The sequence below is a fragment of the Caulobacter segnis genome (genome assembly GCF_023935105.1).
GTDB lineage: Bacteria > Pseudomonadota > Alphaproteobacteria > Caulobacterales > Caulobacteraceae > Caulobacter > Caulobacter segnis_B.
In genome coordinates, this window is the sequence record NZ_CP096040.1 from 5,552,379 (window position 1) to 5,607,500 (window position 55,122).

Here is a 55,122-nt window from a genome sequence, read left to right on the forward strand (position 1 = left end):
GGCCATGCCGGGATTGGCGGCCGCAGTATCCCTCAGCACGCTCTCACGGCGCCCGGCTATGATGATCTGATTGCCGCGGGCATGCAGGGCCTCGGCCAGTGCGCGGCCGATGCCGGTGCCGCCGCCGGTGATCAGGATGGTGTTTCCGGTGATGTTCATGATCTTCTCCAAGGGGATGCCTAAGCGCGGGAGATCAGGTATGGGTGTCACTCTCCATTGGAAAGTAGGCACCGAAAGTCGCCATACTTACCCAGCAGAAAGAATTTGGAATGGCGGCGCCGCCACCGGCCAGAATTACAAGCCCTGAAACGGGCGAGGTCGCCGATCCTCGGGTCGAAGCCCTCGTCAACCAGGTGATCGGCCGGGTCGCGGACAAATGGACCATGCTGATCCTGGAGGTCTTGGCCGAGCATGGCGAGACCCGCTTCACCCGTCTTGGCGAACGGGTCGGAAACATCAGCCAGAAGATGTTGACCCAGACGTTGCGTCAGATGGAGCGCGATGGGCTTGTCGTCCGGACGGTCCACCCGGTGATCCCGCCCAAGGTCGAATACCGGCTGACAGATCTGGGGCTGACCCTCGCAGAGGCCTTTTGCGGCGTTTGGGTGTGGGCGGAGAAGAATATTGAACGCATTGAGGCCGCACGTGCGGCCTTCGATGCACGAAGGGCATGAGTGGCGCCGCCGGCCCTTTGGTGCCCAATCGCATGGTCTGACGAGCGGATGCTTGTTACCTCCGTCGCTTAATGTCCAGTTCTTGGAGCGACGCCAATTTCTCCTTTTGGCGCGCACCGGCCCGAGGGCGCGATTCGGCATTGGCGAGAGCCGGCATTTCTCAAAAGGAGAAGGGAAGTGGTGCCGCCTAGGTGACTCGAACACCTGACCTACGCATTACGAATGCGCCGCTCTACCGGCTGAGCTAAGGCGGCCCACGCACCCCGAAGCAGCTGCCCCGGAGCGAAGGGAGCGCCTATTTAGCGGCGCGCGAGCCACTTGCCAAGCGCCGTCTTGCACCAGAATTGCGACGGGGCGCAGGACCACCTTCCGGCGGGTCCGGAATCGGCGGTGCGTCGAAGACGCCGGGGTCGTCGGGAATGGGCATCAGGGCGCCGCCCGTCTCGGCCGCACGGATGAACGGGGTCGACTCCGCGTAGTCCGAATAGGCCTGGGGCAGTTCGGGCAGGTCGTTCATCGTCCGCTCGCGGCGCTCGTGGCGCGGATGGATGAGCTGACCGGTCTCGCCGTAGCTGCCCACCAGGCGGGCCCAATCCTCGCGCTGGTAGGCGAAGGCGCGGCCTTCCGGGTCGAGATCGGACCAGTCCGGTTCCTGCGGCGCGTCGATACCCCGGGCGATCCACGCGCGAGCCTCGTCGGCCTCGCCGTTGGCGGCGGCCACGCGGGCCATCAAGCCAGCGAAACGGGCGGTCGGAGCGTCCTGGTCCAGCAGACGGGCAGCGGCGCGGGCGGCGATGGGGTCGCCGCCGATCAGTGCGCTCTCGACCCGCAGCATGCGGCTTTCCCGCGCCTCGGGCCGCAGGGCGGCCAGGGCGGCCAGACGCTGGGCGCGAGCCTTGGGCATTTCGTTGGTCTTCAGGTCGCGATAGGCCAGCCACAGGGCCGGGTGCGGCTCGGCTTTCCAGGCGCTCTCGATCAGCTGGCCGGCCTTGGCGGCCTTGCCGTCGTCGGCCAGCAGGCGGGCGGCCATGATCACGCCGGGGGCAAAGTCAGGCTTCAGCTTCACCGACTGGGTCGCGAAATCCAGCGCCTGGGCGCGGGCCTTGGGATCGCTCGCCTCTTCCAGGCTGGCGGCCGAAGCGGCCAGCAGGGCCGCGCGGCTGCGTTCGGCCACGACCGGCGAGACGATCTTGCGCTCCAAGGCGCCCTGGACAAGATTCAGCGCCGCGGCCCAGTCGCCGACCTCAAGCCGCGCCTCCAGCAGGGCTCGCCAGGCCCAGCGGGCGGTGCGGGCCAGGCCGTAGGCGGTTTCGGCGTGGCGGACGGCCGTCAGCTTGTCGCCCTCGGCCTGGGCCGCCTGCATCAGCCCGCGCAGGCCGGCCAGGCGCATCTCCGGGAAACCCAGCATGGCGTTGTAGGCGCTCTTGGCCGCGCCGAGATCACCAGCGGCCTCGGCGGCCTGGGCGGCCAGCACCCGCACCAGACCCGGGGCGTCCTCGGCCAGCTCGGCCGACTTCTGAGCCAGGCGGCGGGCCTCGGAGCCATCCCCGGCGGCGACCGCCAGGAAGCCACGCGACAGCGCTTCGATCGCCTGTTTGCGCTTGGCCTCGGCCCGGGCGCGGGCGGCGCGGCGCGGGGCCTCGACGACCCAGATCACGCCCCGCCAGACCAGGGTGAACATCAAGGCCGAGAACAGCGTCAGCAGCGCCGCGGCGGCGGCCGTCATCTCGATCCGCCAGCCCATCCATTCCAGCGCCGCGCGACCGGGCTCACCGGTGAGCGCCAGGACGCTGACGGCGACGGCCGCGACGAGGAAGAGAGCGAAGGCGACGCGGGTCATGGCGCGACCTGAGGCGTGACCGGGGGCTCGGCCGGCCGCTCCGCGCGCGAGACCCGGGACAGGCCCGCCAGGGCGTCGGCGCGGATGGCCGCGATATGACGATCGATCTCGATGCGGCGGTTCGCGGCGTTGAACCAGGGCGCCAGGACTTCGCGCGCGGTGTCGGGCAGCAAGTCCAGCGCCAGGACAGCGCCCTCGACGTCGCCGTCGTCCAGCAGGGCCTGGGCCCGGGCCAGCATAGCGTCGGGCGTCGATCCCGTGGTCGAACCGACGTGACGGATCGAGACGATCCGGGAGAGCGCGTAGCGGATCCGCGAGAAGAGGTCGGCTTCCGGTCCCGGATCGCGGGCGGCGCTGGCCGCGCGGCCGGCCAGATTGACGAACTGCACGGCCAGGCCCGCGCGCGTCGGCGCGCCGCGTTCGGAGAGGGCCTCCAGCGCCCGCAGGTCCGGCGAAGGCGGCAGCACCCGCTGCAAGCCGGCCAGCTCCGGGGCGAACGGACGCGAGGTGTCGGCGGTCTCGGCCAGGGCAGACACGGCCAGGGCGGCGGTGGCGGCGTCCGTCACGCCTTTCTGGCTGCTTTCCAGCGCGCTGATTCGGCCGTCGAAACGCTCGACGTCGGCGGCCGGCGGGGCCTCGGCGGTCGCGCCGCTTTCGACCGGCAAGGCAGAGCCGGCGGCGACGCGATCGGCGACCGGGCGCGGGCTGGGCGTGGCCGAGACCGCGCCAGCGGCGGGACGGGCCTTGGGCGCGAACAGGGTCGGGCCGTAGTGGGCGACGGCGGCGCCCAGGCCGATGCACAGCACGCAGAGCAACAGCCAGATCCAGACGCCCGGTCCCATCACCCGTCGGCGAGCGTAGAGCGCCGGATCGCTGGGCGCGACGATTTCAGCGGGATCGGGAGCGGCGTTCATGGTCCATTCGTGCCCCACCCCGCCGCATCGCGCAACGTCGCGCCTAAGCTTTGAGCAGGTCCAGCAGCGCGGATTCGTCCGGACGCGGCGCGAAGGTCACAGACCCGGGTTCGATGACTCCGGTCAGCGGCGCGGCGACGGCCTCGGACAGGCATACGGCGCGCAGACCGTGCGCGTTCCTGCCGCTCAGCAGCCGCGCCAAGATCCGAGCCGCGCGCGGAGAATGGAGAAGCACCGTGAACGGCGCATCCAGGCGCGCCAGTAGGTCGGCCGACGGGACGCGCTCGACCGTCTCGTAGACCGTGGCGCCTTTCGCCATCACGCCGCACCCGCGCAGCAGGCCGACGAGGTCGCCGGCGGGCTCCCTGGCCCCGGCCCACAGCACCGGTCCCGCCGCGCCGGCGGCGATCAGAGCGCAAAGATCCTCGACGTCGCCGTCGGCGCTGGAGACGCCGACAAAGCCTACGTCCTGGGCCGCCTTGGCCGTCGCCCGGCCCACGGCGAAGACCGGCAGCCCGCGCGCGTCCGACAGGCGCGCGAAACCCTCGACGCCGTTGGCGCTGGTGAAGGCCAGGGCCGCGACGTGGGAGAGATCAAGCTCGGCGTTCAGGAATTCCACCGCCAGCAGCGGCTCGACGATCGGCATGAAACCCAGGGCCGCGACGCGCTCGGCCGTGGCCAGGGCGCCGGGGCGGGCGCGGGTGATCCAGACCGGCGCGCCCTCTTCCATGGTTCTATTCCGGCAGCAGGATGGCGTCGCCGCCCTCGACGCGGACCTCGGCGCCGAGCGTCAGGCCCAAGGCCCGCGCCTCGCCGACGTCGTCGGCGCCGGTCAGCATCAACTCGCCCTGGCGGCGGAAGCGTTGCGCGCCGTTCGGCGTCAGGGCCTCGACGATCAGGGACAGGCGCGAACCAGCCAGCACCGCGCGGGCGCCGATAGCCGTGCGGCAAGAGCCTTCCAGGGCGAACAGGGCCCCGCGCTCGGCGGCCACGGCGATCGCGGTGTCGCGACAGCGGACCGCGTCCAGCCACGCGGCGTTCACGTCCTCGGCCCGGGTCTCGATGACCAGGGCGCCCTGGCCCGGCGCGGGCGGCGCGGCGTCGGGATCCAGCCAACTCTTGGTCAAATGACCCAGACCCAAGCGGTTCAGACCCGACTGGGCCAGCAGGATGGCGTCGGCCTCGCCGCGCTCCAGCTTGGCCAGGCGAGTGTCGACATTGCCGCGCAGCATGACGATCTCGAGGTCGGGCCGCACGTGCAGGGCCTGGGCCTGGCGACGCAGGGACGCGGTGCCCAGGCGCGCGCCCTTGGGCAGGTCTTCCAGCCGCTCGCAGACGTGGCTGATGAACGCGTCGCGCGGATCTTCCCGTTCAGGCGTGGCGGCCAGGACGAGACCCGGCGGCAGCTCGGCGGGCATGTCCTTGAGCGAATGGACGGCGCAGTCGATGCGGCCATCCAGCAGGGCTTCCTCGATCTCCTTGGTGAAGAGGCCCTTGCCGCCGATCTCCATCAGCCGGCGGTCCTGGATGCGGTCGCCGCTGGTGACGATCGGGATCAGGGGCGCGGCGGCCTCGATCTCGTCCTTCGAAGCGCCCGCCGGGACGCCGAGCGCATGCGCGATACGGGCCTGCATGAGGCCTGATTGCGCCAGGGAGAGCTTGGAGCCGCGCGCGCCAATGCGGATGGGAGGTTGCCGGGACACGGTCGGAACGTTACCTGCGGTGATGAAATTCCGTCTTCGCTGCTACAGGAGCAGTGGGAAGCCCGCAACCTGATGACGCCCCCTACGCAATCCGCCCTAGTCATTCTCGGCCTCGAGACCAGCTGCGACGAGACCGCGGCGTCGGTCGTGCGCCGCGAGCAGGACGGAACGGTCACGGTGTTGTCCTCGGTGATCGGCACCCAGTTCGAACAGCATGCGCCATTCGGCGGCGTGGTGCCCGAGATCGCCGCCCGCGCCCACGTCGAATCCATCGACGCCATCGCCGCCGAGGCCATTCGCGCCTCGGGCGTCGGCTTCGACGGCCTGGACGGCGTGGCCGCCACGGCCGGTCCTGGCCTGGTCGGTGGCGTGATGGTCGGCCTGGCGTTCGGCAAGGCCGTGTCGCTGGCGCGCGGCGTGCCGCTGGTGGCCGTGAACCACCTGGAGGGCCACGCCGTCTCGGCCCGCCTGGGCGCCGACATCGCCTATCCCTTCCTGCTGCTGCTCGTCTCCGGCGGCCATTGCCAGTTGCTGGAAGTCGCCGGCGTCGGGGCCTGCACGCGCCTGGGCACCACGATCGACGACGCGGCCGGCGAAGCCTTCGACAAGATCGCAAAGTCCCTGGGCCTGCCCTATCCCGGCGGCCCGGCCCTGGAGAAGCTGGCGGTCGGCGGCGACGCGACGCGCTACAGCCTTCCCCGCGCCCTGCTGGGCCGCAAGGACTGCGACTTCTCGTTCTCGGGCCTGAAGACCGCCGCCGCACGGATCGCCGAAACCCTGACCACCGACGACGAGCGCCGCGACCTGGCCGCCGCCGTCCAGGGCGCCATCGCCCGCCAACTGTCCGAGCGCGTCGACCGGGCGATGAAGCTCTACAAGGAAAGCCACGGCCCCGACGACTTGCGCTTCGTCGTCGCCGGCGGCGTGGCGGCCAACGGCGCGGTGCGCGCGGCCCTGCTGGCCGACTGCGAGAAGAATGGCTTCAGCTTCGCCGCCCCGCCGCTGGCCTATTGCACCGACAACGCCGCCATGATCGCCCTAGCCGGGGCCGAGCGGCTGGCCCTGGGGATCTCCGACGACCTCGACGCCGTCGCCCGTCCGCGCTGGCCGCTGGACGAGGCCGCGGCGCTGGCCAACCCCGCCAACGCATACGGCCGCAAGGGAGCCAAGGCATGAGCTTCAAGCATGTGGGCGTCATCGGCGCCGGGGCCTGGGGCACGGCCCTGGCCCAGGTCTGCGCCCGGGCCGGCCTCCGGGTCACGCTCCAGGCCCGCGAGCCAGATGTCGTGGCCTCGGTCAACGCGGCCCATCAGAACACCGTGTTCCTGCCCGGGATCGCGCTGGAGCCCAGCATCAAGGCCGTTTCGGATCTGGCCGATCTCGCCGACTGCGACCTGATCCTGGCCGTGGCGCCGGCTCAACATCTGCGCGCGGCGCTGACCGCCTTCGCCCCGCATCACAAGGCCGGCGCGCCGATCGTGCTGTGCTCCAAGGGCGTCGAACAGGGCTCGCTGAAACTGATGACCGAGGTGGCCGCCGAAGCCCTGCCGGGCGCGACCATCGCGGTGCTTTCGGGACCCAGCTTCGCCGGGGAAGTCGCGCGAAGTCTGCCCGCCGCCGTCACCCTGGCCTGCGCGGACGACGCCCTGGGTCGCGCCATCGCCGAAGCCATCGCCATCCCCACCTTCCGGCCTTACACGGCCAACGACCTGATCGGGGCCGAGGCCGGCGGGGCGGTGAAGAACGTCCTGGCCATCGCCTGCGGCATCGTCGAGGGCAAGGGCTTGGGCCGCAACGCCCACGCCACGGTGATCACTCGCGGCTTCGCCGAACTGACCCGCCTGGCCGTCGCTCTCGGCGCCAAACCCGAAACCCTGGTCGGTCTCTGCGGCCTGGGCGACCTCGTCCTGACCTGCTCCAGCCCACAGTCGCGCAACATGAGCGTCGGCCTGGCCCTGGGCCAGGGCCTGACCCTGGAACAAGCCCTGGCCGGCAAGGTGTCTGTGGCCGAGGGCGTCGCTTCGGCGCCCGCCGTCCGCGCCCTGGCTCGCAAGGTGGGCGTCGAGGCGCCGATCTGCGAGGCCGTCGCCGCCATCCTGGCCGGCGAGGTCGAGGTCGACGCCGCCATCGCCGGGCTGCTGTCGCGCCCCCTGAAATCAGAAGCCTAAGGTAAGGACCCCCGCATGGCCCTCTTCGTCATCGTCTGCAAGGACAAGCCCGGCGCGCTCGAGACCCGCCTGGCCACGCGCCCGGTCCACCTCGATTACCTAAACGCTTCGGGCCTGGTAAAGGCCGCGGGTCCCCTGCTGGACGACGCCGGAAATCCGATCGGCTCGCTGCTGATCATCGAGGCCGAGGACAAGGCCGCCGTCCGGGCCCTCGCCGACAACGACCCCTACACCCTGGCCGGCCTGTTCGAGAGCGTCGAGATCCAGGGCTGGCGCGTCGGCGTCGGCTCGATCAACGGCTGACTTGGGCGCCATCGTGCGCACGGATCCCGACAATCCCGCCCGCCCCGCGCCGGGGACGGTGCTCTGCGCGCTGGACGAGGTGCCCTCGCCCGGCTCGAAGGGTTTCCGCTGGCGCGAGGGCGATGCGATGTTCGCCGGGTTCGTGGTCCGCAAGGACGACCTGGTGGTCGGCTATCTGGACAGCTGCCCGCACGCCGGCTGGCCGCTGGCCGGGTTCGCCGGCCGCTACCTGACCCGCGAGAACGACCTGATCCTGTGCGCCGGCCACGCGGCCCTGTTCAAGATCGAGGACGGGGCCTGCGTCGCCGGCCCCTGCCCCGGCGACAAGCTTTTCGCCTGGCCGGTCGCGGTTCGTGACGGCCAGATCGTCGTCGCCTAGAAGCGCCGACATAGGGCGCGACGTTATGTCGCCTGCCCGACCCGGTCACGGTTAAGGGCCGTTAGACACCTGATCCAGCATCCTTCTCCCGAGATTTGCGGCGCGCCGCGCGGGGGGAGACATCGACATGGCGTCCTTGGGTCAGAAAGTCATGGGAGCGGCCGCTGGCGCGGCTCTGCTGTGCGCGGCCACGGCTGGCACGGGCCTGTGGGTGGCGGTCAGCCTGGACAACGCCCTGACCCGCGCCGAGGCCTCGGCCAAGATCCTTCGCCTGCACATGCACGCCGACATGATGCACGACGCCCTGCGCGCCGACGTGATGGGCGCGATCATGTCCGCCGACCCCGCTCTCGGCGTCGATCTGAAGGCGGTGCGCGCCGACCTCACCGAACACACCCAGGCCTTCAAGGCCGACATCGCCGCCAGCGGCAAGCTGGCCGAGGATCCCTCGGTCAAGTCCGCCCTCGCCGAGGTCGAAACGCCGCTGGCCAACTATATCTCGGCCGCCGGCCAGATCGGCGCGGTCGCCGACACCGACGCGGCCGGGGCGCGCGGCAAGCTGCCGGACTTCGCCAAGCAGTTCTCGGCCCTCGAGGACAAGATGGAAGGGGCCTCGGTCAAGATCGAGGCCGCCGCCACCCGTGACGCCAACGCCGCCAAGTCGCTGGGCTTCCTGGGCCAGGTGGTGATGGGCGCCCTGCTGCTGACCGCCGCCGCCTTCGCCGCCGTCCTGATGTTCGCCGCCCAGAAGGGTCTGGTCTCGCCGCTGGTCGAGATCACCCGCGCCCTGCGCCGCCTGTCGGCCGGCGACCTCTCGGTCGTGCTGCCCAAGAAGCGTGGCGAGGACGAGATCGGCCAGATGACCGACGCCCTGCGCACCTTCCACGAGACCGTCGAGGCGCGCCGCAAGGAGCTGGAGGCCGCCGACGTCCGCGACACGCTGGAAATCGAACGCCGCCAGGCCGAGACCCGCCGCGACGAGGCCGAAGCCACCCAGAAGGCGGTCGTCGACAGCCTGGCCCAGGCTCTGAAATCCATGTCCGAAGGCGACCTCTCCCACCGCCTGGAACACCCGTTCCCGGCGGGCTACGAGAAGCTGCGCGTCGACTTCAACGTCGCGGTCGAGAAGCTGTCGGGCGTCATCGCCGCCTCGCTGGACGCCGTGAAGGCGATCCACGGCGGCACGGCCGAGATCACCGACGCCGCCGACGATCTGTCCAGCCGCACCGAACGCCAGGCCGCCAGCCTGGAAGAGGCCGTGGCCGCCCTCGACGAGATCACCAGCACCGTGCGCGTCACCGCCGAGGGCGCCAGCCGGGCCCGCAAGGTCGTCGAGCGCGCTCGCGGCGCCGCCAACGCCTCGGGCTCGATCGTCAGCCAGGCCGTCGAGGCCATGGGCGCCATCGAGAAGTCCTCGGCCCAGATCGGCCAGATCATCGGCGTGATCGACGAGATCGCCTTCCAGACCAACCTGCTGGCCCTGAACGCCGGGGTCGAAGCGGCCCGGGCCGGCGAGGCCGGTCGCGGCTTCGCCGTCGTCGCCCAGGAAGTCCGGGCCCTGGCCCAGCGCTCGGCCGACGCCGCCCGCGAGATCAAGTCGCTGATCAGCGCCAGCACCGCCGAGGTCGGACAGGGCGTCGAATATGTCGGCAAGGCCGGCGAGGCCCTGCGCGCCATCGCCAGCGAGGTCGACCAGATCGACGGCCTGGTCGGTGAAATGGCCGCCTCGACCCAGGAACAGGCGCGTGGCCTGGCCGAGGTCAACACGACCATGAATCAGATGGATCAGGTCACGCAGCGCAACGCCGCCATGGTCGAGGAGACCACCGCCGCCAGCCACGCCCTGGCCCAGGAGGCCACGCGCCTGGCTCAGCGGATGGGCGAACTGCGGATCGCGGGCGAGACGCGGCGGAAGGCGGCCTAGACGCGATCCCCTAGGCCTTCCAGTCCCCCGACTTGCCGCCCGTCTTTTCCAGAAGCCGCACGGTCTCGATGACCATGCCCTTCTCGGCCGCCTTGAGCATGTCGTAGATCGTCAGGCAGGCCACCGAGGCGGCGGTCAGCGCCTCCATCTCGACGCCCGTGGGGCCCGTGGTCTTGACACGCGCCGTCACCGCCAGGCCGCCCTCGGCCGGCTCGACCTCGACGACCACCTTGGACAGGGCCAGCGGGTGGCACAGGGGGATCAGGTCCGAGGTCTTCTTCGCGGCCATGACACCGGCCAGCTCGGCCACGGCGCGGACGTCGCCCTTGCGGCCCGAACCCGACACCGCCAGGGCCAGGGTCTCGACGCTCATCCGCACGAAACCCGTCGCCGTCGCCTCGCGCGCCGTCGCCGGCTTGTCCGAGACGTCGACCATGCGGGCCCGGCCCTGGTCGTCGATATGGGTCAGCTTGCTCACCGTTCGAGAAGCCTCACTTTTCCAACAGTCGGGGCATCAGCTCGACCATGTTGCAGGGCTTGTGCCGGCTGTCGAGCTGGGCGGCGATGACCTTGTCCCAGCCGTCCTTCACCGCGCCGTTGCTGCCCGGCAGACAGAAGACGAAGACGCCGTCGATGATGCCGGCCGTGGCGCGCGACTGCAGGGTCGAGAGGCCGACCGTGGCGTAGGACACCAGGTGGAAGATCACCGAGAAGCCGTCGATCTTCTTGTCGAACAGCGGCTCCAGCGCCTGGACCGTGACATCCCGGCCGGTCAGACCGGTGCCGCCGGTGGTAACGATGGCGTCCACCGTCTTGCCGTCGATCCACTCGCGGACCTGGGCGCGGATCAGCTCGACATCGTCGCGAATGACGGCGCGGCCGGCGAAGTCGTGACCGGCGTCGCGGACCCGGTCGATCAGTAGCTGGCCCGAGGTGTCGGTGCTTTCATCGCGGGTGTCGGAGACGGTCAGGACCGCGATCCGCACCGGCTTGAACGGCAGCTCCGGCTTGATCCCGCCGCCTGGCTTCAGGCCTTCCGACATCGCGTCTCTCCTCGTCCCTAATCCCAGCGCCGCGCGTCGGTCCTATCGCGGTCCGTCGGCTCGATCCAGCGCGCGCCGCCCGGACCGTGTTCCTTCTTCCAGAAGGGCGCCCGGCTCTTCAGATAGTCCATCAGGAAGTCACAGGCCTCGAAGGCCTCGCGACGATGGCCGGCGGCCGTGGCCACGAAGACGATCGCCTCACCCGGCGCGATGCGGCCGGTCCGATGAACGATGTGGACGTCCTGCAGCTGGAACCGGCTGATCGCATCGCGGGCGATCTCGGCGATCGCCGCGTCGGTGAAGCCCGGATAGGCCTCCAGCTCCAGCGCGACCGCCGCGCCCTTCTCGGCGCGGGCCAGGCCCACGAAGGTCGCCACCGCGCCGGTCTCCGCGCGCCCGGCGCAGAAGGCCGTGACGAGCGCGCCCGGCTCGAACGGCTGGTCGGTCAGGGCGACGATCATCCCCCGCTCATCGGCGGCAGGAAGGCCACTTCGGTCGCGACGGTCAGCGCCGCCTCGCCCCGGACGATGGCCTTGTCGACGGCGACCTGGACGCCGGGACCGGCCAGGGCGTCGCCCAGGTCCGGATCGTCAGCGGCCAGCGCCGCGCGCAGGGCTTGAAGGTCGCCGGCCTCGATCACCCGATCGCGCCAGCCGGCCTGGTCGGCCAGGCGCCCGAACAGAAGAACCCGCGCCATATCAGCCGCCGGTGGTCGACATGTGTCGCGCCACGGCCGGACGCGCCGCGGCGATCTGGAAGTCGTGCCCCTGGGACTTGGCCCCGATCGCCGCGAAGATCGCCTGCTGCAGTTGGGCCTCGGTCGCCCCGCCCCGGATCACCGCCCGCAGGTCACTGGCGTCATCGCGACCGAGGCAGGTGTGCAGCGTGCCGGTGCAGGTCAGGCGCACCCGGTTGCAGGTGTCGCAGAAGTGGTTGCTGAGCGGGGTGATCAGGCCCAGCCGTCCGCCCGTCTCGGCCACCCGCGTATAGCGCGCCGGGCCTCCGGTGGCGTGGTGGATGTCCTCGATCGTCCAGAAGGACGACAGGTCGCGGCGAACGTCCTTCAGCGACAGGAACTGATCGGTGCGGTCCTGATCGACCTCGCCCAGCGGCATGGTCTCGATCAGGGTGATGTCGCAGCCACGCGCGTGAGCCCACTGGATCAGCGCGGGCAGTTCGGCGGCGTTGTCGTGCTTCAGGGCCACGGCGTTGATCTTCACGCGGATCCCCGCCGCCAGAGCCGCGTCGATCCCGGCGATCACCCGCTCGAGGTCGCCGCCGCGCGTCAGCTTGCGGAAGAGGTCGGGCTTCAGGGTGTCCAGCGAGACGTTGATCCGCCGCACGCCGCATCGGGCCAGATCGCCGGCGAAGCGTTCCAGCTGGGTGCCGTTGGTGGTCAGGGTCAGCTCGTCCAGCGCGCCCGAGCGCAGGTGGCGCGACAGGCCGGCGACCAGGTCCATGAACCCCTTGCGCACCAGCGGCTCGCCGCCGGTCAGGCGCAGCTTGCGCACGCCCAGGCCGACGAACGCCGTGGCCAGGCGATCCAGCTCCTCCAGGGTCAGCACCTCGGCCTTCGGCAGGAAGGTCATGTGCTCGGACATGCAGTAGAGGCAGCGCAGGTCACAACGGTCGGTGACGGAGACGCGCAGATAGGTGACGGCCCGCCCGAAGCCGTCGATCAGGCGGGGCGGCGCAAGGACCGCTTGCGCGGGGCTATCGTCATAAGGCGTCATGTCCGTCCGTTAGAATAGGCGCTGGAGCCCATGACGCAAAGGGATACGACGCAAAGGGCGGCGCTGGGCGCCATCGTCCTGGCCGCCGGCCGGGGCGCGCGCTTCGGCGGGGGCAAGCTGACGGCGCCGCTGAATGGCGCGCCGCTGGTGGCCGGGGCCTTGCTGACCGCGTTCCTGTCGCCGGCGCGGCGGGTCTTCGTGGCGATCGGGCCCGATCCCGCCGTGCGCGAGGCGGTCGAAGCCACGGCGTCTCGGATCGCGGCCGCCGACCGCCTGACCCTCGTCCAGGTCGAGGACCCGACCGAGGGCATGGGCGCCTCTCTGCGGGCCGCAGCCCAGGCCCTGCCGGACGACGCGGCCGGCGCCTTCGTGCTGCTGGGCGACATGCCGTCCATCGACCCGGAGACTCTGCAGCGACTGAGCCGGGCCTTCGAAGGCCCCCTCGACCTCATCGCCCCGACCTATCTGGGCCGGCGCGGCCATCCCGTCCTGTTCGGCGCGACCTGGTTTCCGGCGCTTCGCGCGCTGTCCGGAGACGAAGGCGCCCGCGCCCTCCTGGAGAGCGCGGGCGCCCAGCTGACGCGGATTCCCGTCGAGGATCCGGGGATCCATCTTGATGTGGATCGCCCCGAGGACCTCGCCCGCGCCGTCGAAGGCCGCTGAAACCCCACGCCTCCCGCCCCGGGAGGACACGGCGCGACCTTCACCCAGCCGATGGTGTTCAGTGCGGAGGGGCGTCCTTTCTCAGGATGGCCCGCTTGATCTCGGCGATCAGTTCTAGCGCGCCGCCGGAGTCGCCACGCTCTTGCAGCGCCGCCAGCCTGGGCAGCAGGATCGTCAGGATTCGGCGGTGATCCTCGCCGACCATCGCGAAGGCGCGCCGGAACTCGGCGATGTCCTCCTCGTCGGCGATCGCGTCGAGGTCAGGGTCGAACAGCGCCTTCATCGGCCTGTCTCCGGGCCCGGACCGTCAGCCAGATGGCGACGATCAACTCCACGACCAGGATGTAGCCGAGGATGTTGTAGGCGAAGACCTTGAAGTACGGATCGAGCTCCTGATCCGCCATGCCGACGAACGGCGTGACGACCATCACCAGCGCCAGGCCCGCGATCATCGCCGACCAGACCCGCCGCCACCGCAAGGAGATCCAGGTCAGAACCAGGAACGCGTTGCTGTCGACGATCGTGAGCGGCAGGTTCCAAGGCACGTAGGCCCCGGTTCGCGTCAGGGGCGAGATGCCCCAGAAAAACATCACGGCGAAGGCCGTCACCTTCAGCGGCCGGTCGCCCAGCCAGAGCGCCACGCCGCAGACCGTGAAAGCCACCACGTAGAGAGCATAATCGAGCACCAGATAGAGCACGTGCGGGATCCGGCGTGAGCGACAACGGCGAGGTCCAGAGCGACGTTGGTCGCGCGGCCGTTTCGGATGATCGGGCGTCGAGCCTTTCCATGCAAAATAAATCCTTCGGCGCGGCGCGGGCCGTGCGTGGGGTGGGCGCCGCCGGTAAGGGAGAGGCGAAGACCAGCGCGGCTAGAAGCGCCAGATCCGCTCGACCGCCTTCATGAACTCATGGATGCTGATGGCGGTGATGGCCATGAGCGCGGTCGTGAGGGCGGCGCTCGCCAGAATCAGCCCCAGCCATTGCGGCGGGCTCATCCGGTGGCGCCAGTCCTGCTGGGTGGTCACCGGACGGTCATCGCCAAGGATGGCCACGACGAGACCCTCTAAAGCCGTCCGCTGGCGCGGCGCCACCCGGTTCGCCGAGGTCGACGAGACGTCGGATTCGACTGTTGTCCTGAGCCCATGGCTGACTTCGATCTCTCCCTGACCGCTTGCGATCTCCCGATCAGGAAGCGACGCCACGGCAAGCGGGGCCAGATCGTCTGACTGCCTACGGTAGTCATTACCGGGGTCCCCACCCTCCCAGGCCACGAAGGCCAGGGCCGCGTCGCGTCGGCTCAGGCCCGACAGGCGACGGCGGGCGCTCAGCACGTGCATCTCGACGGTCTTGGGCGACAGGCCCAGCGCGCGCGCGATCTCCTTGGACTGGAGATGCGCGGCGATCAGCCGGAGAATCTCCCGCTCGCGAGGGGTAAGCTTGTCGAAAGCGGCACTGACGCTCTGCACCATGCCGCTAAGATGGTCGGCAAAGCCGCTATCGTCTAGCGTGCGACAGTTGAACTTTCACCGATCAGGTTTCCGAGCGGACAAACGGCAGTCGCGTGGTCGGCGTCCTGTTCAGCGCGAACAGGGCGTTGGCGACGGCGGGACCGATCACCGGCGTCCCCGGTTCGCCCACGCCGCTGGGCGGATTGCCCGACGGGACGATGTTGGTCTCCACGGTCGGCGCCTCGTTGATCCGCAGCACGCGGTAGCGGTCGAAGTTGCTCTGCTCGACCTTGCCGTCGGTCAGGGTCACCTCGCCGAACAGCACCCCCGAAAGGCCGTAGCAGGTCCCGCCTTCCATCTGGGCGGCGATCTGGTCAGGCGAGATGGCGACGCCGCAGTCGATGGCGGTCACCACGCGGCCGACGCGTGGAACACCATTCTCCAGCTTGACCTCAGCGACCTGGGCGACGACCGAGCCGAAGCTCTCGTGCACCGCCACGCCACGTGTCCAGCCGGCGGCCGCCGTCGGTCCGGCCCTCTCGACGGCCAGGTTCAGGACCGCCAGATGCCGGTCCGCCCCGGCCTTGGTGTAGAGGGCGCGGCGATAGTCGACCGGGTCCTTGCCCGCCTTGGCCGCCAGCTGGTCGATCGTGTGCTCCATGGCGAACGCGGTGTGGGTCGCGCCGACCGAGCGCCACCACAGCACCGGCACCCCGACGTCGGGCAGGGCCACCTGGGCGTCCACCACGGGCGTGGCCTTCAGATAGGGCGAGCCCGCCGTACCCTCGATCGCCGTCTGGTCCGGCCCCTTGCCGGCCGGCATGGGCGAACCCTTCATGATCGACTGACTGACGATCCGGTGGCGCCAGGCCGCCGGATAGCCGTCCTTGTCCAGTCGAACCTTCACGGCATGGACCGTGAGCGGCCGGAAGTAGCCGGCCCGCATGTCGTCCTCTCGGGTCCAGACCAGCTTCACCGGCCGACCCTTACCGACCTTCTTGGCGATATGGACGCACTCGGCGACATAGTCGGACTGGAAGTTGGCGCGACGGCCGAACGAGCCGCCGGCGTACAGCGTCTCGATCTCCACCGAACCCGGCAGGCAGCCGACGATCTTGGCGGAGGCCAACTGGTCCAGGGTCTGGCCCTGAGACCCGAACACCAGCTTGACCTTGTTGCCGTCCACGGACGCCACGCAGTTCATCGGCTCCATGGTGGCGTGGGCCAGATAGGGGAATTCGTAGGTCGTCTCGAAGACGCGCTCGCCCTTGGCGGACTCCAGGCCCGAGGCGTCGCCACGCTGGTCGAACGGCTCCCACTTGGTCTGCGTGTTCTTGCCGGCCGCGACGTCCTTGAAGAGCTGGTTGATGGCGACCGACCCGCGCTTCTCGGCCTTGTCCTCGTCCCACTCCAGCTTCAGCGCCTCGCGGCCCATGCGGGCGGCATAGGTGTTCTGGGCGACGACGGCGACACCGGTCGGGATCTCGAAGACATCGACCACGCCAGCGACCTTCTTGGCGTCGGCGGCGTCGAGGCTCTTCACCTTGGCGCCGAACAGCGGGGCGTGGGCGACCACCGCCGTCAACATGTCGGGCAGACGGACATCCTGGGTGTAGCGGGCCGTGCCGTCGCTCTTGGCCTGGGAGTCCTTGCGGCGAACGCGGTCGGTGCCGATCAAGGTGAAGGTCTTGGGATCCTTCAGCCTGACGTCGGTCGGCGGCGGGACCTTGGCCGCGTCGGCCAGCAGCTCGCCGAAGGTCGCGGTCTTGCCAGAAGCATGGGTCAGGACGCTGTCCTTGACCGTGATCTCGCCGACCGGAACGTTCCACCGGTTGGCGGCGGCCTGGACGAACATGGCCCGCGCGCCGGCCCCGGCCTTGCGCAGTTGATCCCACGAGTTGGAGATCGCCGACGAGCCGCCCGTCAGTTGCGCGCCAAGGGCGCCGTTGGCGTAGAGCTTGGCGTTGGCGGGCGCCTGCTCGACCTGGACCTTCGTCCAGTCGGCGTCCAGCTCCTCGGCGACGATGGCCGCGAGGCCAGCGTGATTGCCCTGGCCGAACTCGATGTGCTTGGAGATCACCGTGACCCCGCCATCGGGCGCGATCTTGATGAACGGCCCGAACGCGCCGACCTCGACCTTGGAGCCGGCGCTCATCAGGTCGGCCGGCGAGCAGCCGACCAGCAGGGCGCCGCCCACCAGGGCGGAGGCGACGACCACGTCGCGGCGGCAGGGCTGGGCCTGGGCCAGGTCCTTGGGATTGACGGGAGCGTTCATCGGCCGGCTCCGCGATGGGTCGCGCCCGAGGCGGCGACGATGGCTTCGTCGATGTCGGCGTGCGGTTGGCCCTGGGGCTGACCGGTGTCAGCCGCGTCCTTGATCGCCGCCCGAATGCGCTGATAGGCGCCGCAGCGGCAGATGTTCCCGGCCATGGCGCTGTCGATGTCTTCGTCGGACGGCTTGGCCTTCTGGGCCAGCAGGGCGCAGGCCGACATGATCTGTCCCGACTGGCAGTAGCCGCACTGGGGCACGTCATGGCGCACCCAGGCCTGCTGCACCGGATGCTGGCCGCCGAGGCCCTCGATGGTCGTGATCTTGGCGGTCCCGACCGCCTCGATCGGCGTCACGCACGAGCGGATCGGCTGGCCATCCAGATGGACCGTGCAGGCCCCGCACTGGGCCATGCCGCAGCCGAACTTGGTCCCCGTCAGGCCCAGCTCGTCGCGCAGCACCCACAGCAGCGGCGTCTCCGGCGCGGCCTGCACCGAGGTTGGCTTGCCATTGATGTCCAGGGTCACGGCCATGCGCCCTCGCCTCCCACCGAAAGAAGGGACGCGCCGCGTCCCGCCGAGACCCGAACCTAACACCGTTCACACTGGGCTTGGCCAGAGGGTTTTCGGGCCAGAGGATTTCGAGCGGGGGCGGGCGCCGTCCGCGAAACCCGCTATGCTGCGTTCGCCTTGGCTTCGGAGACCTCGTCTTGCGCCGCGTCCTCGTCCCTCTCGCTGTCCTGGCCGTGACCGTCGCCGGCTGCGCCACCGTCGCTCCGATGGATTCAACCGACGCGCCCATCCGCTACGCCTGCAAGGCGGGCAAGCGGTTCACCGCCGCCTACGCCCTGCACGGCAAGCGCGTCGTGGTCAGCGCCGGCGGGACGACCCGGACGTTGAAGTTGGCCCGCTCGGGGTCCGGGGCGCGCTACGCGGCCGGCGACGCCGAGATCTGGAGCAAGGGCGCGGACGCCACGCTCAAGGGCTTCCCAGGCGGCCCCTACGCCGACTGCCGGTCACAGTAAGCTTAAGAGGGACGACACGTTGGATTCCTTTCCCGCCTACTTCCCCCTGGCCGGCCGCACGGTGGTGATCGCCGGGTCCGGCGAGGCCGCCGAGGCCAAGGCCCGCCTGTTCCAGGGCTCGCCCGCCACCGTGATCCGCCTGGACGGGACCGAGGCCCATCTGCCCAGCGCCTATGGCGGCGCGATCCTGGCCTTCATCGCCAGCCCAGACGAAGCCTTCGTCAGGGCCGCCGCCAGCGCGGCGCGAGCGGCGCGGGTGCTGGTCAATGTCGTCGACCGGCCCGAATTCTGCGATTTCAACACCCCGGCCGTGATCGACCGCGGCGAGGTGGTGGCGGCCGTGGGCACCGGCGGCTCGGCCCCGGTGCTGGCGACCATGCTGCGCAACGACATCGAAGCCCAGGTGCCCGAGGGCACGGGCCGCGTGGCCGCCCTGCTACGGAAGTTCCAGGCCGAGGTGCGCCAAGCGCTGCCGGTCCTGCACGAACGCCGCGCCTTCCTGCGCGACGCGGTGACGGGCGAGGCCGCCGAGGCCGCTCGCGCGGGCGACATGGACCGCGCCGCCCAGCTGTTTCGCGAGGCCCTGGCCCGGGGCTCGGCCCGCAAGGGCGCCTTGCGCTTCATCGCTGGAGAGGGTCCGGCGGACCTGCTGACCCTGCGCGCTGTCCGGGCCCTGGGCGCGGCCGACGTGCTGGTCCTGGGCGCCGACGCCGATCCGGAGGTCGTGAGGCTGGCCCGTCGCGATGTCGAGCACGTCGACGCCGGGCAGATCGACGCCGACCGCCTGGTCGAGCTGGCGCGTGAGGGCCGGCAGATCGTGCGACTGCTCACCGGCGCGCCGGATCCCGCCCTGGTCGCCGCCCTGGAGGAGGCCCAGGTCTCCGTCGAAACGCTGCCCGTCGCCCGCTAAGTCAGCGACCGGTTCTTGGTCTCGGGCAGCAGGAAGGCCGTGGTCAGAACGCTGATCAGGGTGAAGGCGACCGGGTACCAGAGGCCCGCATAGATGTCGCCGACCGCCGTCACGATGGCGAAGGCGAAGAACGGCACGAAGCCGCCCACCCAGCCCGTGCCGATGTGATAGGGCAGCGACAACGCCGTATAGCGCACCCGGGTCGGGAACAGCTCGACCAGGCAGGCTGCCAAGGGTCCGAACAGCGCCGTGGCGGCGATCACGAAGACCAGCAGCACGCCCAGGATCAGCGGCTTGTTCATCCGCGCCGGGTCAGCCTTGGCGGGATAGCCAGCCTTGGCCAGAGCCGCCTTGATCTGTCCCTCGACGGCGGTCTTCACGGCCTTCACCTCGGCCTTGGACAGCCCCGTGGCGCTCCGGGAGGCGATCTCGACGCCGCCGACCTTCATCACCGCCGTCGTCCCGGCCGGGGCCATCTCGTTGGCATAGGAAACGCCGGCGTTGGCCAGGGCGCTCTTGACGATGTCGCACGAGGTCACGAACGCCGCCTTGCCGACGGGATCGAACTGCAGCGAGCAGTCCTCGGGATCGGCGACGACCACGACCGGCGCCTTGGCGCTAGCCTCGGCCAGCGCCGGGTTGGCGGCCTTCTCCAGCACATGGAAACCGGGGAAGTAGAACAGCAGCGCCAAGGTCATGCCGCCCAGCATCACCGGCTTGCGGCCGATCCGGTCCGACAGCCAGCCGAACACGACGTAGAAGATCGCGCTGATCGCCGTGGCGGTCATCATCAGTTCGTTGATGGTGACCGGATCGACCTTCAGGAACTTCTCCATGAAGGTCTGGACGTAGAAGAAGGTCGTGTACCAGACCGCCCCCTGGGCGCACATCATGGACAGGAAGGCCAGGATCACCAGCTTCAGGTTCTTCCACTGGCCGAAGGCTTCGGCATAGGGGGCCTTGGAGGCCTGGCCCTCGGCCTTCATGGCGGCGAAGGCGGGGCTCTCGGTCAGCTTCATCCGCATCCAGACCGAGACGCCCAGCAGGCCGATCGAGACCGCGAACGGGATGCGCCAGCCCCAGGCGTCGAAGGCCTCGATGCCGACGGCGGCGCGGGTGATCAGGATGACCATCAGCGCGCCGAACAGGCCGAAGGCGGCCGAGGTCTGCACCCATGACGTCGACCAGCCGCGCTGGTTCGGCGGCGAATGCTCGGCCACGTAGATCGCCGCCCCGCCGTACTCGCCGCCCAGGGCGAAGCCCTGCACGCAGCGCATGACGATCAGCAGGATCGGCGAGATGATCCCGGCCTGCTGGTAGGTCGGCAGAAAGGCGATGGCGAAGGTGGCCCCGCCCATCAGCAGCACCGTGGCCAGGAACGCGCCCTTGCGCCCGGCCTGGTCGCCGATCTTGCCGAAGACTAGCGCGCCCAGCGGCCGGAAGGCGAAGCCCACGCCGAACAGGGCTAGGGCGGCGATATAGCCCGCCGCGTCGGGCAGTCCGGTGAAGAAGGTCTTGGAGATGACCTGCGCCAGGCTGCCGAAGATGAAGAAGTCGTACCATTCGAAGGCCGTGCCGGCCGACGAGGCCGCGACCACCGTGCGCATGGATGCGCCTTGCTGACCCTCGCCGGCCATGGACTTCCCCCGTGTTTCGCCCTGCTTAGCGTGCTTCCCGCCAAATGGGGAGGGCTTCGGGGAACAGGGTTAGGCGACGGCGCCGCGCGTGTCCGTCCCGGCCTGCGACAGGCGGACGATCTCGGCGACCAAGGCGGCCGGGGAAATCGGCTTGGCGGCCACTCCGTCCATGCCGGCGGCGCGGTATGAGGCTCGCTGATGGGCCATGACATTGGCGGTCAAGGCGATGATCGGGGCGCGGGCGGCGGGACCCGGCAGGGCGCGGATGCGGCGGGCCGCCTCCAGCCCGTCCATGCCCGGCATCTGCACGTCCATCAGGATGAGGTCGAAGGCGCCGTCGCGGGCGGCGTCCACGCCAGAGGCGCCATCGTCGGCCACGCTGACGGCCGCGCCCAGCTGCTCCAGGATCCTGCGAGCGACCAGCTGGTTGGTCGGATTGTCCTCGACGACCAGCACCTTGAGGCCGTCCAGCAGGTCCTCGGCATGAGCCGGGGCGGCGTCCGGAGCGGCGGCCGGCGGCGCGGCGATCGTCAGGGTGAAGGTCGAGCCCTCGCCCGGCGTCGAGGTGAACGAGACCTCGCCGCCCAGCATCTGGGCCAGCTTGCGGGTGATGGCCAGGCCCAGGCCCGAGCCTCCGAAGCGGCGCGTGGTGCTGGCGTCGGCCTGTTGGAAGCGTTCGAACAGCTTGTCGTGAGCCTCCAGCGGCACGCCGACGCCGGTGTCGACGACGTCGAAGACCAGACGCGGCTTCCCGCCGCCCGGGGCCCTGCGGAGCCGCACGGTCACCGAGCCCTTCAGGGTGAACTTCACCGCGTTGCCGATCAGGTTGAACAGCGCCTGGCGGACACGGGTCGGATCGGTCTCGATCCAGCCCAGGTCATCGGCGAGATCCAGTTCCAGACGCAGGCCCTTGTGCGTGGCCTGGCCGGCCAGCAGGCGGGCGACACCCCGGACGAGATCGCGCGGATCGACGGCCTCGCGGTTCAGATCCAGCCGACCAGCCTCGATGCGCGAGATGTCGATGACGTCGTCCAGCAGGGTCGACAGCATTTGGCCCGCGGCCAAGGCCTCCCCCAAGAGGTCGGCGCTGTCGCCGGGGGGCAGCTCGCGCTTCAGCACGTGCATCACGCCCAGCACCCCGTTCATCGGCGTGCGGATCTCGTGGCTCATATTGGCCAGGAACTGGGCCTTGGCCTCGTTGGCGGCCTGGGCCGCGCGCTCGGCGGCGACCAAGGCCAGCTCGGCCTTCTTCTTCTCGTCGATGTCCAGCATCAGGCCGAACGCCTTGCGGGCCCGACCGCCGGCGTCGCGGCGCACGTCGTGGAACACCCGCACCCAGCGCGCCTCGCCGCCGGGCGACAACACCCGGACGTCGCATTCGTGCGCGCCCCACTCGCCCGTCGCCCGCCAGGTGGCCGCCGCGGCGTACAGCTGGTCGCGGTCCTCCGGGTGGATCATCGGCCAGACGGCCTCGCGGACGTCGTCATAGCCGACCCGGCGGCCCAGCATGCGGTGCAGTTCGGGCGAGCCCCAGAAGCTCTGGCCCTCGTGGTCGATCTCGTAGACCCCGGCCCGCGCCGCCCCCAGGGCGACCTTCAGCCGACGGGCGTTGATCCGCGCCTCGCGCCGCGCCTTGGCCAGGGCGGTGACGTCGTCCATGTAGGTGATGACGCCGACGATCTGGCCGGAGATGTCGCGCCAGGGCCGAGCCTCCCAGCGGTACGCGCGCTCCACGCCGTCGGCGTCCTGCAGGCGGTCCTCGCGGCGGGCGACGATCTCGCCGGCCAGCGCCCGGCTGACGGCGGCCACGAAGCGGCGACGGCCGCCATGGGTCAGCTCCGAGAGGGTCTTGCCGATCACCTGGACCTCGGTGGAGCGGAAGATCTCCAGAAAGCGCGGACTGACCAGTCGCAAGCGCATGTCCAGGTCGTAGACGGCCACGGCGAACGGCGCGTCCTCGACCAGGCGCCGTGCCCGGCGCTCGCTCCAGATGGCCTTGTCGCGGCTGCGGGCCACGTCGGTGATGTTCTGCGAGATGCCCTTCAGCGCGTGCAGGCCGCCCGGCCGGGGCTCGACCCGATAGGTGCTGCGGAAGGTCTGCCAGCGACCGTCGTCGCCGCGCAGCCGGAACTCGATCGTTCCGCCCTGCCCCGTCAGAGTCGCCTGGCTGAAGGCCGCGTGCACGGTCTTGCGTTCGTTGTCGGGCAGACGGGCCAGGAACTGCTCGGCCGTGGACACGTCCGCCGGCGTCAGGCCCAGCAGGGTCAGGGCGTCCGGCGACCAGTCGATGCGCTCGCCTTCGGGCTCGTAGCTCCAGACCCCGACGCCGGCGGCCTCGGACAGCAGCTCGCGGGTGCGACGGGCGGCCTCCAGCTCTTCCCGCGCCGCGACCTTGGCCGAAGCGTCGTGCAGCAGTCCGACCCGCTCGCCGTTGGGACCCAGCCGCCCCTGACCCTGCAGCCAGATCCACGCCCCATCCTTGCACCGGATCCTGAGCTCGGTGACGGTCGAGCCCGTCTCGGTCAGCCGGCGGCCCATGTCGATGAGTTCGGCCTGGCTGTCGGGATGGGTGAACTTGAGCGTCGGCTGACCGATCGTTTCGTCGCGGCTCCAGCCGGTCAGGGCCGTCCAGGCGGCGTTGACGGTGATGAAGCGGCCCTCGGGCGAGACGACCGTGAACAGGTCGCTGGCGTTGTCAAAGAACCAGCGCGCCGCTTCCGCCTCGCCGAAGGGCGAGGGCGTGGGCTTGGCCGGATCGGGGGTCGACACCTTGGGCATTCAGTCTCCGCGAGGTTGGGCGGATCGTGCAGTGCAACCGTAAACAGAGGGTTCGCGAGACATACCGGCGTTCCCCGAAACGTCACGGCGGCGACGTCTTCAGACCTCGGACCATTGCCGCAGCAGGTTGTGATAGACGCCGGTCAGCGAGAGGATCCCCGGGCTGTCCGGCGCGACCTCGCGGGCCAGGCGCTGGATGGCGACGTCCATGTCCAGCAGGATGGTGCGCTTGGCGTCGTCGCGGATCAGGCTCTGGATCCAGAAGAAGCTGGCCGTCCGCATGCCCCGGGTCACCGGGGTGACATGATGCAGGCTGGTGCTGGGGTAGAGGATCATGTCCCCCGCAGCCAGCTTGACGACGTGGTCGCCATAGAGGTCGTTCACGACCAGTTCGCCGCCGTCATAGTTCTCGGGCTCCTCCAGAAAGAGGGTCGCCGACAGGTCTGTGCGCAGGGTGCGGCCGCTGACCGGATCGCGGCGGATGGCGTTGTCGACATGGTCCTTGAAGCCCATACCCTCGCCATAGCGGTTGAACATCGGCGGCAGGATGAAGTTGGGCAGGGCCGCCGAGACGAACAGCGGATGGGCGTTCAGCGCCTGGACGATCGCCGCCCCAACCGTGCGCGCCGCCTCGCTTTCCTGGGGCAGTTGCTGGTTGGTCTTGGCCATGGCCGCCTGGAAGCCCGAGGTAAGATTGCCATCGACCCACGGCCCCGCGTCCAGGATCGCCCGGCACTCGGCCACCTGCGCCTTGGTCAGCACTTGCGGGATCTGCAGCATCATGCGGGCGGCTCCTTTTCCTGCTTCGGACTTAGCCGGCCGGGCATTGGTTCCCCTTGATCCGGATCAGGACCCGAAAAGTAAAGCGCCCCACTCGACGCCGTTGTCGAGCGGGGCGCGGACGTGAAGACCGAAAGGGGAGGATCAGTACTTCACGTTGAAGGTCAGGATCGCCTGGCGACCCGGGGCCGGATCGGCGTGGTGCACGCCGTTGGTGCGCACGATGTAGCGCTCGTCCGTCAGGTTCTGGACGTTCAGTTGCAGGTCGACCTTGTCGTTCACCGCCCACGAGGCGAAGGCGTCATAGCGCCAGTACGACGGGGCGTAGATCTTGTTGGTCCCGCCGCCGGCCCCGCCCTGGTTGCCGCCGAAGCTCTTCGACACATAGTACGCGCCGCCGCCCAGCGAGATCGCCCGGGTCACGCGATAGGTCGTGAAGCTGGAGAAGCTGTGCTTGGGCGTGTTGGCCAGCGGGTCGCCCTGGTTGACGCTGGTATAGGCGCCGCGGACCAGCTCGCTATCCATGTAGGTATAGCCGCCGAACACCTGCCACTTGGGCGTGACGTTGCCCGAGAACCCCAGCTCGAAACCCTTGACCTCGACCTCGCCGACCTGAGCGTAGGTGTTGGCGTCGATCTGGATCTGGGCGTTCTTGCGGGTCGTCTTGAAGGCCGCCGCGGACAGGGCCAGCATGTCGTTGAAGACGTTGGCCTTGGCGCCCAGCTCGAAGCTCTCGCTGTCTTCCGGCTCCAGCTGGACCGTGGCTAGGTTGCCCGTGCCGGTCGAGGTGTTGCTGTTCTGGTCGCCCGCCGAGATGCCCGGCGGAGTCGAGGACGTGCCGTACGAGGCGTAGACGCTGGAGCTGGTCGTCGGCTTGTAGACCAGGCCGACCTGGTAGTTCGTGAACTCCCACGAGCCCTTGCGCGGCGTGTAGGTCACCGAGGTGAAGACGCCATTGGCCTGGGTGGTGGCGACGTCGTAGCCCTGGCTGTCGTAGCTGTCGTGGCGCAGGCCCAAGTTCAGCAGGATCTTGTCGCCGAACTTGATGGTGTCGAAACCGTAGATCGCGGCGGTCTTGGAGACGTTGCGGGCGGCCGGAGCGCGGTTGATGACGCCCGTCCAGGCGGCCTTGTCGTCCGGCTTGTAGACCAGGGTGCAATCGCCCGCGCCCAGGCTGGTCAGGGTGGCGGCCGCGATCGTGAAGCCGGTTGGGCAGGCCGCGCCCGAGGTCGTGAAGGTCGAATAGGCGGCGTTGAGGTTTTCCTCGCGGCTGAGCTCGACGCCAACGTCGAAGCTGTGCTCCAGGCCGCCGAACATCTTCTTGCCGTGCACGTCGGTGACGGCCGCGATGGTCTTGGTCGGATTCCAGCGGGTCTTGGTGCCCCGCTTCATCCACCATTGGCCCTGGACGAACTGGGCCGCGCCGCCGTCGCCGGGGTTGGTGACGATGTAGTCGTTCAGCGACTTCGAATAGCGGACCACCTGGCGGACGTTCAGGTCGTCATCGATCTTGTGGTCGATGGCGAAGGTGGCGATGTCCGACTTGGTCTTCTGGTAGTCGCGCGACTTGACGCCATAGAAGCTGCGGCGGTCGACGGCCAGGATGCCCGAGGCCGTGCGCGGCTCGGTCGTCTTGGACATCAGCGGGATGCCGTAGTCGGGCGTCTGGTCGGTGTCGAGGTGGTAGTAGCTGAGGGTCAGCTGGGTGTCGCTGTTCAGGCCGACGGCCAGCGACGGGGCCACGCCCCAGCGGCTGAAGTCGACGCTCTTGCGACCCGGCGTGTTGCCCTGCGTGCCCAGCACGTTGAGGCGCACGGCGACGCTGTCGTTGATGGCGTAGTTCAGGTCGGCCGTGGCCCGCACGTACTCGTCCGTGCCGACGCCGACCGCGCCGCGCGCGAAGCTGTCGGCCTTGGGGGTCTTGGACGACAGGTTGATGCTGCCGCCGCCCGAGCCGCGGCCGCTATAGGCGCTGTCGGGACCCTTCACGACCTCGACCTGTTCCAGGTTGAAGATCTCGCGGGTCTGGCCGCCGCTGTCGCGGACGCCGTCGACGAAGATGTTGTTGGCCGAACTGGAGCCGCGGATGAACGGACGGTCGGCCAGCGGCTGGCCCCCCTCGCCGGCCCCGAAGGTGATGCCCGGCGAGGTGCGCAGGATGTCGGTCAGCGAGGTGGCGGCGGTCTGCTCGATGATCCGCGACGGAATGACCGTCACCGACTTGGGCGTATCGACCAGCGGCGCGGTGAACTTGCTCGAGGACGGGTCGGCCACGCGCTTGGCGTCGATGCGGACACCGGCAACCTCGTTGTTGTCGGCGGAAGCGGCCGGGGCGGTGGCGACCGACGCGGCGGCGTCGACATCAGCGGCGGCGGCGGCGTGAGCCAGGCCCAGGCCGGCGAGACCGGCGACGGCGGCCGCGCTCAGCGCGCGACGGGGCCGGCTCACGACGCCGGCGGAGTTCGGGTTACGCATGAATTGATCCTGTCCCCAGGGAGCGCCGTCGAGGGCGCTCCTGAATTTGCGACGCGTTCTTAGCGATCTTGCAAAGCTGTCGCAATGATAATCGTTCTCAATAGCGGCATCTTTGGCGAAAAGGCGGCGCTTTGTTGCGGAAGGTCTCGCTGACTCACGCCTTCGCCGCTTCACGCGGCTGGCCGCTGAAGAGATGGAAAGGGACGCGGAGCGCCGGCCGCGGCCGGCCTTGGCACGGCGGCGCTTCGCTTGACGCCGGACGCGGCGCGGGTCCCTATCCGCGCCGAATACGGAGTCACGTTCATGAAGACCGCTCTCGCCGCCGCATCCACCGCGCTCGTCCTCGCGTCCGGCGTCTTCCCGGGCGGCGCCCAGGCCTCCAGCCTGAAGTCCTGCGCGGTGCCGCCGGTCGTCACCCCGGCTCCGGCCGAGATCCCGCCGGCCAGCGAGGTCCACGCCAACGTGCCGATCGCGGCCTATCTGCTGGCCCTGTTCTGGTCGCCCGAGGCCTGCCGCGCCGGCATCCCGGAGTCGGACAAGGTGATCCAGTGCCAGAACAACCACTTCGGCTTCACCGTGCACGGCCTGTGGCCGAACGGACCGGACAAGGTCCACCCGCGCTATTGCCGCCCCAGCCCGCCGATGAGCCCGGCGACGGTGAAGGCCAATCTGTGCATGACGCCCTCGCCCTGGCTGCTGCAGCACGAATGGCAGGCGCACGGGACCTGCGACTGGGCCACGCCGGAAGACTATTTCAAGAAGGCCCGCAAGCTGCGCGACAAGCTGAACGTGCCGGACCTGGATGCCGGTTCGGACGGCGTCATGTCGGCCGGCGAGATCCGCAAGGCCTTCCTCGACCGCAACCGCAAGCTCAAGCCCGAGGACCTGAACGTCCGCGTCAACAGGGACGGTCGCCTGACCGAGGTCTGGGTCTGCATGAACCTGAAGTTCAAGTACGCGGCCTGCCGCGGCGGCAACGGCGCGCCGGACGGCGCGATCGTGAAGGTGACGGCCAAGCGCTAGAGGGCGTCTGCTCCAGACCGCTCCCGGCCATCGGCCCAAATGCAAAGCGGGCGGTCCCTTTCGGAACCGCCCGCTCGCTAGGATCTCACTTCGGTGAGCCGGTCACCCTCAGGTGTTGACGGCGTCTTCCGGAGCCAGTTCGGCCTTCTTCGACAGGTCTTCGCCGGTCTCCTGATCGACGACCTTCATCGACAGCTTGGTCTTGCCGCGATCGTCGAAGCCCAGGAGCTTCACCTTGACGATCTGGCCTTCCTTCAGCACGTCCGACGGCTTGGCGACGCGTTCGTTGCTGATCTGGCTGACGTGGACGAGGCCGTCCTTGGCGCCGAAGAAGTTCACGAAAGCGCCGAAATCGACAACCTTCACGACCTTGCCGTCGTAGATCTTGCCCACTTCGGCTTCGTCGGTGATCGACTTGATCCAGTCGATCGCGGCCTTGATCTTGGCGCCGTCCGAGGCCGAGACCTTCACGGTGCCTTCGTCGTTGATGTCGACCTTGGCGCCGGTGGTGGCGACGATCTCGCGGATCACCTTGCCGCCCGAACCGATCACTTCACGGATCTTGTCGGTCGGGATGGTGATGGTCTCGATCTTCGGGGCGTAGTCGCCGACGTCTTCACGCGGGGCGTCCATGGCCTTGTTCATTTCGCCGAGGATGTGAGCGCGGCCTTCCTTGGCCTGGGCCAGGGCCTGCTCCATGATCGCGGGCGTGATGCCGGCGATCTTGATGTCCATCTGCAGCGAGGTCAGGCCTTCGCTGGTGCCGGCGACCTTGAAGTCCATGTCGCCCAGGTGATCTTCGTCACCCAGGATGTCCGACAGAACCGCGAAGCCGTCCTTTTCCAGGATCAGGCCCATGGCGATGCCCGAGACCGGACGGACCAGCGGCACGCCGGCGTCCATCATGGCCAGCGACGAACCGCAGACCGTGGCCATCGAGGACGAACCGTTCGACTCGGTGATCTCCGAGACCAGACGGATCGTGTAGGGGAAGTCTTCCTTGGCCGGCAGCATCGGGCGCAGGGCGCGCCAGGCCAGCTTGCCGTGGCCGATCTCGCGACGGCCGGGCGAACCCATACGGCCGGTTTCACCGACGCTGTAGGGGGGGAAGTTGTAGTGCAGCAGGAAGGATTCCTTGTAGGTGCCTTCCAGGGCGTCGATGAACTGCTCGTCGTCGCCGGTGCCCAGGGTGGCCACGACGATGGCTTGCGTCTCGCCGCGGGTGAACAGGGCCGAACCGTGGGTGCGCGGCAGGATGCCGACTTCGCCCAGGATCGGACGGACGGTGCGGACGTCACGGCCGTCGATGCGCAGGCCGGTGTCCAGGATGCCGCGACGCACGACGTCGGCTTCCAGTTCCTTGAAGATGGCGGCCAGCTTCAGCGGGTCGTAGCCGGCCGGGTTGGTGTCCGACAGGCCGAGGGCCGCGATGGCCTTCTTCTTGGCGGCGCCGACGGCTTCGTAGCGGTCCTGCTTCTTCTGGATCTTGTAGGCGGCGGCGATGTCGGCGCCGACGAGGCCCTTCATCTCGGCCTTCACCGCGTCGGTGTCTTCCGGCTCGAACGCGAAGGGCTCCTTGGCGGCGTGCTCGGCCAGGTCGATGATCGCGTCGATCACGGCCTGCATCTGCTGGTGGGCGAAGTTGACGCCGCCCAGCACGATCTCTTCCGAGAGCTCCTGGATTTCCGATTCAACCATCATCACGGCGTCGGCGGTGCCGGCCACGACCAGGTCCATCTTGCTTTCCTTCAGCTCGTCGAGCGTCGGGTTCAGCACGTAGGCGCCATCGACCCAGCCCACGCGGGCGGCGCCGATCGGACCCATGAACGGGGCGCCCGAGATGGTCAGGGCGGCCGAGGCGGCGACCATGCCCAGGATGTCGGGATCGTTCTCGAGGTCGTGCTGCAGCACGGTGACGACGACCTGGACTTCGTTCTTGAAGCCCTTGACGAACAGCGGGCGGATCGGACGGTCGATCAGGCGGGAGACCAGGGTCTCCTTTTCCGACGGACGGCCTTCACGCTTGAAGAAGCCACCGGGGATCTTGCCGGCCGCGAAGGTCTTTTCCTGATAGTTGACCGTCAGCGGGAAAAAGTCTTGGCCCGGCTTCTGGGTCTTGGCGAACACGGCGGTGGCCAGGACGACGGTTTCGCCCATGGTGGCCAGAACGGCGCCGTCGGCTTGACGGGCGATGCGACCGGTTTCGAGGACCAGCGTCTTGCCGCCCCACTCGATCGTCTTGCGCTTGATATCGAACATTTTTGCTTCTTTCGGTTCCGAAGGACCCATTTCCTTCAGGACGGACAGGGGCGGGCGGCCGAAGGGCGGTCCCGAGATTTCCTCATCCAGTTCGACAGGCGCCCGAAGATCGTGATCTCCGGCTTACATGTCCGGATCACGCTTGGAGCGGATCCGCGACGACCTCTCGTTCCGGCCTGTCTCGAAACGAAGGTTGGAAAAACGTTCGGCCGCCCTACCGGAGCAGGGCGGCCGAATTGTGCCTTAGCGACGCAGACCCAGCTTTTCGATCAGGGACTGATAGCGACCGGCGTCGGACTTCTTCAGGTGGTCGAGGAGCCGGCGACGCTGGGAAACCAGCTTCAGCAGGCCACGACGGCTGTGGTTGTCCTTCTTGTGCGTCTTGAAGTGCTCGGTCAGGTTCGAGATGCGTTCCGAGAGGATCGCGACCTGGACTTCAGCGCTGCCGGTGTCACCCGCGCCGCGGGCGTGTTCGGCGATGAGAGCGGCCTTGCGCTCGATAGTGATCGACATCGGTAAGTCTCCGCTCAGGTGAGTTGGAAGACCCGCACCGGATTGAGCCGCCCGGCGCGCATCTCGCACAGGGCCACCAACCTGTCACCGGACATGGCGGAAACGGTGCGATCGCCGGGCGCGAGCTCGGCTTTCAGCGTTTCCACCTGCCTCGGGAGCAGGACGATGGCGCGTCCCTGTGCAAGCCGGAAGGCGTCTTCGTCGGTCACGGCCAACGCCGGGATGTCGTCCAGCGCGGTCTCGACCGGAAGCAATGCCTCCGACAGCCGGGCCTCATAGCTCAAATTCTCGAGAGTTTCCAGCGATATCGAGGCTGCTTCCGTAAACCCGCCGACCCGCGTGCGGCGCAGCTCGGCGACGTGACCGCAGGTTCCCAGCGCCTTGGCCAAGTCGCGGACCACGGCGCGGACATAGGTGCCCTTGCCGCACTCCATCTCCAGGGTGACGTGGTCAACGTCGGCCGCCTCCACGACCTTCAGGTCGAAGATGTTGACCTTGCGGGTCGCCAGTTCGAACTCGACCCCATCGCGGGCCAGGTCGTAGGCGCGCTCGCCGTCGACCTTGATGGCCGAGAAGTTCGGCGGCACCTGGTCGACCTCGCCGATGAAGGCCGGCAACGCCGCCTCGACCTGCTCACGGGTCGGACGCACGTCGGAGGTCCCGGTGGTCTCGCCCTCGCGGTCCAGGGTGGTGGTGTCGCGCCCCCAGGCGATGGTGAAGCGATAGGCCTTGTCGGCGTCCATCAGGAACGGGACGGTCTTGGTCGCCTCGCCCAGGGCGATCGGCAGGATGCCGGTCGCCAGCGGGTCCAGCGTGCCGGCATGGCCGCCCTTCTGGGCGTTGAACGCGCGGCGCACTCTGGAGACGGCCGTGGTCGAGGTCAGGTCGTAGGGCTTGTCCAGGCACAGCCAGCCCGAAACGGCGTCGCCCTTCTTGCGGCGAGCCATGGTCAGTCTTCCTCGTCGTCCATCACGTCGGAGAGGCGGCGGGTGTCCTGCTGGACGCGCGGATCCAGGAACAGCTGGTCCATATGGGCGGCTGTTCCGAAGCTCTCGTCGTGGATGAACTTCAGGTCCGGCGTGAACTTCATGTCGATCGAGCGGCCCAGGCGGCCACGCAGGAACTTGGCGACCCGGTTCAGGCCCTTGATGACCTCGGTGGTGTCTTCACCCGTAAGACCCGCGCCCAGCGGCTCGACGAAGCAGACGGCGTGCTTCAGATCGGGGCTCATCCGCACCTCGGAGACGGTGACCGAAACGCCGGTCAGCGCCTCGTCGGCCAGCTCCTCCTCGCGGAGGATCTCGACCAGGGCGTGGCGGATCAGTTCGCCAGCCCGGAGCTGGCGTTGCGAGGGACCGGTCAGGGCGCCCTTCTTGTTGTCGGTGTGGCGCTTCATGGCGCGAAGTCCTTGCGGCCCGGCCGGCGGATCGAACGCCGGTGCGCGGGGAAAATCGGAAGGCGGGGTGTCTAGGCTCCTCTCGGGTGAATGTCCAGTGCGCCAGGGTTCCTTGGACAGCTCCTCAAACCCCAGGCAACCAAACACCGTCTTCCCGGCGAAAGCCGGGACCCAGGTGGAACCCACCAGCGTTCGGCGGGTGGCTGTAACGCTATTCGGATCATCCCAAACCGCTCGGGCTGAATCTGGGCCCGGCTTTCGCCGGGGAAACGGTTTTTAGGGTCTCAAGCCCCCACCCGCTCCTTAAAGAACGCGATCACCTTGTCCCGCGCCCTCATCGACCCGCTGTCGGGGACCGAGCGGTGCAGGTGCAGAGTCAGCACAGAGTGCGGGGCCATCGGCTGGCCGGGGGCGGCGTCCGAGTCCGACAGCTCGACCACCTCGACCTTGTCGCCGAACTCGGCCTTCAGGCGGGCGATGCGGGCGTTCGGCACCAGCTTGTCGGAGGTGAAGCGCAGGGCCAGCAGCGACAGGTTCTCGTCCTTGAACCGCTTCTTGGCGCAGGCCAGCTCCGAGGCCGAGCAGTCCAGGCCGCCCGGCTTGTTCAGCGGCAGCGAGGGCTGGGACAGCACCGGCGCCACCACGGCCGGCTCGGTCATCATCGCCAGGGCGAAGCCGCCGGTGAAGCACATGCCGACCGCGCCGACACCCTTGCCGCCGCACTCGGCGTGGACCTGGCGGGCCAGGGCCCGCAGCCAGTCGACGATCGGGCTGGAGCGGCCGTCCTTCAGGGCGACGAACTCGCGGCGCACGCAGACATTCTTCAAGATCTCCCCGATCGCGTAGCCGCGTCCGACCTGCTTGCCCGGCTGGCCGAACAGGCTGGGGCAGAAGGCGGTCAGGCCGGCGTCGGCCAGGTCGCGCGCGAAGGCCAGCACGCCCGGATGCAGGCCCGGCACCTCGTGGATGACGATCACCGCCGGCCCCGAGCCGATGCGGAACACCTCCCGCGTCCAGCGCCCATCGTCGAACTCGAAACGCGTGAAACCCGCCAGAACGTCACCGTTCGACATGCTCGCCCTCCTCGGTCCCATGGGAGGCTAGACCGAGGCCGCGCGGCTGGCGAGATCAGAACGCCATGGCCCGCTCCCACACCGGTCGCTTGGCCGCGCGATCGGGGCGCTCGGACAGGTCGTCCGGCGCCAGCAGCAGACGGATCTCGATTTCGGCCGAGCCATCGGCGGGGGCGGGGCAGCGGCGCACCCAGGCGGCGGCGTCCTCGCGCGAGTCGACGTCGAACACCCAGAAGCCGGCCACGGTTCGACCCTCCGCCGAGACATCGGGCGTCACGCGCGCGCCGCGGGCGGAGAGCCTGGTCCGGTCGGCCACCCGGCCCGGACCAGCTCCGCGTCATAGGCCCGCATGGCCCGGGTCAGCTCCGGACCGACCTCGGCCTCGACCTTCAGCAGCACCATGAACCGCATCGCGCGTCTCCCGTCGCCTCTATCTCTAGGACGCGCGAGCACGGTCGGTTGCGACACCGAAGCTCGAAAAATTCGTCTAGTTCGAGGTGTCGGGGTGCTGGGGACTGTCGGTCCAGTCGACCATCGGGTCGGGCGCGCGGTTCTTGGGCAAGCGCCATTCGCCGCGATACGAGAAGTCCAGCGTGCCGCACAGACGCGCCTTGGCCGGACCTTCCTTGGCGGCCTTGGGATCGTCGCCGAACGCCTGGATGCGCAGGTCGCGACGGATGACGATGGTGCTGAACGACAGCCACAGGCGCGTCGAGCCCGGACAGAAGGCGCGCGTATAGATCTTGCCCTGGGCCGCCTTGGTGTCGACCTCGAACAGCATGGCGTCGGCGTCGACCCCCTGCATGGCCCCGAGTCCGCCGGGGCCCAGGTCGCTCTGGCGGCCGCCGATCAGGCGCGCCTCGGCCGGCACGCCGGTGGCCAGCACCTTGATCGGCCGGCCCGCGCCCAGCATGCCCTGGTTGAACAGGATGGTGACCCCGGCGCCGGTCAGCCGCTTGGCGTCCGGCGAGATCGGGTCATACGAGAACATCCGCGTCTCGGCCCGAACGGCGGAGGTCGCCAGCAGGTTCAAGCCGGCGCTCGCGGCCAGGAGAGCCAGGGCCAAGGCCCCGAAGGCGGCCTTTCTCATCGCTTGAAATGCAGGTTCGCCGCTTGCGGATCGAAGCCTGACAGGCGCCAGGTCGAGCCTTCCTGGGTGAAGGTCAGCATGCAGGGCCCGTCCCTCCTGGCCGCGCAGACCCGACCATCGCCGACCGGACGCAAGGTGCTAGCGATCGCCACCCGTCCCGGGATCGGCCGGTCGGGCGTGTAGCCGTAGTAATTGGCGGCCGCGTGGAAGGTCTCTGGCCGGATCAGCGCCTCGCCGGCCACGTCGGCGATCGGCCCGGCGGCGATGGCGGCCAGGGCCATGACGCCGTTGCTCTGGCCACCGCGCTGGCGGGCCTCGTCGATCAGCCGCGCCTCGATCTGGGCCTTCAGCGCCCGGCGATCGACATGGGCGTCGAAGCGAGCGCGGTCGTTGTCGCGGATGGCGACCAGCAGGTCGTGCACGTCGCCGGCGGCGTCGTAGCGGGTCGCGGTCGCGCAGGCGCTGAGCGAAGCGGCGACGGCGGTCAGAGCGAGGAGAGCCTTGATGCGCATGCCAAATCCGTAGCGCCGGATTGGGGCGATTTCCAGTCTGGCCGTGTAACGCCCAAAGACAAAGGGCGCGGACCTTGCGATCCGCGCCCTTCAACTTTCCGATCTCGCGGTCAGCCCTTAGTCGAGCTGGCGCTTGATCTCCTCGACGGTGAAGCACTCGATCACGTCGCCGACCTTGATGTCCTGGAAGCCGGCGAACAGCATGCCGCATTCCTGGCCGACGGGGACTTCGTTGACCTCGTCCTTGAAGCGCTTGAGGGTCTGCAGGGTGCCCAGTTCCAGGACCACGATGTCCTGACGGACGATCCGGACCTTGGCGCCCTTGCGGACCACGCCCTCGGTGACCTTACAGCCGGCGACCTTGCCGATCTTCGAGATGTCGAAGGCCTGCAGGACCTCGGCGTTGCCGAGGAAGGTTTCGCGCTGGATCGGGGCCAGCATGCCCGAGAGCACGCCTTTGATGTCGTCCAGCAGGTCGTAGATGATCGCGTAGTAGCGGATCTCGACCCCTTCGCGCTCGGCCAGGGCTCGCGCCTGGGCCGAGGCCCGGACGTTGAAGCCGATGACCGGCGCGCCGGCGCCCTTGGCCAGCATGACGTCGCTTTCGCTGATCGCGCCGGCGCCCGACAGGATGATCCGCGCGCGGACCTCGTCGGTGGCCATCTTGTCCAGCGAACCGATGATCGCCTCGGCCGAACCCTGCACGTCGGCCTTGATGACCAGCGGCAGTTCTTTCAGCTTCTTGTCCTGCAGCTTGGCCATCATGTCGGCCATCGAAGCGCCGGCGCCCACCGGGGCCAACGTCTTCTCGCGCTTCAGGCGGATGCGGTACTCGGTCAGCTCGCGGGCGCGGGCTTCGCTCTCGACCACGGCGATGGCGTCGCCCGGCGAGGGCACGCCGTCCAGACCGAGGATCTCGACCGGTGTGGCCGGACCGGCTTCGGTCAGCTGTTCGTTGCGCTCGTTGAGAAGCGCGCGGACCTTGCCCCACTGGCTGCCGGCCACGACGATGTCGCCGCGCTTCAGCGTGCCGCGGTTGACCAGCACCGTCGAGACGGCGCCGCGACCCTTGTCCAGCTTGGCCTCGATCACCACGCCGTCGGCCGTGCGGTCGGGGTTGGCCTTCAGGTCCAGCACTTCGGCCTGCAGCAGGATGGCTTCCAGCAGGTCGTCCAGGCCGGTGCGGGCCTTGGCCGAGACCTCGATCAGCTGGGTGTCGCCACCCAGGCTTTCGACGACGATCTCGTGCTGCAGCAGCTCGTTGACCACGCGGGTCGAGTCCGAGCCGGGCTTATCCATCTTGTTGACGGCGACGATGATCGGCACCTCGGCGGCCTTGGCGTGTTTGATCGCCTCGATCGTCTGGGGCATCACGCCGTCGTCGCCGGCCACCACCAGCACCACGATGTCGGTGATGTTGGCGCCACGGGCGCGCATCGACGAGAACGCGGCGTGGCCGGGCGTGTCGAGGAACGTCACGCGCTGGCCGTCCTTCAGGCGAACCTGATAGGCGCCGATGTGCTGAGTAATGCCGCCATGTTCACCGGCCGCCACGTCGGTGGAGCGCAGGGCGTCGAGCAGGCTGGTCTTGCCATGGTCGACGTGACCCATGATCGTCACGACCGGGGGTCGCGGCTCCATGTGATCGTCGATGTCCTCGGCGCCGATGAAGCCTTCTTCGACGTCCGCTTCCGACACGCGCTTGACGGTGTGGCCGAATTCGGTGGCCACCAGCTCGGCGGTGTCGTTGTCGATGACGTCGTTGATCTTCAGCATCACGCCCTGACGCATCAGGAACTTGATGATGTCGACGCCGCGCACGGCCATCCGGTTGGACAGTTCCTGCACGGTGATGACGTCGGGAATGACCACTTCACGCGCGACACGGGCCTGTTCGGCCACGCCGCCGCGGCGCTTTTCCTTTTCGCGTTCACGCGCCCGGCGGACCGAGGCGAGCGAGCGCATGCGGTCGGCGGAATCTCCGTCGCCGGCCACGGCCTGGATGGTCAGGCGCCCCTCGCGGCGTTGCGGCGCGCCCTTGACGCGCGACACGGCCTTGTTGGGGGCGTTGGCGGCCTTGCGGCGATCGTCATCCTCGTCCGGACGACGGCTGACTTCACCACCGGGACGCGGCGCCGAACGCATGGCGCGCTGGATCTCGGGCGTAGCCGGCGCCGAGGCCGGAACGCCGGGACGCGGACCGCGCGGCGGACCGCCAGGACCACGCGGGCCGCCGGGGGCCGGACGCGGCGCCAGGGCCGAATAGCGGACGGTCTGCTGCGGACGGTCGCCTTGCGGACGATCCCCCTGTGGACGGTCGCCACGATAGCCGCCGCGGTCGCCCTGCGGACGATCGCCGTCGGGACGCGGACCGCGCGGGCGGTCGCCTTCCGGACGCGGCGCGCGCTGGCCGAAATTGGCGCCGGCGTCGGGACGCGGCGAACGCTGGTTGAACGGACGATCACCCTGCGGGGCCGGGCGATAGGTCGTCGTGCTGGGACGATCGTCGCGGCGGTCGCGGCTGGGCTCGTAGGTGCGGGTCTGGCCGGCGGACGGCGGACGCGAGTCCTGACGCGGGGCGTCCTGGCGCGGCGCCTGAGGCGCGACCGGAGCCTGAGCCACGGGACGCGGCGCCTCCGGAGGCGGGGTCACCGGCGCGGCGGGCGCGGCCGGCGCCGTAGCGACGGGGGTTTGGGCGACCGGCGCTTGAGCGACCGGAGCCGGCGCCGCGGCGGCGCGTTCGGCGGCGGCCTTCGCGGCCGCCTCGCGTTGAGCGGCTTCCTGGGCGGCGCGGGCGCGAGACTCGGCCGCGGCCTGGTCGGCCTGCTGACGCGCCTGGGCTTCGCGAGCGGCGTCGACAACGCGCTGGCGGGCGCGCAGTTCTTCCTGCGAGAGACCGCCGGCCGAACCACCGCCGCCACCCGTCGGCGCGCCGCCTTGCGGCTGCGACGGACGGGGCGCCGGGGCGTCGTGACGACGCTCGGCCGAGGACGGCGCGGCCAGATTGCCGGTCGCGGGCGCATGCGGGCGCGTCCGCTTGGTTTCAACCACCACCGTCTTGGTCCGGCCGTGGCTGAAGCTCTGCTTCACGACCCCGGCGCTCACCGAGCCTTGACGGGGCTTCAGGGTGATCGGGGCTCGTCCGCCGGGTCGGCCGTTTTCGTTCTCGTCGCTCATGCGCTCGCTTGTACTTCCGCCAGGCGGTACCTGGCTAAAAAACCGTGTTTCCATGTGAGAAAGGGGCCTGGACGTACTCCCAGCAGGAAGCGCGTTTCCCGACCCTTCACTCACGAGCGCGACCCGAATAGCCGCGCCCGACCTCAAAGATTCTAGAGCTTTTCCATTCCACCGGAGTGCCCCGGTGAGATGCAAAAGCTCTAGCTTTCCTCACGTCCGTTCGCCGACCATTCGGGAGGCGAAAGCGGGCGGAAGCCTGACAAACGCTCGACATCCTGTGTCCAGCGATCGATGCCGCGCCCGGCGAGGAGAGCGGTGTGTATCACATTCTCCCCGCCCAAGGCCAAACCCAATTCGTCCGAATTGAACGCACCCAGCAAACGGGGCGCTGTCGGGGCCTTGCGGGCGGCGGATAAGATCTTGCGGCGACCATCCTCGGCGCCGTCGGACGCCTCGATCAGCCAGGCGACCTGACCCGTACCCAGGGCGGCGACCACCTTCTCGTATCCCGAGATAATGTTCCCGGCCTTCCGTGCAAGGCCCAGGCTGTCCAGGATACGCCGCGCCAGCAGCAATTCGACCTGGTCGGCCAGGTCCGGCGCGACGGTCAGCTTGGTCTTGGCCGCCCGCGAGAACAGGCCCTTCTTGGCGGCCGTCGCGATCGAAGCCCGATCGGCGCCGACCCAGATCCCCCGCCCCGGCAGCTTGCGGGCCAGGTCCGGAACCACCGACCCGTCCGGCCCCGCCACGAAGCGGATCAGACGCGCCTCGTCGGTCGCCTCGCCCAGGACGATGTCCTTGCGCAGACGGTTGGCTTCGGCGTGGGTCTTGGGTGGGGCGGCTTCGGTCATCAACTCTGCGGCATGAAGGGGTCTGGTCGAACGAACGGCCCCGCGGATCGCTCCGCGAGGCCGTCACGCACGACGTCAGAGGCCCTTAGGCTTCTTCTTCCGAGGCGGCTTCCTCGCCGGCGGGGGCTTCGACGACGGCTTCGCCCTCGTCACCCTCGTATTCGGCTTCGGCCTCGTATTCGGGTTCCGGCTCGTATTCCGGCTCCGGCGGCGCCTCGACCCAGCCCATGACGATGCGGGCGCGCATGATCAGGGCCTCGGCGTCTTCCGGCGACAGGTTGAAGCTTTCCAGGATACCCGGCTCGCGCACGCGCTCGCCGTTCTTGGTCTCGAACCAGCCGCGCATGTCGTCGGGCACCAGACCGGCCAGATCCTCGACGGTCTTCACGTCGCCTTCGCCCAGGGCGACGGCCATGGCTAGGGTCACGCCCTCGACGCCCAGGACCTCGTCCTGCACGCCCAGCTCGACACGCTTGGCGTCCAGGGCGGCGGCTTCCTTGTCGAGGAACTCGCGGGCCCGGGCCTGCAGTTCTTCGGCGGTTTCCTCGTCGAAGCCCTCGATCGAAGCGATCTCGTGCGGCTCGACAAAGGCCACGTCTTCCACGGCGGCGAAGCCTTCGGTGACCAGCAGCTGAGCGATGACCTCGTCGACGTCCAGGGCTTCCTGGAACAGGGCCGTGCGCTCGGTGAACTCGCGCTGACGGCGCTCGCTCTCCTGGCTTTCGGTCATGATGTCGATCTGCCAGCCGGTCAGCTGCGAGGCCAGGCGGACGTTCTGGCCGCGGCGGCCGATGGCCAGCGACAGCTGCTCGTCCGGAACCACGACTTCGACGCGCTCGTCTTCCTCGTCCATGACGACCTTGGAGACTTCGGCGGGGGCCAGGGCGTTGACGATGAAGGTGGCTTCATCTTCCGACCACTGGATGATGTCGATCTTCTCGCCCTGCAGCTCGGCCACGACGGCCTGCACGCGCGAACCACGCATACCGACGCAGGCGCCGACGGGATCGATCGAGCTGTCGTTGGAGATGACGGCCATCTTGGCGCGCGAGCCCGGGTCGCGGGCCACGGCGCGGATCTCGATGACGCCGTCGTAGACTTCCGGCACTTCCTGGGCGAACAGCTTGGCCATGAAGCCGCCGTGGGCGCGGCTCAGCATGATCTGCGGGCCCTTGGTCTCGCGACGGACGTCGTAGATGTAGGCGCGGATGCGGTCGCCGACGTTGAAGTTCTCGCGCGGGATCGACTGATCGCGGCGCATGATGCCCTCGCCACGGCCCAGGTCGACGATGACGTTGCCGTATTCGACGCGCTTGACGCTGCCGTTGACGATCTCGCCGACGCGATCCTTGTACTCGTCGAACTGACGCTCGCGCTCGGCTTCGCGGACCTTATGCATGACGACCTGGCGGGCCATCTGGGTCTGGACGCGGCCGATCTCGAACGGCGGCAGGGCCTCTTCGTAGACCTTGCCGATCTCGGCGGCGCGCCAGGCGCGCTTGGCGATCGACAGCTGCATCTTGCCGATCTCGCCTTCCAGCTCGGCGTCGTCGGCGACGACCTCGATCACGCGCTTCTGCGTCGTTTCGCCCGTGCGCGGGTCGATCTTGACGCGGATGTCGTGCTCGGCGCCGTAGCGGGCGCGGGCGGCCTTCTGCAGAGCGTCCTCGATGGCCTCGATGACGACTTCCTTCTCGATGCCTTTTTCACGCGCGACGGCGTCGGCGATCTGCAGCAGTTCGAGCCGGTTGGCGGCGATACCGATGGCCATGGTCAGTCCTCTTCACTTTCGGACAGGTCTTCGTTGTCGGATTTGATGCGGGCGGCGCGCTGTTTCGCGCCCCGCTCCATCAGGGTGTCGGTCATGACGAGCTTGGCGTCGATGATCCAGGCGAAGGGGAAGTAGACGGTGACGTCGTCCTCGCCCTCGATATTCAGGCCCACCTGGTCGTCCTCGACGCCGGCCAGCTCGCCCTTGAAGCGCTTGCGGCCCTCGGCCACGCGGTCGAGCTCGATGCGGGCTTCCAGGCCGGCATAGTCCTCGAAGTCCTTCAGGCGGGTCAGCGGACGGTCGATGCCGGGGCTGGAAACCTCCAGCGTGTATTCGCCGGTGATCGGATCGGCGGCGTCCAGGATCTCGGAAACGCCGCGCGACAGGCGCGCGCAGTCCTCGACATTCATGTCGCCGCCGCTGCCGTCTTCCTGCAGCGGATGCTCGGCCATGATCTGGAGGCGACGCTGCTCGGCCCCGCCCATCAGGCGCAGGCGGACGATCTCGTAGCCGAGGGTCTCGGCGACGGGATCGAGCATCTCGATCAGGTCTCGGTCTTCCTGCGTCTTACCGCGCACTCAAACTCTCCGGCCGGCCCTGCTGAACAAGAACGGCGCCCAAACAAAAAGCGGCAGCCTTTTGGGCCGCCGCTCGAAAGCGCCATCTAGCGCTAACGGACGATGTGAGATGGTTTATAGGCGAACAGACCCCGGTTGTCGACTCGATCTCGGGAAATCTCCCGAGTCCGACTTCCGCGCCTTGGCAATTCTAGCCTATAAGCCAGCCCGCGCAGGCCGCCTCCCCGCGGACCTCATAAGACGAAGAGTCACAATGGACCTCTCAAAGATCCCGACCGGCGCCAACCCGCCTTACGATCTGAACGCCATCATCGAGATCCCGCAGGGCGGCGAGCCGGTGAAGTACGAGATCGACAAGGACAGCGGCGCCCTGATGGTCGATCGCTTCCTGCACACGGCCATGTTCTACCCGGCCAACTACGGCTTCATCCCGCACACCCTGGCCGATGACGGCGATCCGGCCGACATCATGGTCGTGGGTCCGACCCCGGTGGTGCCCGGCGCGATCATCCGCTGCCGCCCGATCGGCACCCTGATGATGGTCGACGAGGCCGGCTCGGACGAAAAGATCCTGGCGGTGCCGGTCGACAAGCTGCACCCGTTCTACACGGGCGTCTCCAGCTGGCGCGACCTGCCGACCATCCTGACCGAGCAGATCGCCCACTTCTTCCAGCACTACAAGGACCTGGAAAAGGGCAAGTCGACCAAGATCAGCGGCTGGGCCGACATCGAGGAGACCGCCGACATCATCCGCACGGCGATCAAGCGCTACAACGAGACGTACTGAGTTCGAGGGCCGGCGGAAACGCCGGCCCTTCTGGTATCGGGCGCCCGTTTCCTCAGGCCCTGACGAAGTCTAGGAACACCGGGGCGCAGTCGCCCAGCTTCTTTTCCTCATAGCGCGTGGTGACGTGGTCGGCCGGGATCGCGTTGCGGTCGGCCGTCTCGTCGGCGAAGCGGAAGTTCGGATCGGCCAGCACACGCTCGGCCGTCCATTCGGCGTAGTCGGCCCAGTCGGTGGCGAAGCGCAGGGCCGCGCCGGGCTTCATCACGCGGGCCAGCCGGGTGACGAACTCCGGCTGGATCAGCCGGCGCTTGTTGTGACGCGCCTTGTGCCAGGGATCCGGGAACATGATGAACACCCGGTCCAGGCAGGCGTCGGGCAGCCAGTCGACGACGTCGCGGGCGTCGCCTTCGTGGATGCGGACGTTCTTCAGGGCCTGCTCCTCGACGTGACGCACGGCGCTGGCCACGCCGTTGACGAACGGCTCGGCCCCGATCACCAGGGTTTCGGGACGGCGACCCGCCTGGGCGGCCATGTGCTCGCCGCCGCCGAAGCCGATCTCCAGCCACACGGCCTTGGCCTCCGGCATCAGGTCCAGGGGCTGGAACGGGCCCTGGGGCACGGCGATCTCGGGCAGCAGGGTGTCGAGCAGGGCCTGCTGGCGCGGCTTCACCGGGCGCGACTTCAGACGGCCGAACGAGCGCAGGGGCCCATGGGGTTGTTGCGGGTTGGTCATGGGCGCGGGTCTTAAAGCTCCGGGCGCGAAATGAAAACGGGCTCCGACCCGCAAGGATCGGAGCCCGCTTCGCAGTTTTGGAATGAGGCGGTTACGCCAGACCCTTCAGTTCGCTGACCAGGTCGGTCTTTTCCCACGAGAAGCCGCCCTCGTTGTCCGGCGTGCGGCCGAAGTGGCCGTAGGCGGCGGTGCGGGCGTAGATCGGGCGGTTCAGCTGCAGGTGCTCGCGGATGGCGCGCGGGGTGGCGCCGCCGATCAGCTGCGGCAGGATCTTCTCCAGCACGGCCGGGTCGACCTTGCCCGTGCGGTGCAGGTCGACGTGGAACGACACCGGCTGGGCCACGCCGATGGCGTAGGCGATCTGGATGGTGCAGCGGTCGGCCAGGCCGGCGGCCACGACGTTCTTGGCCAGGTAGCGGCAGGCATAGGCGGCCGAGCGGTCGACCTTGGTCGGATCCTTGCCCGAGAACGCGCCGCCGCCATGCGGCGAGGCGCCGCCGTAGGTGTCGACGATGATCTTGCGGCCGGTCACGCCGGCGTCGCCGTCAGGACCGCCGATCTCGAAGCGGCCGGTCGGATTGACCAGCCACTGGGTCTTCTTGGTGATCAGGCCGTCCGGGAACACCGGCAGGATGTGCGGCTTGATCAGGTCCAGCACGCGCTTGGAGGTCGCGGCCTTGCCGTCGATCTTCTTCTTGTGCTGGTGCGACACGACGATCGAGACGACGCGGACCGGGCGGCCGTTACCGTCGTATTCCAGGGTCACCTGGCTCTTGGCGTCGGGCTCCAGCTCGGACAGCTCGCCCGAGTGGCGCAGCTCGGCCAGGCGCTTCAGGACGTTGTGGCTGTACTGCAGGGTGGCCGGCATCAGCTCCGGCGTCTCGGTGCTGGCGTAGCCGAACATGATGCCCTGGTCGCCGGCGCCCTCGTCTTTCTTGTCGGTGGCGTCCACGCCCTGGGCGATGTGCGCCGACTGGCCGTGCAGGAAGTTGGAGTACTTCGCCTTCTGCCAGTGGAAGCCCTTCTGCTCGTAGCCGATGTCCTTGATCGCCGCGCGAACCTTGGGCTCCAGCGAGGCGATGATGTCCTTGGTCAGCTGCTTGTTGGCCTTCTTGTCGCCGTCCGGCTTGCCCGCGCGGACCTCGCCGGCCAGCACGACGCGGTTGGTCGTGACCAGGGTCTCGCAGGCGACGCGCGCCTCGGGGTCGACCGACAGGAAGGCGTCGACGACGGTGTCGCTGATGCGGTCGGCGACCTTGTCGGGATGGCCTTCGGAGACGCTCTCGCTGGTGAAGATGTAGGACGAACGGTTCAAGAGACAGCTCCGGCCTTGAGGATGCGCGCGGACGAGCATGCGCCCGCTTCGGCGTCCAGTTAGACCGAGACCATATAAAGATATGTTTATGCGAGCAAGACGAGAGAACCTGCGAGCGCTTTCAGCGCGGTCGAAGGCGCCCTATTCGCCCTCGGCCGCCTCTTCCTCGGCCATCGAGCGGACCAGCTCCAGGATCCGACGACGGACCTTGGACCGAGTGATCTTGGGGAACAGCGCCGCCAGCTCCAGCCCTTCTGAGGTCATCAGGAAATCGTGGACGAACGGCTCGCCGCCCTCGGCCACGCCCTCGTGGGTGGTGTCGGCCAGCCCTTCGAAGAAATAGGCCACCGACGACTGCAGGCTCCTGGCGATCTCATAGAGCTTGCTGGCGCTGACCCGGTTGGCCCCGCGCTCGTATTTCTGGATCTGCTGGAACGTCAGGCCCAGGTCCTCGGCCAGCCGTTCCTGGCTGACGCCCAGGATCTTGCGTCGCATGCGGATCCGGGCGCCGACATGCAGGTCGATGGGATTGGGGTGACGCTCAGCGTCCGACGACTCGCTCATGCCCACGCTTGATAGCTGAAATTGCGGTTTTAATTCAGCCCAAGTCTTTCAAGCGCGCAATAGAGGATTAGGTTTTACCTGCCAGCGGGCGAGCTGACGCAACCGCAGATATCAATAGAAGCACGAAAAACGCCAGGTCACCGAAGTCGTCGAAGGGTGTAACCTCACCCATTCCTGGTATAGCGGCGTCGATCACTCCAGTTTTTCCTAAATCCAACCGCGCTCCGTCGACCACTCGACCACGCGCATCAATGACAGCGCTGACACCGGTGGGCGTGGCGCGCAGGATCGGCTTGGCGCTTTCGATGGCGCGATAGCTGGCCAGGTTCAGGTGCTGCAGCGGCCCCGAGGTGACGCCGAACCAGGCGTCGTTCGAGACATTGATCAGCACCCGGACATTCGGGTCGCGCCGGGCCAGCCCCGGAAACAGGCTCTCGTAGCAGATCAGCGGCTGGGTCAGCAGGTCGGGCGCGACCTTCAGCGGCGCGGGGCGCGGACCGGTGGCGAAGCCGTCGCCCAGGTGCGCCAGGCTCTTGAAGCCGATCGCGGTCAGGAACTTTTCCGCCGGCAGATACTCGCCGAACGGCACCAGCCGGTGCTTGTCGTAGATCCCGACCAGCTCGAGATCGGTCGCGGTCCGCTTCAGGGCGATCAGGCTGTTGTAGTACACCGGCGCCTGGATCGGCCCCTCGTAGCGATAGCCGCCTATCAGCAGGGTCTGGCCGGGTCGGACGCTGTCGAGGATCGCCTGGCGCACCCAGGTTCCGGGCGCGAGATAGTCGTTGATCGCCGCCGGCAGGGCCCCCTCGGGCCAGATGACCAGGTCGGTCGGCTTGTCGGCATAGGGTCTGGCGGTCAGCGAGACGTAGGCCTGGACGATCTGGGCGAACCGGGTGGCGTCCCACTTGGCGTCCTGCTGGATGTCGGCCTGGACGATGCGCACGGTGGTCGGCGGCCCCTTGGCCAGCGGTCGCGACTGGACCACCGCGCCGTAGCCGTACAGGGCCGCCAGGGCCGCGCAGGCCGCGCCCAGGGCGATCCGGCCGCCCTTGCCTTCCCGCCAGACCGCCGGCGCCCCGGCGATGGCCAGGGTGATCCAGGTCAGGCCATAGGCGCCGACCAGGGCGGCGGCCTGCGAGGGCCAAGAGCCCGCCCGCCAGGTCTCGCCCGGCAGATTCCAGGGAAAGCCGGTCAGCACGTGGCCGCGCGTCCACTCCAGCGCCGCCAAGGCGCCGGCGAAGGTCAGAACCCGCCAGGCCGTTCTCGGTCGGACCAGCCGGTAGAGCAGCCCCGCCATTCCCCAGAACAGCGCCAAGCCCGCGGCCATGGCCGCCACGGCGAACGGCGCCATCCAGCCCTGATTGGCCGCGTCGACCATGAAGGCCTCGCCGATCCACCAGGTGCCGAGCCCAAAATAGCCCAGGCCGGCCAGCCAGCCGCGCCAGAAGGCCGAGCGCAGCGGTCTTTCAGGGTTCGCGTCGTCCAACAGGAAAAGTAGGCCGGCATAGCCCAGGAGGCCCGGCAGCACGCCGAACGGCGGGTGGGTCAGGGCGGCCGCGATACCAGCGACCAAGGCCAGCAGCGGCCCGCTCCAGGCCTTCTCACGAAAACGGGTCCAGGCGGTCACGAGGCCCCGACGGTCCTTGAGGTGTCCCCGGCGGCGGGTTCGGCGATCGCCGGCGATGGGCCGCCGCGCACGCGCACCCGGCGCACCCGGCGCGGATCGGCCTCGACCACCTCGAACTCGTAGCCGTCGGGATGGGCGATGACCTCGCCGCGCTGCGGCACGCGCCCGGCCAGGGCCACGACAAGGCCAGCGACCGTGTCGATGTCCTCTTCCATGTCGGAGGGCGCCAGTTCGCGTCCGAGAACCGCTTCCAGCTCCTCCAGCGGGGCCCGGGCGTCGGCCTCGAAGACCCCGCCGGGGCGGGCCACGATCGCCGCCGCCGCCGCGTCGTCATGCTCGTCGTCGATCTCGCCGACGACCGCCTCGATCAGGTCTTCCATCGAGACCAGGCCGTCCGTGCCGCCGAACTCGTCGATGACCAGGGCCATGTGGATCCGGCTGGTGCGCATGCGCAGCAAGAGATCGGCGGCCTTCATCGAGGCTGGCACGTACAAGGCGTCGCGGCGCAGTTTGTTCAGCACCGCGTCGCCCTGCGCCGGCCGCTTGGCCTCGTCGGACAGCAGGCGGAAGACGTCCTTGACGTGGACGACACCCACGGGATCGTCGAGCGTCTCGCGATAGATCGGCATCCGCGAATGCTCGGCCTCGGTGAACTGGGCGACCACCGCCTCGAACGGCGCGGAAAGTTCGACGGCCACGATGTCGGCGCGCGGGGTCATCACGTCGGCGACCCGCAGGGTCTGGAAGGCCTCGGCCTGGTCGACGATGTCGACCGCGCCGGTCGCGGGCGGCGGCTCGGGCGGCCGCGCGGGCTCGCCGCCGGTCAGCTGTCGGCGCATGCGTCGAAGGAACGCCCGCACGCCCCGGCTTCTTCGGACCGGAACGGCGGGCTGTTGACTAGGCTCGTCGCTGGGCATGGCCCTGTTCAGCGCCCCTCTTGATCACCGGCGTATGGGTCGGGAACGTCCAGGCCCGCCAGGATTTCGCGTTCGAGCGCCTCCATGGCTTCCGCCTCGTCGTCGCCCTCGTGGTCGTATCCTAGGAGATGAAGCACGCCGTGCGCCACCAGATGTTGCAGGTGGTGGCTCAGAGGCTTGCCCTGTTCGGCCGCCTCGCGCGCGCAGACGCCATAGGCCAGGGCGATGTCGCCGATCTGGCCTTCGGGGTTGGCTTCGGGATTCCGAGGCGAGGGAAAGGACAGGACGTTGGTCGCGTAGTCCTTCTGGCGGAAGTCGCGGTTCAGGGCCTGGACGCTGTCGTCGTCGGTCAGGAGGATCACGATCCCCTGCCCCTCGATGTCCTCATGGGCGTCCAGCACGGCCTGGGCCGCGCGCCAGACCAGGGCCTCGGCGTCCTCGGCCGCCGCGGTCCAGGCCTCGTCCTCGATCTCGATGTCTACGGTAATGGTCATCAGCGCGGAGTACTCTGCGCCGCGTCCGCGTCATAGGCCTTGACGATGCGTTCGACGAGCGGATGGCGCACGACGTCGGCCGAGGTGAAGCGAGACACGGCCACGCCCTCGACCCCTTCCAGGATCGAGACCGCGTGGGCCAGGCCCGAGTCACGCGGGTTCAGCAGGTCGACCTGGGTCGGGTCGCCGGTGACGACCATGCGGGAACCCTCGCCGATCCGGGTCAGGACCATCTTCATCTGCAGGCGCGAGCAGTTCTGGGCCTCGTCGACGATGACGAAGGCGTGCGCCAGGGTGCGGCCACGCATGAAGGCGATCGGGGCGACCTCGATCTCCAGCTTCTCGCGGCGGCGGCGCAGCTGGTCGGCGCCCATGATGTCGGTCAGGGCCTCCCAGACCGGGGCCATGTAGGGGTCGACCTTCTCGTTCAGGTCACCCGGCAGGAAGCCCAGCTTCTCGCCGGCCTCGACGGCGGGGCGGGTGACGATCAGACGATCAACCTCGCCGCGCAGCAGCATGCCGGCGCCGTGGGCCACGGCCAGGAAGGTCTTGCCGGTGCCGGCCGGTCCCAGGCCGAAGCTCAAGGGATGGGTGGCCATCGCCTCCATGTAGCGCGCCTGACCCTTGGTCTTGGGCGAGACGCTGCCCTTGCGCACGGCGCGGGGCGAGGCCTGGCCGCCGGTCTCGTGGGCGCCGCCGATGGCGATCCGCACGTCGGCCTCGACGACCTCCTCGCCGGCGTCGGCACGGGCGGCCAGGGCGTTGAGGGCGCGCTTGGCGTTGGTGCGGCCGCGCGCGTCGCCGGTGATGGTGACGCCGCCGCCCGGCGTCTCGATCAGCACCTTGAAGGCGTCCTCGATCAGCGCGGCGTGACGGCCGGACGGACCGGAGACGGCGTGGACCGCGTCATCGGACAGCGGCAGGAACTCAGGGGTGCGGCTCAAGCGGTCTCCAGAATGGGTTCGAGCACGCCCGCCAGGCTCATCTTGGCGGCGCTCTCAATACGCACGGGAACGATCTTCCCGATCAGATGCTCCCCGCCCTCGGCATGGACGGCCTGCAGATATGGGCTGCGACCCACGATCTGGCCAGGGTGGCGGCCGGCCTTCTCGAACAGCACCGGCAACGTCTTGCCGACCTGGCTGGCGTTGAAGGCGCGTTGTTGCTCGTCCAGCAGTTGGTTCAGGCGCTCCAGGCGCTCGGCCTTGACCGCCTCGTCGACCTGGCCGGGCATGGCCGAGGCGGGGGTGCCCGGACGCCGCGAATATTTGAACGAGAAGGCGCTGGCGAAGCCGACCTCGCGGACCAGCTCGAGCGTCCTGTCGAAGTCGCCATCGCGCTCGCCGGGGAAGCCGACGATGAAGTCGCCGCTCATGGCGATGTCCGGCCGCGCCGCGCGGATCTTCTCGATCAGCTTCACATAGCTCTCGGCCGTGTGGTCGCGGTTCATGGCCTTGAGGATCTTGTCCGACCCTGCCTGCACCGGCAGGTGGAGGTAGGGCATAAGCTCCGGCAGCTCGCCGTGGGCCGCGATCAGATCCTCGCCCATGTCGCGCGGATGGCTGGTCGTGTAGCGGATGCGGTCCAGGCCATCGATCTTGGCCAGCTGGCGCACCAGCTTGGCCAGGGTCTGGCCGTCGCCGTCATAGGCGTTGACGTTCTGGCCCAGCAGCGTGACTTCGCGCACGCCCTTGCCGGCCAGTTGCTTGGCTTCCTCGACGATGTCGTTGACCGGCCGCGACCACTCGCCGCCGCGCGTATAGGGCACCACGCAGAAAGTGCAGAACTTGTCGCAGCCTTCCTGCACGGTCAGGAACGCGGTGACCCCGGTCACGTGGCGCTCGGCCGGCAGGGCGTCGAACTTCTCGTCGGCGGCGAAGTCGGCGGCCAGGCGCTCGCCGGTCGCGCGGTGAGCGCGGGCGATCAGCTCAGGCAACTGGTGATAGGCCTGCGGACCGACGACCAGATCGACCGCCTTCTGGCGATGCATGATCTCCTTGCCCTCGGCCTGGGCGACGCAGCCGGCCACGGCGATGGTCATGCGACCGCCGGCGTCGGCCTTACGGTCCTTCATCTGCTTGATGTAGCCGAGCTCGGAATAGACCTTCTCGGTGGCCTTCTCGCGGATGTGGCAGGTGTTCAGCACCACCAGGTCCGCGCCCTCGGGATCGTCGACCACGCCATAGCCTAGCGGACGCAGGACATCGGCCATGCGCTCGCTGTCATAGACGTTCATCTGACAGCCGTAGGTCTTGATAAAGAGGCGCTTTTGCGGGGTCTCGCTCATCCGGCGAGGTTATGGGGTCGAGAGGGCCCGTGTGCAAGGTCGCGAAGGTCACACTCGCCCCCTCCGCGCTTCGCGCTCCTCCCTCGGAGGGGGAAGAAGGCCACCTTCCACCCCCTCCGGGGGAGGACGACCGCGCAGCGGTCAGGTGGGGGCAAGTAACCGCCCCTACTCCTCCAGCGGCATCCCGTAGAGTTCCAGCCGGTGGTCCACCAGCTTGTAGCCCAGCTTGCGGGCGATGGCGTGCTGCAGGGCTTCGATCTCCTCGTCCACGAACTCGACGACCTTGCCGGACTTCATGTCGATCAGGTGGTCGTGGTGATGGTCGGGCGTCTCTTCATAGCGCGAACGGCCGTCGCGGAAGTCGTGGCGCTCGATGATGCCGCTTTCCTCGAACAGGCGGACGGTGCGGTAGACCGTGGCGATCGAGATGTGCGGATCGATGGCGTGGGCGCGGCGGTGCAGCTCCTCGACGTCGGGATGGTCCTCGGCCGACGACAGCACGCGCGCGATCACGCGGCGCTGGTCCGTCATGCGCATGCCTTTTTCGATACAGGCCTTTTCGAGTCGATCCACGGCGGAACCTCCGTCTGAGTCGCCGGCAAGATAGGCGGTCGTCTCTTAAGTGTTAAGCGCCCGCCGCATGACAAGCGCGTCCTTGGCTCCATCCGGATGGGGATAATAGCCTTTTCGCAGGCCCACCTTGGCGAAACCAGTCGCCTGGTAGAGCCCGACGGCCGCGAGATTGTCGACGGCGACCTCCAGGAACAGGGACTCGGAACCGGTTTCGGCGGCGATCCCGGCGGCGATTTCCACCAGGGCCGCGCCCCAGCCGCGCCGGCGGGCGGCGGGGTCGACGGCGATGGTCAGGATCTCGGCCTCGCCGGCGATCGAGCGGCACAGGACGAAGCCCTTGGCCTCGGCTGGCTCGCCCGCCTCGCCCAGGATCGCGAAGGCGCCGGGGGACTTCAGCAGCGCGTCGAACTCCAGCGCCGTCCAGGGCCGGTCGAAGGCCCTGTCGTGGATATCCGCGAGATCGAACGAGGCTTCGGAGCCGACGGGACGCAGGTTCATGCGGCGGGCTCGCTGGAAGGCAAGGTCGCGTAGGGCGCGCGTAGATAGAGCGGACGAGGCGAATGGGCCGGCGCCGGCTTGGCCGCGGCCAACCGCGCGACCGCGACCGGGTCGGGCGCGGCGGGGGTCAGAACGGCCGCGCCGCTCAGCGCGTCGGCCAGCAGTGGCGCGCCCGAACCGACCAGGGTCGCCGGGCCGCCCGAATAGAGCTCGGCCAGCCGCGCGGCGGCCTCGCCCAGGCCCAAGGCGTCAGGGGCCATCAGCGAGACGCCGTCGGCGAAGACCTGGATATAGATCTGGCTCATCCGCGCATCGATGACGGCGGCGACGAAGCCCTTGTGGCCGGACGCCAGGCTCTCCAGCGTGTTGACGCCGACGCAGGGGATCGACAGCGCCGTGGCCAGGCCCTTGGCGAAGGCCAGGCCCACACGCAGGCCGGTGAACGAGCCCGGTCCGACCGTGACGCCGATCCGCGAGAGATCGGCGAAGGCCACGCCCGCCTCGGCGGCGGCCTCGCGCGCGATGATCCCGATCCGCTCCTGGTGGCCGCGCGTCATGGGCTCGCTCCGGGCGGCCAGCACGCGCTCGCCGTCCAGCACGGCGACCGAACTGGCGCCGAGGCAGGTGTCGATCGACAGGATCATGGGTCTCAGGCCGAACCGACGTTCGCGCCCTCGGCGGGACGCCAGATCAGTTCGTTCAGCTGGGCCTTGCCCTTCAGGGTCGCTTCCGGCGGCACGCCGCCCTGCGTCCAGCCAGGGACGCCGAACACGTAGGAGACGGTCGGGGCCTCGGGCCGCACGCAGACCACGGCGTTGATCTCGCGGCCCTCGCCGGCGCGACACTGGTCGACGGTGAAGCCCAGGTCGGCCCACTTGGCCAGCAGCTTCTCGTCCTGGGGGCCGCGCGCATCGCCGGCGGCGACGCGGACATAGGCGATCTCGCCCTCATCGGTCTTGCCGATCTCGGCCAGCGGAACGTCGTCCTGCTCGATATTGATGATCGGCTGGGCGGGACCTTGCGAGAAGTGCAGGAAGGCCTGCTCGACCTTGGCCTTGGGGAACAGGGCCTTGAACGTCGCCAGGTCGAAGGCTGTCGCGGCGCTGATCGGGCCGACGCCGTCCTTGGTCACCTTCAGCGGGCCGCCGGCATAGGGGACGATGGCGACGGTGACGGGCGGCTTGGCCCCGGCGGGCGCGACCGGCGTGGCGGTCTCGTCCTTCTTGGCGGGCCCGCAGGCGGCCAGCAGCACGAGCGGCAGGGCGAGGAGGGTGTGGCGGAGGGTCATGGACAGGTTTTAGCCCGCCCGCCCTCCGCCGTCACCCGATCAGAGAACCTTCGCCGCCTCGTCGAAGTCGAGACGCGGGTTGCGGGGGAACAGGCCCTCGTCCGTGCCGTGGCCGATCGAGACGATGAAGTTGGACTTGATGTTCGTGCCCGCGAAGAACTCGGCGTCGACGCCGGCGTTGTCGAAGCCCGACATCGGGCCGACGTCCAGGCCCAGCGCCCGCGCGGCCAGGATGAAATAGCCGCCCTGCAGCGAGCTGTTGCGCAGCGCGCCCCACTCGCGGGCCTGCATGTCGTTGAACCAGTCCTTGGCGCCCGGGGCGTGCGGGAACAGCTTGGGCAGGGTTTCCGGGAAATCGAGGTCGTAGCCGACGATCACCGTCACCGGGGCCTGGCGGATCTTCGGGGCGTTCGAGCCCGACGACAGCTTGGCCAGGCGCTCCTTGGCCGCTTCCGAGGTCAGGAAATAGAACCGGGCCGGGGTCGAGTTGGCGGCTGTCGGGCCGAACTTGGTCAGCTCATAGAGTTCGCGCAGCACGCTTTCCGGCAGCGGCGTCGGATCCCAGCCATTGCGGGTCCGGGCTTCGGTGAACAGCTGGGCGAGCGAGGCGTCTTCGAGCTTGGCCATGAGCGATCCTTGAGGAAGCTATTTGCAACTATACTAGTTACAATAAGGCGTTCCCGGGCGTCGCGCAAGCGGCCGGCGGAACGTCAGCCCAGGGTCTGCTCGACCCGCGTCACTTCCGGCACATAGTGCTTGAGCATGTTCTCGACGCCCGACTTCAGGGTCGCCGACGACGAGGGACAGCCCGAGCAGGCGCCGCGCATGTGCAGCCATACGACCCCGGTCTTGGGCTCGAAGCGCGAAAAGACGATGTCGCCGCCGTCCTGGGCCACGGCCGGACGGATGCGGGTGTCCAGCAACTCCTTGATCTCGGCGACGATCTGCGAGGCTTCCTCGTCATAGACGCCGTCCTCGTCGTGACCGCCATCCTGCGTGGCGTCCAGCACCAGCGGCCGCCCGCTGGTGAAGTGGTCCATGATCGCCGCCAGGATCGGGGCCTTCAGGTGCGGCCACTGGGCGTCCTCGCCCTTGGTCACCGTCAGGAAATCGGGACCGAAGAACACCCGCGTCACGTCGCCCAGGTCGAACAGCGCCTTGGCCAGCGGCGAGGCGTCGCCCTCTTCCGGCGTGCGGAATTCCCGCGCCCCTTCGCCCAGCACTTCGCGGCCGGGCAGGAACTTCAGGACCTCGGGGTTCGGGGTGGTTTCGGTCTGAATGAACATGGCCGACAGATGGACCTCGCGGCCGCGCGACGCAAGGGTGACCGCCCTCCTGGCGCAAAGACCATTTGGCGCATTTTAAAAGTGACACAGGCGTCATTTTCTGGCGGTATGGCGATATAACACTGGTCCGCGGGAGGATCTGACGATGAGCGACGGTTCGGTTGACCTCAAGGAAGCGGCGCGCGCGCAGGCCTACGCCATGCCGCTAGACGAGATCCATGTCGCCAATCCGGCCCTGTTCCAGGCCGACGCCATGTGGCCGTACTTCGAGCGACTGCGGAAGGAGGATCCCGTCCACTTCTCGCAGGGGGACGAGGAAACCGGCCCCTACTGGTCGATCACCCGCTACAACGACATCATGACCGTCGACACGACCCACCAGGTCTTCTCGTCGGACGCCCACCTGGGCGGCATCACGATCCGTAACTTCGACGAGGACTTCGTCCTGCCGATGTTCATCGCCATGGACCAGCCCAAGCACGACATCCAGCGCAAGACAGTCAGCCCGATCGTCTCGCCGCAGAACCTGGGCCGGCTGGAAGGCGTCATCCGCGAGCGGGTCTGCCAGATCCTGGACACCCTGCCGATCGACGAGCCGTTCGACTGGGTCGACAAGGTGTCGATCGAACTGACCACCCAGATGCTGGCCACCCTGTTCGACTTCCCCTGGGAAGAGCGCCGCAAGCTGACCCGCTGGTCCGACGTCGCCACGGCCTCGCCCGAGAGCGGCATCGTCGAGAGCGAGGACGCCCGCCGCGCCGAACTGCTGGAGTGTCTGGCCTATTTCACCAACCTCTGGAACGAGCGGGTCAACCAGACCGAACCCGGTAACGACCTGATCTCGATGCTGGCCCATGGCGAGGCCACCCGCGACATGCCGCCGATGGAGTATCTGGGCAACGTCATCCTGCTGATCGTCGGCGGCAATGACACGACCCGCAACTCGTTGACCGGCGGCCTCTACGCCCTGTCGAAGAACCCGGCCGAAGAAGCCAAGCTGCGCGCCGATCCCAGCCTGATCCCGAACATGGTCTCGGAGATCATCCGCTGGCAGACCCCTCTGGCCCACATGCGCCGCACGGCGCTGGAGGACTTCGAGCTCTCCGGCAAGACCATCAAGAAGGGCGACAAGGTCGTCATGTGGTACGTCTCGGGCAACCGCGACGACACGGTGATTGAGGACGCCGACGCCTTCATCATCGACCGGCCCCAGGCCCGCCGCCACCTGTCGTTCGGCTTCGGCATCCACCGCTGCGTCGGCAATCGCCTGGCCGAGATGCAGCTGAAGATCCTCTGGGAAGAAGTGCTCAAGCGCTTCCCCCGGATCGAGGTCCTGGAAGAGCCCAAGCGCGTCTACTCGACCTTCGTGAAGGGCTACGAGCGGATGATGGTGCGGATCCCGGAGCGGATCTGATCCCCTCTCCCCTTGCGGGAGAGGGTGGCCCGCGCAGCGGGTCGGGTGAGGGGTTGAAGAAAGAAGCCGCCGCGACAGCCTGACCGCCGTCGCGGCGGTTTTCGTCTGTGCGACCCCTCATCCGGCGCTCCGCGCCACCTTCTCCCTCAAGGGGAGAAGGAAACTAGGCCAGCTCTTCGATCTCAGCATCCGTGAGATCCCCCGGCACCACCGTCACCGGCAGCTTCCGCCCCGAGAACCCGACGCCCTCCTTGGCGATGGCCGAGATCAGCGGGCCCGGACCGCGGCCCGCCGTCGAGGTCGCCAGGATCAGGATCTTGATGCTGGGATCGGCCGCCACCACCGCTTTCAATGCCGCGCGGGTGCTGTCGGCGTGCTTGATGATGAATTCGGGCGGCAGGCCGGTCTCGGCTACGACCTGGGCGGCTAGG

The 55,122-nt window shown here is 68.9% G+C and carries 59 protein-coding genes and 1 tRNA gene (2 of these 60 running past the window's edge); 12 read left to right on the forward strand and 48 right to left on the reverse strand.

The genetic code is table 11. The annotated features are described in order from the left end of the window. Positions 1-171, reverse strand: the 5' end (the start) of a protein-coding gene (locus MZV50_RS25765) for an SDR family oxidoreductase (RefSeq protein ID WP_252632194.1). Its footprint begins 594 nt before the window's first position; the window shows 171 of its 765 coding nt (coding positions 1-171); it begins with the start codon at positions 169-171; its stop codon lies off the left edge, out of view. Between the two features lie 98 nt (positions 172-269). Here MZV50_RS25765 and MZV50_RS25770 point away from each other — a divergent pair, with 98 nt between their 5' ends. After that, the gene (locus MZV50_RS25770; protein ID WP_252632195.1) at positions 270-674 is read left to right on the forward strand and encodes a winged helix-turn-helix transcriptional regulator; all 405 of its coding nucleotides are present in this window, start codon (positions 270-272) and stop codon (positions 672-674) included. 178 nt (positions 675-852) lie between these two features. Here MZV50_RS25770 and MZV50_RS25775 read toward each other — a convergent pair. The 5 genes from MZV50_RS25775 to hemC form a co-directional block, all read right to left on the reverse strand. Next, positions 853-928 (reverse strand) — tRNA-Thr (locus MZV50_RS25775). A gap of 41 nt (positions 929-969) precedes the next feature. Further along, positions 970-2,514 (reverse strand): heme biosynthesis protein HemY, encoded by a 1,545-nt coding sequence (locus MZV50_RS25780; RefSeq protein ID WP_252632196.1) that lies wholly within the window; start codon positions 2,512-2,514, stop codon positions 970-972. Continuing rightward, entirely contained in the window at positions 2,511-3,428 is a 918-nt protein-coding gene (locus tag MZV50_RS25785) for a COG4223 family protein (protein ID WP_252632197.1), read from the reverse strand. The genes MZV50_RS25780 and MZV50_RS25785 overlap by 4 nt, the downstream gene beginning before the upstream one ends. Positions 3,429-3,471: 43 nt before the next feature. Next, positions 3,472-4,158: a uroporphyrinogen-III synthase gene (locus tag MZV50_RS25790; RefSeq protein ID WP_252632198.1), complete on the reverse strand. Its 687-nt coding sequence runs from the start codon at positions 4,156-4,158 to the stop codon at positions 3,472-3,474. 4 nt (positions 4,159-4,162) lie between these two features. Continuing rightward, the gene (gene hemC, locus MZV50_RS25795) at positions 4,163-5,131 is read right to left on the reverse strand and encodes a hydroxymethylbilane synthase (protein WP_252632199.1); all 969 of its coding nucleotides are present in this window, start codon (positions 5,129-5,131) and stop codon (positions 4,163-4,165) included. A 72-nt stretch (positions 5,132-5,203) separates the two neighbouring features. On the opposite strand from hemC, the gene tsaD reads away from it, so the two are divergent. The 5 genes from tsaD (at position 5,204) to MZV50_RS25820 (ending at position 9,905) form a co-directional block, all read left to right on the forward strand. Further along, the gene (gene tsaD / locus MZV50_RS25800) at positions 5,204-6,307 is read left to right on the forward strand and encodes a tRNA (adenosine(37)-N6)-threonylcarbamoyltransferase complex transferase subunit TsaD (protein WP_252632201.1); all 1,104 of its coding nucleotides are present in this window, start codon (positions 5,204-5,206) and stop codon (positions 6,305-6,307) included. Beyond that, positions 6,304-7,299 carry an NAD(P)H-dependent glycerol-3-phosphate dehydrogenase gene (locus tag MZV50_RS25805; RefSeq protein WP_252632202.1) on the forward strand — a complete coding sequence of 332 codons (996 nt, stop codon included), beginning with the start codon at positions 6,304-6,306 and terminating at the stop codon, positions 7,297-7,299. Before tsaD ends, MZV50_RS25805 begins: the two co-directional genes overlap by 4 nt. Before the next feature lie 15 nt (positions 7,300-7,314). Further along, positions 7,315-7,602 carry a YciI family protein gene (locus MZV50_RS25810; RefSeq protein WP_252632203.1) on the forward strand — a complete coding sequence of 96 codons (288 nt, stop codon included), beginning with the start codon at positions 7,315-7,317 and terminating at the stop codon, positions 7,600-7,602. 13 nt (positions 7,603-7,615) lie between these two features. Then, positions 7,616-7,981 (forward strand): Rieske (2Fe-2S) protein, encoded by a 366-nt coding sequence (locus tag MZV50_RS25815; RefSeq protein WP_252632204.1) that lies wholly within the window; start codon positions 7,616-7,618, stop codon positions 7,979-7,981. A gap of 127 nt (positions 7,982-8,108) precedes the next feature. Next, positions 8,109-9,905 carry a methyl-accepting chemotaxis protein gene (locus tag MZV50_RS25820; protein WP_252632205.1) on the forward strand — a complete coding sequence of 599 codons (1,797 nt, stop codon included), beginning with the start codon at positions 8,109-8,111 and terminating at the stop codon, positions 9,903-9,905. Between the two features lie 10 nt (positions 9,906-9,915). Here MZV50_RS25820 and moaC read toward each other — a convergent pair whose 3' ends face one another. From moaC to moaA, 5 genes are read right to left on the reverse strand one after another with little or no spacing between them, the layout of a single operon-like run. Continuing rightward, entirely contained in the window at positions 9,916-10,383 is a 468-nt protein-coding gene (gene moaC, locus MZV50_RS25825; protein WP_252632206.1) for a cyclic pyranopterin monophosphate synthase MoaC, read from the reverse strand. Between the two features lie 13 nt (positions 10,384-10,396). After that, the gene (gene moaB / locus MZV50_RS25830; protein WP_252632207.1) at positions 10,397-10,948 is read right to left on the reverse strand and encodes a molybdenum cofactor biosynthesis protein B; all 552 of its coding nucleotides are present in this window, start codon (positions 10,946-10,948) and stop codon (positions 10,397-10,399) included. Positions 10,949-10,965: 17 nt separating this feature from the next. Then, positions 10,966-11,409 (reverse strand): molybdenum cofactor biosynthesis protein MoaE, encoded by a 444-nt coding sequence (locus MZV50_RS25835; protein WP_252632208.1) that lies wholly within the window; start codon positions 11,407-11,409, stop codon positions 10,966-10,968. Further along, positions 11,406-11,645: a MoaD/ThiS family protein gene (locus tag MZV50_RS25840; protein WP_252632209.1), complete on the reverse strand. Its 240-nt coding sequence runs from the start codon at positions 11,643-11,645 to the stop codon at positions 11,406-11,408. Before MZV50_RS25840 ends, MZV50_RS25835 begins: the two co-directional genes overlap by 4 nt. A 1-nt stretch (position 11,646) precedes the next feature. Continuing rightward, a complete protein-coding gene (moaA, locus tag MZV50_RS25845) occupies positions 11,647-12,681 on the reverse strand; it encodes a GTP 3',8-cyclase MoaA (protein WP_252632210.1) in 1,035 nt (344 codons plus the stop codon). A gap of 30 nt (positions 12,682-12,711) precedes the next feature. Between moaA and MZV50_RS25850 the strand changes: the two genes are divergently transcribed. Beyond that, on the forward strand, positions 12,712-13,344 hold the full coding sequence (locus MZV50_RS25850) for a nucleotidyltransferase family protein (protein ID WP_252632211.1): 633 nt from the start codon (positions 12,712-12,714) through the stop codon (positions 13,342-13,344). 58 nt (positions 13,345-13,402) lie between these two features. Here MZV50_RS25850 and MZV50_RS25855 read toward each other — a convergent pair whose 3' ends face one another. The 5 genes from MZV50_RS25855 to MZV50_RS25875 form a co-directional block, all read right to left on the reverse strand. Continuing rightward, complete coding sequence (locus tag MZV50_RS25855; protein WP_252632212.1) at positions 13,403-13,627, reverse strand: hypothetical protein; 225 nt, start codon at positions 13,625-13,627, stop codon at positions 13,403-13,405. Beyond that, a complete protein-coding gene (locus MZV50_RS25860) occupies positions 13,605-14,042 on the reverse strand; it encodes a hypothetical protein (protein WP_252632213.1) in 438 nt (145 codons plus the stop codon). Before MZV50_RS25860 ends, MZV50_RS25855 begins: the two co-directional genes overlap by 23 nt. A 171-nt stretch (positions 14,043-14,213) precedes the next feature. Beyond that, positions 14,214-14,813: a LuxR C-terminal-related transcriptional regulator gene (locus MZV50_RS25865; RefSeq protein WP_252632214.1), complete on the reverse strand. Its 600-nt coding sequence runs from the start codon at positions 14,811-14,813 to the stop codon at positions 14,214-14,216. A gap of 61 nt (positions 14,814-14,874) precedes the next feature. After that, positions 14,875-17,067 carry a xanthine dehydrogenase family protein molybdopterin-binding subunit gene (locus MZV50_RS25870; RefSeq protein WP_252632215.1) on the reverse strand — a complete coding sequence of 731 codons (2,193 nt, stop codon included), beginning with the start codon at positions 17,065-17,067 and terminating at the stop codon, positions 14,875-14,877. Continuing rightward, the gene (locus MZV50_RS25875; protein ID WP_252632217.1) at positions 17,064-17,594 is read right to left on the reverse strand and encodes a (2Fe-2S)-binding protein; all 531 of its coding nucleotides are present in this window, start codon (positions 17,592-17,594) and stop codon (positions 17,064-17,066) included. The genes MZV50_RS25870 and MZV50_RS25875 overlap by 4 nt, the downstream gene beginning before the upstream one ends. Positions 17,595-17,698: 104 nt before the next feature. Between MZV50_RS25875 and MZV50_RS25880 the strand changes: the two genes are divergently transcribed. Then, positions 17,699-18,085, forward strand: a complete 387-nt coding sequence (locus MZV50_RS25880; RefSeq protein ID WP_436792235.1) for an MliC family protein — start codon at positions 17,699-17,701, stop codon at positions 18,083-18,085. Between the two features lie 19 nt (positions 18,086-18,104). Continuing rightward, the gene (locus MZV50_RS25885) at positions 18,105-18,995 is read left to right on the forward strand and encodes a siroheme synthase (RefSeq protein WP_252632220.1); all 891 of its coding nucleotides are present in this window, start codon (positions 18,105-18,107) and stop codon (positions 18,993-18,995) included. Here the strand turns inward: MZV50_RS25885 and MZV50_RS25890 are convergent. From MZV50_RS25890 to MZV50_RS25905, 4 genes are all read right to left on the reverse strand, one after another. Next, positions 18,992-20,632 (reverse strand): MFS transporter, encoded by a 1,641-nt coding sequence (locus tag MZV50_RS25890; RefSeq protein WP_252632221.1) that lies wholly within the window; start codon positions 20,630-20,632, stop codon positions 18,992-18,994. The two genes, MZV50_RS25885 and MZV50_RS25890, sit on opposite strands and share 4 nt — an antisense overlap. A 69-nt stretch (positions 20,633-20,701) precedes the next feature. Continuing rightward, positions 20,702-23,410: a PAS domain-containing sensor histidine kinase gene (locus tag MZV50_RS25895; RefSeq protein ID WP_252632222.1), complete on the reverse strand. Its 2,709-nt coding sequence runs from the start codon at positions 23,408-23,410 to the stop codon at positions 20,702-20,704. A 99-nt stretch (positions 23,411-23,509) separates the two neighbouring features. Further along, complete coding sequence (locus tag MZV50_RS25900) at positions 23,510-24,193, reverse strand: Fe2+-dependent dioxygenase (RefSeq protein WP_252632223.1); 684 nt, start codon at positions 24,191-24,193, stop codon at positions 23,510-23,512. A 141-nt stretch (positions 24,194-24,334) separates the two neighbouring features. Then, positions 24,335-26,665: a TonB-dependent receptor gene (locus tag MZV50_RS25905; protein ID WP_252632224.1), complete on the reverse strand. Its 2,331-nt coding sequence runs from the start codon at positions 26,663-26,665 to the stop codon at positions 24,335-24,337. 303 nt (positions 26,666-26,968) lie between these two features. Here MZV50_RS25905 and MZV50_RS25910 point away from each other — a divergent pair, with 303 nt between their 5' ends. Beyond that, positions 26,969-27,688 (forward strand): ribonuclease T2, encoded by a 720-nt coding sequence (locus MZV50_RS25910; RefSeq protein ID WP_252632225.1) that lies wholly within the window; start codon positions 26,969-26,971, stop codon positions 27,686-27,688. A gap of 108 nt (positions 27,689-27,796) precedes the next feature. On the opposite strand, the gene pnp is transcribed toward MZV50_RS25910, so the two are convergent. The 13 genes from pnp to rimP form a co-directional block, all read right to left on the reverse strand. Continuing rightward, complete coding sequence (gene pnp / locus MZV50_RS25915; RefSeq protein ID WP_252632226.1) at positions 27,797-29,947, reverse strand: polyribonucleotide nucleotidyltransferase; 2,151 nt, start codon at positions 29,945-29,947, stop codon at positions 27,797-27,799. Between the two features lie 243 nt (positions 29,948-30,190). After that, the gene (rpsO, locus tag MZV50_RS25920; protein WP_013077242.1) at positions 30,191-30,460 is read right to left on the reverse strand and encodes a 30S ribosomal protein S15; all 270 of its coding nucleotides are present in this window, start codon (positions 30,458-30,460) and stop codon (positions 30,191-30,193) included. A 14-nt stretch (positions 30,461-30,474) separates the two neighbouring features. Next, the gene (truB, locus tag MZV50_RS25925) at positions 30,475-31,407 is read right to left on the reverse strand and encodes a tRNA pseudouridine(55) synthase TruB (RefSeq protein WP_252632227.1); all 933 of its coding nucleotides are present in this window, start codon (positions 31,405-31,407) and stop codon (positions 30,475-30,477) included. 2 nt (positions 31,408-31,409) lie between these two features. Continuing rightward, the gene (rbfA, locus tag MZV50_RS25930; protein ID WP_252632229.1) at positions 31,410-31,856 is read right to left on the reverse strand and encodes a 30S ribosome-binding factor RbfA; all 447 of its coding nucleotides are present in this window, start codon (positions 31,854-31,856) and stop codon (positions 31,410-31,412) included. Between the two features lie 284 nt (positions 31,857-32,140). Beyond that, entirely contained in the window at positions 32,141-32,929 is a 789-nt protein-coding gene (locus MZV50_RS25935; RefSeq protein ID WP_252632231.1) for a dienelactone hydrolase family protein, read from the reverse strand. A gap of 55 nt (positions 32,930-32,984) precedes the next feature. Beyond that, positions 32,985-33,173: a YciI family protein gene (locus MZV50_RS25940; protein WP_252632232.1), complete on the reverse strand. Its 189-nt coding sequence runs from the start codon at positions 33,171-33,173 to the stop codon at positions 32,985-32,987. Positions 33,174-33,202: 29 nt separating this feature from the next. Further along, on the reverse strand, positions 33,203-33,340 hold the full coding sequence (locus MZV50_RS25945) for a hypothetical protein (protein ID WP_252632234.1): 138 nt from the start codon (positions 33,338-33,340) through the stop codon (positions 33,203-33,205). Between the two features lie 76 nt (positions 33,341-33,416). Further along, positions 33,417-34,019, reverse strand: a complete 603-nt coding sequence (locus MZV50_RS25950) for a hypothetical protein (protein ID WP_252632235.1) — start codon at positions 34,017-34,019, stop codon at positions 33,417-33,419. Next, positions 34,016-34,531 (reverse strand): DUF2939 domain-containing protein, encoded by a 516-nt coding sequence (locus tag MZV50_RS25955; protein WP_252632236.1) that lies wholly within the window; start codon positions 34,529-34,531, stop codon positions 34,016-34,018. The genes MZV50_RS25950 and MZV50_RS25955 overlap by 4 nt, the downstream gene beginning before the upstream one ends. Positions 34,532-34,648: 117 nt before the next feature. Then, entirely contained in the window at positions 34,649-37,708 is a 3,060-nt protein-coding gene (gene infB / locus MZV50_RS25960) for a translation initiation factor IF-2 (protein ID WP_252632237.1), read from the reverse strand. Between the two features lie 200 nt (positions 37,709-37,908). Then, positions 37,909-38,559, reverse strand: coding sequence for an RNA-binding protein (locus MZV50_RS25965; protein ID WP_252632239.1), 651 nt, complete (start codon positions 38,557-38,559; stop codon positions 37,909-37,911). Positions 38,560-38,644: 85 nt separating this feature from the next. Then, positions 38,645-40,330 (reverse strand): transcription termination factor NusA, encoded by a 1,686-nt coding sequence (gene nusA / locus MZV50_RS25970; protein WP_252632240.1) that lies wholly within the window; start codon positions 40,328-40,330, stop codon positions 38,645-38,647. 2 nt (positions 40,331-40,332) lie between these two features. Continuing rightward, positions 40,333-40,908 carry a ribosome maturation factor RimP gene (gene rimP / locus MZV50_RS25975; RefSeq protein WP_252632242.1) on the reverse strand — a complete coding sequence of 192 codons (576 nt, stop codon included), beginning with the start codon at positions 40,906-40,908 and terminating at the stop codon, positions 40,333-40,335. Between the two features lie 253 nt (positions 40,909-41,161). Between rimP and ppa the strand changes: the two genes are divergently transcribed. Then, entirely contained in the window at positions 41,162-41,695 is a 534-nt protein-coding gene (gene ppa, locus MZV50_RS25980; protein ID WP_252632243.1) for an inorganic diphosphatase, read from the forward strand. Between the two features lie 52 nt (positions 41,696-41,747). Here ppa and trmB read toward each other — a convergent pair whose 3' ends face one another. The 14 genes from trmB to MZV50_RS26050 all read right to left on the reverse strand — a co-directional run bounded on the left by trmB (position 41,748) and on the right by MZV50_RS26050 (position 53,277). Continuing rightward, entirely contained in the window at positions 41,748-42,428 is a 681-nt protein-coding gene (gene trmB / locus MZV50_RS25985; RefSeq protein WP_252632245.1) for a tRNA (guanosine(46)-N7)-methyltransferase TrmB, read from the reverse strand. A gap of 91 nt (positions 42,429-42,519) precedes the next feature. Then, entirely contained in the window at positions 42,520-43,743 is a 1,224-nt protein-coding gene (gene metK, locus MZV50_RS25990) for a methionine adenosyltransferase (protein ID WP_252632246.1), read from the reverse strand. Between the two features lie 141 nt (positions 43,744-43,884). Then, complete coding sequence (locus MZV50_RS25995) at positions 43,885-44,313, reverse strand: helix-turn-helix domain-containing protein (RefSeq protein ID WP_252632248.1); 429 nt, start codon at positions 44,311-44,313, stop codon at positions 43,885-43,887. A 61-nt stretch (positions 44,314-44,374) separates the two neighbouring features. Then, positions 44,375-45,934 (reverse strand): apolipoprotein N-acyltransferase, encoded by a 1,560-nt coding sequence (gene lnt, locus MZV50_RS26000; RefSeq protein WP_252632249.1) that lies wholly within the window; start codon positions 45,932-45,934, stop codon positions 44,375-44,377. Next, a complete protein-coding gene (locus tag MZV50_RS26005; RefSeq protein WP_252632250.1) occupies positions 45,931-46,851 on the reverse strand; it encodes a transporter associated domain-containing protein in 921 nt (306 codons plus the stop codon). Before MZV50_RS26005 ends, lnt begins: the two co-directional genes overlap by 4 nt. A gap of 8 nt (positions 46,852-46,859) precedes the next feature. After that, on the reverse strand, positions 46,860-47,327 hold the full coding sequence (ybeY, locus tag MZV50_RS26010; protein WP_252635315.1) for an rRNA maturation RNase YbeY: 468 nt from the start codon (positions 47,325-47,327) through the stop codon (positions 46,860-46,862). Positions 47,328-47,344: 17 nt separating this feature from the next. Continuing rightward, positions 47,345-48,289 carry a PhoH family protein gene (locus MZV50_RS26015; RefSeq protein ID WP_252632252.1) on the reverse strand — a complete coding sequence of 315 codons (945 nt, stop codon included), beginning with the start codon at positions 48,287-48,289 and terminating at the stop codon, positions 47,345-47,347. Next, positions 48,286-49,632 (reverse strand): tRNA (N6-isopentenyl adenosine(37)-C2)-methylthiotransferase MiaB, encoded by a 1,347-nt coding sequence (miaB, locus tag MZV50_RS26020; RefSeq protein ID WP_252632253.1) that lies wholly within the window; start codon positions 49,630-49,632, stop codon positions 48,286-48,288. Before miaB ends, MZV50_RS26015 begins: the two co-directional genes overlap by 4 nt. A 165-nt stretch (positions 49,633-49,797) precedes the next feature. Then, positions 49,798-50,205, reverse strand: coding sequence for a Fur family transcriptional regulator (locus tag MZV50_RS26025; RefSeq protein WP_252632254.1), 408 nt, complete (start codon positions 50,203-50,205; stop codon positions 49,798-49,800). 45 nt (positions 50,206-50,250) lie between these two features. Then, on the reverse strand, positions 50,251-50,703 hold the full coding sequence (locus MZV50_RS26030) for a GNAT family N-acetyltransferase (RefSeq protein ID WP_252632255.1): 453 nt from the start codon (positions 50,701-50,703) through the stop codon (positions 50,251-50,253). Further along, entirely contained in the window at positions 50,700-51,347 is a 648-nt protein-coding gene (gene tsaB / locus MZV50_RS26035; protein WP_252632256.1) for a tRNA (adenosine(37)-N6)-threonylcarbamoyltransferase complex dimerization subunit type 1 TsaB, read from the reverse strand. Before tsaB ends, MZV50_RS26030 begins: the two co-directional genes overlap by 4 nt. A 5-nt stretch (positions 51,348-51,352) precedes the next feature. Continuing rightward, positions 51,353-51,991: a DUF1131 family protein gene (locus tag MZV50_RS26040; protein ID WP_252632257.1), complete on the reverse strand. Its 639-nt coding sequence runs from the start codon at positions 51,989-51,991 to the stop codon at positions 51,353-51,355. Between the two features lie 39 nt (positions 51,992-52,030). Continuing rightward, positions 52,031-52,618, reverse strand: a complete 588-nt coding sequence (locus MZV50_RS26045; protein WP_252632258.1) for a malonic semialdehyde reductase — start codon at positions 52,616-52,618, stop codon at positions 52,031-52,033. Positions 52,619-52,701: 83 nt separating this feature from the next. Beyond that, positions 52,702-53,277: a NifU family protein gene (locus MZV50_RS26050; RefSeq protein WP_252632259.1), complete on the reverse strand. Its 576-nt coding sequence runs from the start codon at positions 53,275-53,277 to the stop codon at positions 52,702-52,704. A 145-nt stretch (positions 53,278-53,422) separates the two neighbouring features. Between MZV50_RS26050 and MZV50_RS26055 the strand changes: the two genes are divergently transcribed. After that, positions 53,423-54,691: a cytochrome P450 gene (locus MZV50_RS26055; RefSeq protein WP_252632260.1), complete on the forward strand. Its 1,269-nt coding sequence runs from the start codon at positions 53,423-53,425 to the stop codon at positions 54,689-54,691. Between the two features lie 163 nt (positions 54,692-54,854). On the opposite strand, the gene MZV50_RS26060 is transcribed toward MZV50_RS26055, so the two are convergent. After that, positions 54,855-55,122 carry the 3' portion of a universal stress protein gene (locus MZV50_RS26060; RefSeq protein ID WP_252632261.1) on the reverse strand. Its footprint extends 224 nt past the window's final position, so 268 of the gene's 492 nt are visible here — the last part of the coding sequence; the start codon falls outside the window, past its right edge; it ends in the stop codon at positions 54,855-54,857.

Bases quoted from the DNA above. Each gene is read 5' to 3' on its own strand.
- MZV50_RS25770 (WP_252632195.1), top strand. From the start codon at position 270: ATGGCGGCGCCGCCACCGGCCAGAATTACAAGCCCTGAAACGGGCGAG.
- MZV50_RS25780 (WP_252632196.1), bottom strand. From the start codon at position 2,514: ATGACCCGCGTCGCCTTCGCTCTCTTCCTCGTCGCGGCCGTCGCCGTC.
- MZV50_RS25785 (WP_252632197.1), bottom strand. From the start codon at position 3,428: ATGAACGCCGCTCCCGATCCCGCTGAAATCGTCGCGCCCAGCGATCCG.
- MZV50_RS25790 (WP_252632198.1), bottom strand. From the start codon at position 4,158: ATGGAAGAGGGCGCGCCGGTCTGGATCACCCGCGCCCGCCCCGGCGCC.
- tsaD (WP_252632201.1), top strand. From the start codon at position 5,204: ATGACGCCCCCTACGCAATCCGCCCTAGTCATTCTCGGCCTCGAGACC.
- MZV50_RS25805 (WP_252632202.1), top strand. From the start codon at position 6,304: ATGAGCTTCAAGCATGTGGGCGTCATCGGCGCCGGGGCCTGGGGCACG.
- MZV50_RS25810 (WP_252632203.1), top strand. From the start codon at position 7,315: ATGGCCCTCTTCGTCATCGTCTGCAAGGACAAGCCCGGCGCGCTCGAG.
- MZV50_RS25820 (WP_252632205.1), top strand. From the start codon at position 8,109: ATGGCGTCCTTGGGTCAGAAAGTCATGGGAGCGGCCGCTGGCGCGGCT.
- moaB (WP_252632207.1), bottom strand. From the start codon at position 10,948: ATGTCGGAAGGCCTGAAGCCAGGCGGCGGGATCAAGCCGGAGCTGCCG.
- MZV50_RS25835 (WP_252632208.1), bottom strand. From the start codon at position 11,409: ATGATCGTCGCCCTGACCGACCAGCCGTTCGAGCCGGGCGCGCTCGTC.
- MZV50_RS25840 (WP_252632209.1), bottom strand. From the start codon at position 11,645: ATGGCGCGGGTTCTTCTGTTCGGGCGCCTGGCCGACCAGGCCGGCTGG.
- moaA (WP_252632210.1), bottom strand. From the start codon at position 12,681: ATGACGCCTTATGACGATAGCCCCGCGCAAGCGGTCCTTGCGCCGCCC.
- MZV50_RS25850 (WP_252632211.1), top strand. From the start codon at position 12,712: ATGACGCAAAGGGATACGACGCAAAGGGCGGCGCTGGGCGCCATCGTC.
- MZV50_RS25855 (WP_252632212.1), bottom strand. From the start codon at position 13,627: ATGAAGGCGCTGTTCGACCCTGACCTCGACGCGATCGCCGACGAGGAG.
- MZV50_RS25865 (WP_252632214.1), bottom strand. From the start codon at position 14,813: ATGGTGCAGAGCGTCAGTGCCGCTTTCGACAAGCTTACCCCTCGCGAG.
- MZV50_RS25870 (WP_252632215.1), bottom strand. From the start codon at position 17,067: ATGAACGCTCCCGTCAATCCCAAGGACCTGGCCCAGGCCCAGCCCTGC.
- MZV50_RS25875 (WP_252632217.1), bottom strand. From the start codon at position 17,594: ATGGCCGTGACCCTGGACATCAATGGCAAGCCAACCTCGGTGCAGGCC.
- MZV50_RS25890 (WP_252632221.1), bottom strand. From the start codon at position 20,632: ATGGCCGGCGAGGGTCAGCAAGGCGCATCCATGCGCACGGTGGTCGCG.
- MZV50_RS25895 (WP_252632222.1), bottom strand. From the start codon at position 23,410: ATGCCCAAGGTGTCGACCCCCGATCCGGCCAAGCCCACGCCCTCGCCC.
- MZV50_RS25900 (WP_252632223.1), bottom strand. From the start codon at position 24,193: ATGATGCTGCAGATCCCGCAAGTGCTGACCAAGGCGCAGGTGGCCGAG.
- MZV50_RS25905 (WP_252632224.1), bottom strand. From the start codon at position 26,665: ATGCGTAACCCGAACTCCGCCGGCGTCGTGAGCCGGCCCCGTCGCGCG.
- MZV50_RS25910 (WP_252632225.1), top strand. From the start codon at position 26,969: ATGAAGACCGCTCTCGCCGCCGCATCCACCGCGCTCGTCCTCGCGTCC.
- pnp (WP_252632226.1), bottom strand. From the start codon at position 29,947: ATGTTCGATATCAAGCGCAAGACGATCGAGTGGGGCGGCAAGACGCTG.
- rpsO (WP_013077242.1), bottom strand. From the start codon at position 30,460: ATGTCGATCACTATCGAGCGCAAGGCCGCTCTCATCGCCGAACACGCC.
- truB (WP_252632227.1), bottom strand. From the start codon at position 31,407: ATGGCTCGCCGCAAGAAGGGCGACGCCGTTTCGGGCTGGCTGTGCCTG.
- rbfA (WP_252632229.1), bottom strand. From the start codon at position 31,856: ATGAAGCGCCACACCGACAACAAGAAGGGCGCCCTGACCGGTCCCTCG.
- MZV50_RS25935 (WP_252632231.1), bottom strand. From the start codon at position 32,929: ATGTCGAACGGTGACGTTCTGGCGGGTTTCACGCGTTTCGAGTTCGAC.
- MZV50_RS25945 (WP_252632234.1), bottom strand. From the start codon at position 33,340: ATGCGGTTCATGGTGCTGCTGAAGGTCGAGGCCGAGGTCGGTCCGGAG.
- MZV50_RS25950 (WP_252632235.1), bottom strand. From the start codon at position 34,019: ATGAGAAAGGCCGCCTTCGGGGCCTTGGCCCTGGCTCTCCTGGCCGCG.
- MZV50_RS25955 (WP_252632236.1), bottom strand. From the start codon at position 34,531: ATGCGCATCAAGGCTCTCCTCGCTCTGACCGCCGTCGCCGCTTCGCTC.
- infB (WP_252632237.1), bottom strand. From the start codon at position 37,708: ATGAGCGACGAGAACGAAAACGGCCGACCCGGCGGACGAGCCCCGATC.
- MZV50_RS25965 (WP_252632239.1), bottom strand. From the start codon at position 38,559: ATGACCGAAGCCGCCCCACCCAAGACCCACGCCGAAGCCAACCGTCTG.
- nusA (WP_252632240.1), bottom strand. From the start codon at position 40,330: ATGGCCATCGGTATCGCCGCCAACCGGCTCGAACTGCTGCAGATCGCC.
- ppa (WP_252632243.1), top strand. From the start codon at position 41,162: ATGGACCTCTCAAAGATCCCGACCGGCGCCAACCCGCCTTACGATCTG.
- trmB (WP_252632245.1), bottom strand. From the start codon at position 42,428: ATGACCAACCCGCAACAACCCCATGGGCCCCTGCGCTCGTTCGGCCGT.
- MZV50_RS26005 (WP_252632250.1), bottom strand. From the start codon at position 46,851: ATGCCCAGCGACGAGCCTAGTCAACAGCCCGCCGTTCCGGTCCGAAGA.
- miaB (WP_252632253.1), bottom strand. From the start codon at position 49,632: ATGAGCGAGACCCCGCAAAAGCGCCTCTTTATCAAGACCTACGGCTGT.
- MZV50_RS26030 (WP_252632255.1), bottom strand. From the start codon at position 50,703: ATGAACCTGCGTCCCGTCGGCTCCGAAGCCTCGTTCGATCTCGCGGAT.
- tsaB (WP_252632256.1), bottom strand. From the start codon at position 51,347: ATGATCCTGTCGATCGACACCTGCCTCGGCGCCAGTTCGGTCGCCGTG.
- MZV50_RS26040 (WP_252632257.1), bottom strand. From the start codon at position 51,991: ATGACCCTCCGCCACACCCTCCTCGCCCTGCCGCTCGTGCTGCTGGCC.
- MZV50_RS26045 (WP_252632258.1), bottom strand. From the start codon at position 52,618: ATGGCCAAGCTCGAAGACGCCTCGCTCGCCCAGCTGTTCACCGAAGCC.
- MZV50_RS26050 (WP_252632259.1), bottom strand. From the start codon at position 53,277: ATGTTCATTCAGACCGAAACCACCCCGAACCCCGAGGTCCTGAAGTTC.
- MZV50_RS26055 (WP_252632260.1), top strand. From the start codon at position 53,423: ATGAGCGACGGTTCGGTTGACCTCAAGGAAGCGGCGCGCGCGCAGGCC.